This is a genomic window from Chryseobacterium lathyri (genome assembly GCF_030812195.1).
GTDB classification, from domain to species: domain Bacteria; phylum Bacteroidota; class Bacteroidia; order Flavobacteriales; family Weeksellaceae; genus Chryseobacterium; species Chryseobacterium lathyri_A.
This window is the reverse complement of the sequence record NZ_JAUSSF010000001.1, coordinates 749730-807400: the sequence shown is the minus strand read 5'-3', so window position 1 is coordinate 807400 and position 57671 is coordinate 749730. Positions and strand designations below refer to the sequence as shown.

Genomic DNA, 57671 nt, shown 5'->3' with positions numbered 1-57671 from the left:
CATCAAAAGAGCCAATCTGAAAATCATCATATTTTTCAGCAAATTGTTTGATATTTTCCTTACTTCTTAAAATGACTTTCTTTACCGTTTCATTTTTTAAAATAAGTGCATTTGCGATTTCTTCATAACCAAATCCACATAAAAAATAAAGGGAAATAATTAATTTGTTGCGTTCCGAAAAATCAATTTTTGAAAAGAAGATTAAAAGTTTCAGCAAACTGTCCTCTAATTCTTTTTCATTAAACTCATATATTATTTCTTCAGCAATGTCCAGGTGATCTACATTTGACTTCCTGATACCTGAATATTTGATCTTATTCAGTAATTTATTAACAGCAACCCTATAGAGCCATGCAAAATGATTATCAGGAATACCTGAAAACTTCCATGTGTTTAAGGCGGTTTCAAAAGATTCCTGAACAGCATCTACAATATTTTCTATTTCCTTATAGCCATACTTTTGAGATAAATAGGAAACCATCTTTCCATAGTTTTCCCTGAAAAGATGGTCTGTAAGAGTGTGAATGCTTTCATCAAAGTCCCTATTCATCGGTCTTAAGTATTTCCCGGATTTCTAAAGTTGATCCACATTTAAAATCCGGGCAACCTTTTGCAAGTTCTGTTGCCTCCTGTAATGAATGGGCAAGAAGAAAATAATAGCCACTTACACATTCCTTTGTTTCAATATAAGGCCCGTCGGTAACCATCTCATTTTTCAATGTAATACCATTGGAATCTAATGGGTTCCCTTCTTTGAAATGTCCTTTTTCAATCAAAGTCTCTACCCACTGTACATGCTTTTGAATGTCTTTCTGCATTTCTTCCATCGATAAATTTCCATAGTTTACATTTTCCCTGATTAGCAATAAAAATTCTTTCATGATTTTTTCTTTTAAAGTTAATAATTTGTTTCACTGCTTATAGGACATTCGGGATAACGGTATCGGGACAATTTTTATAATAAAAAATTATAGCCCGGGCAATTACAGATTGGACAGTAGCGATATTCAAGCAGATCATCAGAATGTCTGATCTTTTGAAATATAGTTTTTTCAGTTTAGATTGAGACGTTCCAGAATTAAAGATGAAAAACATTGCACCCCTGTTCTGATGCTTTCTTCGTCAACTTGAAAATTCGGTGCATGATTCATTGCAACGATTGCTTTCTCAAAATTTGAACCTCCAATAAGGAAATACACACCAGGTACTTTTTGTTGAAAATAGGCAAAATCATCATTAAAAAAAGGAACCTGGCCATAACCGGTAACGATTACATTTTTCCCATAAATACTTTCAAGGGTTTTTGTTGCAATAGCTGTTAATTTTGTATCATTAATAACTGTTGGATTTTCTTGGATAAATGAAACAGAAAGTAGCTGATCCTTATAACCATTGGTATTTATTACCTGAACAACTTTAGGAATGATGTTTTTAAGATTGGATGAATTGGTCTCATACAGATTAGCTTCCAAGAAAAGTTTATTACTTTTTGAATAGTTAGTAAACGTATCATCTATGATCAAATAGTCCCTAAAAATTGTTTTTGGGTTGGTAAGCCCAATTTTTGGGTCGCTAATATGCTGTAACTCCCAGGGTTTACCATCGGTGCTTACACGAGATAGGCTGCTGTGAATCTTTTTTGCTAATTCGTTTGCATCTTCCCTCGACAATTCGTTTTTTAATTCAATTCTTATTCTTTTTTGATAGGCAAACACTTCGTTTGGTTTAACCATTATTTGCCCAACTGGTAAAGCCGTTACATGCAGTCCATATATTTCATCAGGTTTTATTTTGGACAATAAGCCGTGGCTGATCATCTCTTTTGCTCCGACAAAGGTCTCCTCTTCAGGCTGAAAAATAAAATATACCGTTCCATATAAAGATTCTTTATTTTTTGAAAGGATTTCTGCTATACCAAGTCCGATAGCCATATGTATATCATGACCGCAACCGTGCCGGATCCCTTTTTTCTTGGACTTAAAATCCACCTCCTCCGGATAATCCTGAAGTAATGCATCCATATCTGATCTCCAGGCTATTTTTTTTCCTTTTTTTCCTCCCTTTAAAATCCCTATAACACCATGCCCATAGGTATCTGTTTCAACTTCGAGTCCTAAATCCAGCAGATATTGTTCTATAACTTTTTGAGTGCGTATCTCGTTGCCTGCTAATTCTGGATTTTCATGAAAGTCTCTCCTGATTTTAACCAGTTTGTTAAAAATATTGTCTGTTTGAAGTTTAATAGACTCATGGTTTAAGGTCTCCTGTGCTGCTTTTTGAGTAACTAATGCTTTTTTTTGTTTTACCTGTGCAGATAAAAAAGACATTGAAATAATAAAGAAACTTGAGATAAAGGTAATTTTTTTCATAGTTTAGAACTAACTGATTTCAGATTAGCAAATATAGACTAGAGAATAGGTTAATTGGTGCATTTTTATATTAAGTTTTAATATATCACATAAGTGTCCGATTTTGTACTTTGGCAAACGTAAATGCTTTGCACATCTTACATTCAGAAATGTTAGTTGTAGTTAATCATAAATAGAGTTCTCAATAATAGAGTTGTTATGATCTCTAATATCAAAATTTCAGTAGGACTTGGAATGAGTTTATCACACTTACTTAAAAACCATTAACACTTATTAATTGGAGCTTTGTATTGATTAAAAAGTCATTCATTTTTGTATGGCAAATAACTAAACCCTAACATATTATGAAAAATTTAAAAAAGATTTCAAGACAAGATTTAAAGTATGTAAAAGGAGCTGCAAATACTCTTCAATCTTTACGCACAGGATGTGAAGTTAGATGTGTATGTACCAGTACTGTTGACGGATCTCCATTTATTGGAATATGTGATTCAAGAACTGGATTATGCTGCTCAGCCTAAATGTGTTTCAGTTGAGCTTCTTTATTAAGCTTTTTGAGAAAGAAAACTGTCAAATAGCAAGTTTATAACTCTTAACATTTTTTTAAAAATATTATATATGTTTTATCTCCGGATTTTCCGGGGATTTTTTTTGTTCAGTGTATAAAAGAAATAAATCAACTTCACTCACGATCAATGTTGATAAAATTAACGAAGACATTTTATCATTTATAAAAGAACAATTGACAGAGGTAAAAAGTACAATTCAAAGCGAAAGCCATCCATTGTTGAGCGTGAAGAATTAAGTCAACTTTGCACTATCAAAAATAATAACAAATAAATATTTAAAGAACATGAAAAATTTAATTTTTACCATCGGATTATTCACAACATTAATGTCCGGAACCGCATATGCGCAACAATCAGGGGTGACGCGCACAGATCTTCAAAGGCATACTATTGAAGCTGCAGGCTATGAAACTATTCAGGCACGCATAGATCTGGAGCCGGGCACATCTGTCAGTATGCATTCCCATCCCGGAGAAGAGGTTATTTATGTGCTGGAAGGTATATTTGAATACCAGTTAGAAGGGGAGAAGCCTGTAGTTCTCAAAGCTGGCGAAGTACTTTTTGTTCCGGCCGGAAGGAACCATTCCGCAAAGAATATTGGTAAAGTGAAAGCCTCAGAACTCGCCACATACATTGTCAGAAAAGATAAACCTCTGCTTTTATTTAAAAAATAACCTGATTTTAACCAAAATCCTGCCAGCTAAAGTTGAACTTTAATTTCATTTTAAAAAGCAGTATTTATTACTGGCTTTTAATTTATTAATTTTACAAACAGATGTTTAACGCAAAGAAATTAACAACAATTTTTCAATCCTAAAATGATAAAGGAATTTTCATACAAAAAATTTGGTAACCTGGAGTTCAGTAAAGCCTCAATTCAAAACGATTCTCTCTCTACAATAAATGAGCATATCAAGGTCCTGTTTATTCCCCAAAATGCTATTATTCAGGTGGATTTTCAGGAAATCGAAATGAAAGCAGATACTTTGTTATTCATTAATCCCCACGTTATTTTAAAGCCTTGTGAAACTATCGGAGGTCAGCTAATGCATTTTAACCGTGATTTTTATTGTGTAGAAATTCATGATCAGGAAGTGGCGTGCGATGGTATATTGTACAATAATGTGTTTGAAATCCCTTTTATAAATTTAAACGAAGAACAATCCGCTGAAATCCAAAAGATCATTAAGGATATTCAGTCTGAACTGAAAAATGAAGATTCCGGTACAGAAGAAATGTTGAGGACATTACTAAAACTAATTATTCTGAAATCTACCCGCATCTGGAAACAGCAGCATCAATTATCAGACAAAGAGCAGCAGGCGGATGTTCAGTTTCTAAGAAAATTCAGCAAATTGGTCGAGCAACATTATAAAACGCTTCATACCGTTGCAGATTATGCGGATTTGCTGTGCGTCACCCCTAAAAATTTGAGTAAAAAAATAGGACTAGTTAGTAAGGATACCCCCAATGAAATTATAAAAAACCGTATTATTCTTGAAAGTAAACGGCTTCTAGCCCATACGGCAATGAACGTGAAAGAAATTGCATATAGTCTGAATTATGAAGACGATGCTTACTTTGTCCGCTTTTTTACAAAACATGTAGGAATATCACCTACCAGCTTCAGAAAACAGTTTTAAAAGACCATCTGTTATATATGCACCCAATAAGCACAATCTGTCAGGTTGTGCTTTTTTCATATCCCCTAAATCTCTGAGTGTAGCTTGGGATCTTCACAAAATCTGATTAGGTAAAAAGTGCAATTCAAAGCGAAAACCATCCATTGATATGCCCTTATAATTACCCCAACTTTGCAATAACAAAAAATAACAACAAATAAATATTTAAAGATCATGAAAAATTTAATTTTAGCAATCGTATTATTTACAACATTAATTTCAAGCCATGTATTTTCACAAACTAAGAGAACTCCTGCATCCTTTGGAAGGGAAGAATATATTGAAGTGGAAAAGAATGTGCGGCTTCATGTAACTGACCTTGGTGAGGGTGAGCCTATTGTTTTAATTCACGGATGGCCATTGAGCGATGCCATGTATGAATATCAATATGCCGATTTTATTCAAAAGGGTTACCGGGTGATTGGGATTACGTTAAGAGGATTCGGATTGTCCGATAAACCCGGAGGAAAGTATAACTATGATGTTTTTGCAGATGATATTAAGGTTGTTTTAGACAAGCTGGAAATCAGGAATGCAACAATCGGCGGATTTTCCATGGGAGGTGCAACGGTCATTCATTATGTAGCCAAATATAATGCAGCCCATGTTTCCAAAATGGCATTATTTGGAGCAGCTGCACCTATCTGGACAAAGCGTGCGGACTTCAATTATGGTTTATGGAACAAAGAAGATGTTGATGGACTGATTAATCTCAACAATACAAACCGTCCAGAGCTATTCGCTACATTCGGTAAAATTTTCCCTGCTAATGATACCAGTGTATCCCAAGGACATGGTGCCTGGTTAGGGAATATTCAGGCCCAAGCATCCCCTTACGCAATGGCTGAAGGACTAAAAACTTTAAGAGATAGCGACTTGCGTAATGATCTGAAGAAAATCACAATTCCAACTCTGATCTTACATGGTAAATTAGACAAAATCTGTTCCTACGACCTTGCTGAACAAATGAAAGCTCTTCTTAAAAATGCCACTTTAGTGCCTTTCGAAAAAAGCGGTCATGCACTTTTCATTGAGGAACTTGAAAAATTTAATAGCGAATTATTCAACTTCATTAAAAAGTAAGTGAAAAACAAAAAGAAGTTAGTTTGTAAAAGCTAACTTCTTTCTTATCTCGTAAAAATCAATTAACATGAGTAAATTTATATTTTTCCTGTTTTCGCTGATATTGTTGTCATGCAATATAAAAAAAGAAATTGTGACGGTAAGCCATCCTAATTTACCAAAACCAATAGGCCCTTACAGCCATTCAGCCAATTATGGAAATTTGATATTTGTTTCAGGTCAAATCGGCTTAGATCAAAAAACAAACAGCTTACAACCGGGAATTGAAGAACAGACAGTTCAGATTTTTGAAAACCTGAGAGTAATCCTTGAGGACAATCATTCCGATTTTGAACATATCACAAAGACAACCATTTTTATTACCGATATGAAGCATTTTGAAATAGTGAATAAAATATATAGCGAGTATTTTCAGGAGCGTTTCCCTGCAAGGAGCACCATTGAAGTAGCATCTTTGCCTCGAAATGCAATTATCGAAATTGAATGTACAGCGGTTAAGAAAGACTAAGATATCTTTTGGGAAGAAGCTGATCCTCAAATTTTATAAACCGAGAAAAATAGTTGTGGTTATTTTACGCCCAGATCAGCATAAGCATATTGGAACTTAATAATTACGTTTATCTCGGACGAGGATATTAATTTCACGAGGAGGAACTATAATTTGTAGTTTTGTAATATTAAAATGAAAACATGGCTCTCATTAATGATTTAGGAAAGATTATCTTTTTTTTGTTTTTACTATTTAGTGTTTTTCTGATTACAGCAAAATCCAAAAGAAAATTACCTAATTATTTATTTGCTGCTTTTCTGCTGGTGTCGGTGATTGATTTTTCCGGGTTCTTCTTATCAACTCCTGACTATACATTGATTAAAGGAGGAAAACTTGCCAGTGTTCTTTTGCAGATGCCTCTCTATTATTTATACGTTAACTCAGCATGTTATTATAATTTCAGGCTTCATAAAAAGCATCTTTTACATGCGTTTCCTTTTTTATTCTTTTTCTGCTTATTCAGTATTATAGGGATTTCGAAACAGGGCTACCGCGTGTTTGATATTATTTCTATCATTCAGTATTACTATTATATTATTGCTGTATTTTGGGTGCTAAGGACCTTCAGGAAAATATATCAGGAAAATTATTCTAATGATTACCATCTTACTTATAAATGGTTGATGCAAACATCAGTTCTTTTTTTAATTGGAAACTTCTTTGTGATTATTAGGGGATTCATAAAGGAGAATAGCCCTGTTTTTATTTATCTGTACACTTTTACATCCCTATTTGTATTATTTGTGATCTGTTGGTTTGTGTTGAATGCTTTATACCGGCCAAATTTGTTTGCAGGTATAAATAAAGACCTGCTTCCTTTAAAATCAATAAACGATTTGAAGGAGGAACCCAGGGAACTGAAAGATCTCCTAAAGTTTGTAGAAACCGAAAAACCTTATTTAGATGATAAACTGACATTGCAGAAATTGGCAGAACAAATTAATCTGCCCGAAAAACAACTATCATTATTAATCAATCAGCATACCGGTAAACATTTTTTTGATTTCATTAATCAGTTTAGAATTCATGATGCAAAAGTACTTCTCAGGGAGCGGCCGCAATTAACTGTATTGGAAGTATTGTACGAAGTGGGCTTCAACTCAAAATCTTCATTTTATACTGCCTTTAAAAAGGAAACCAATTTTACGCCTACAGACTGCAGAAAATCAGCCTTTTAAGCTTTGTCCGATTTTAAGTCGGACTATTTTATTTTTAAAAATCAGTCCGACTTTCGGTATTCAGATGTTTTAATCAGTACAAAGTTTCAGATTTGCTTCATTATTAAATTAAAACAAAATGAAGTTACAAATCAAATGGGCATTGTTCTCTTTTTATGTGTTGAGTTTCGGACTGTGTTCCGGGCAGTTTAACCAAAAAGATCCAAGTAGGAGATCAGACTCTTTATTAAAAACCTATAATCAGGCCAACGCTCCCGGCATGGGAGTAGCCATTATAAAAGATGGAAAAGTAATCTATAAGAAAACCTATGGCTTGGCTAATCTGGAGAATAAAACTCTAATAACAGATTCTACAGCTTTTAATATAGCATCGGTCTCCAAGCAGTTTACAGCGTTTATTGCTCTTCTGGCTGAAAAGGAAGGGAAGCTATCACTAGATGATGATATTAGAATTTATCTTCCGGAATTGCAGCATTTGCCCTATAAAATTACAATTCGGCAGTTGGCAAATCACACCAATGGATTGCCCAATTTTACTGAAATTAAAAAGCTGCAGGGTTTTGGTGATGAATTTAAAGTAACCAATAATGAAGCAGTACATATCCTTTTGGGGATTAAAAGTGTGAACTTTCCTCCCGGAGAACAATACCAATATAATAATACAGGCTTTACCTTACTCGCCGAAATTCTTCATAGGATTTATAAAAAAGATTTCAGCCAAATAGCAAAGGAATATATTTTTAGCCCTTTGCATATGAAAAATACCATAGCAATAGATGATCCTGATAAAATCATTCCAAACAAAGCAGAATCTTACCAACAAAAAGGCAGTACTTTCTTAAAACTTCCTATCGGGCAGATGGTGAGTGGTTCGTCTAATATTTATACTACTTTGGATGATCTTTGTAAATGGGCAGTCAATTTTCAGAATCCTATACTGGGAAGTTTGGAGATTTATAATAAAATGCAAAAGAATACCATACTAAGTACAGGCAAAAAAATTGAATATGGATTGGGATTGCAAACCGAAAAATACAAAGGTTTGGATGTTGTATTTCATGGTGGAGGAACTGTTGGCTATCGTGCCTATATCCTTCATGTTCCCTCACAACAGTTCTCTGTTGTAACGTTGGGCAATAAACAGAGCTTTGAGGGCTTGTTGATTGCTTATAAGTTGGTCGACTTTTTTCTTGGAGATCAGCAGATACCTCCTTCCTTTCCACAAAAAGTAACTTATACTTCATCTGAATTCAGAAAATTTGAAGGAATTTATGAGCTTAATCCTGGAAATTATCTTGAGATATCAACGGATGGTAAAACCCTTTTTGCGGGAACATATAATCAGAAAGGTAAAGAACCATTACAGTCAATCGGTGACGGTAAATTTAAAATTAATTCTATTCCTACTGCAAATTTAACCTTCCATAACGGATCAGTTGCATTTAGAATTGCTGATTTTACATACACCGCAAAAAAAATAATGTTGTGCCCTCCCCAAGCGGATAAAGTAATTTTAAATAAAATAGTTGGATTTTACAGGAATGAAGAATTTGATACTACCTACCAATTATTTATTGAGAATAATACCTTGAAAGCAAAACATCCCATGAATGGCGATATTCAATTGTATCCATTAAGCGGAATAAGCTTTTATTCAACAACAGAGTATTTTGGGCAGCTTGATTTTAAACTTGATAAAAATAATAAGATCACCGGATTTGTATTATCTGGATCCAATATCAACAATATCAAATTTAAAAGAATAAAATAATCTTTTGAAAAACAATGCCTACACAGTTTTTAGGGAAACGATTATCGCTTAACTTTTCGATACACTTTCTTTTATAGAAGAAGATGAAACAAATAATGTAACATAATGAGTGCCTGCAATGTCTTATTAGAAAGATCGAATAAAATTATATGAAAAAATTACTTCTGATTTTTGCAATCCTAGCATGCACATCGGTTTGGTTTGCACAAACAATTCAGCTAAAATTATCCACAGATAATAAATTAGAAAATGAATTAGATTCGCTGGTAGAACAATCAGTTTCTGATTTTATGAAAAATAGTTCCAGAGTTGGTATTTCAATAGGCATTATTAAAAATGGAAAATCGCACCTTTATAATTACGGATCAATCAAAAGGGAGAAATCAGAACTACCGACAGGCAATACTGTTTATGAGCTTGCATCCATTACAAAAACATTCGGATCAATTTTGCTGGCAAAAGCAGTTATAGATAAAAAGGTAAATCTCAACGACGACATACGCAAGTACCTTAAAGAAGACTATCCAAACCTGAACTACAATGGAACACCTGTCACTTTACTTAATTTAGCTAACCTCACATCCGGATTACCCAACTGGATGCCCGATAAAGATATCTTTGGAAAGGCAGATCCGGATGCCATTCCTTACATTTTAGACTCTGTTCACTCAAAATACAGCCGACAAGACCTTTATCGAGACCTCCATTACGTAAAACTACAGGTTTTGCCAGGAACCATTTCGCGCCACTGTAACACAGCTGCGCAATTGCTGGGCTATATCATGGAAAAAGTATACAACAATTCTTATGAAAACCTTCTGCAAATATATTTCACCGACCCGCTTAAAATGAAAAACACCTATCTGCTAAAACCCAGAAAATTGCCGTTGAATATGGCAACGGGATATGATGGAAAGGGAAGGATCATGTCGGTTATTGATTGGGAAGATTTGCAGGTAGCCGCAAGTATAGCCTCTTCAAGTTCAGACATGCTAAAGTACATGGCTTTTCATCTGAATGAAAGAAATGCTGTTGCAAAATTGAGCCATGAACCAACTTTTGGAAAAATTGAAGATGGTGCTATAGCATTGAATTGGAAAGTCAAAAAAACAGAAAAAGGCAGCCGTAGTGTCTCGCATACTGGCGGTAGTTTGGGATTTAGCAGCTATATGGTATTGTATCCCGACTTAAATTCAGGTATTGTTTTATTGTCTAATCAAGCAGATCAGGGCACACAAAGTGAACTAATTGCGCTGGCAGATAAAATTCTAAATCTATAATAAAAATATATCTAGATCTGACGTTTTTTTACCATTTTAATTAATTTCAATACTTGTGATCAATAAAAAAACTACTATTCTGTAAAACGGATAGCTTTAGTTTTTTTGATGTTTTTTCGCATGCATTACCTAATTGGGTGTGGTGCTTGGATTTGGTTGAAAGATTTTTCTTTTTGTCATCAAATTTTTTTTCTCGCTTTAGAATACTTAAGGATCATCACATCATTAAATTGATATTCATTTTTGACTGAAATGCTTTTATCTACAACTCCGACAAAAGCGGCGACTATAGATGAAATTATCATATAGTCTTTCTGCATTTTCTGAAAACCGACTCTCATTAAATTACCGTTTTGATCAGTCTTTTTATTCATAGAGATCTATTGATTGCAAGGATAAAGATGAAGAGAAACAGCACTATTTTGGAATCGTATACTAATTAATATCAATTTTAAATTGCAGTAATTACAGAACTTTTTTATGAGAAGGTTGTGCACTGTAAATCTTCTTAAAGTAAATCATCTGCATGTTTTTATGGATTTATAATGAAAACCTTTTAAACCCTTCTGGAAAAGTTAAAAAATCTTCTGATTATCTATAGGAAAATCTATGATATGGTAATTTTTCACCTCTTAGGTTAAATAATTGTAAAAAACATGGGGCTTAAATATATGGGTTTAAGCAGAAAATGTTTTTTTTCTTATAACTTTTTTAAAAAATATCAACAAAATTTAAAATTTTCTTATCATAAATTAAATAAAAATAAATATTAAATTTTTAAGTGTTTATTTCACATTTAAATGACTATAAATTAAGGTATTCTGAAATATTAATCATTGAAATTATGATAACCTTATCATAATTTTTACATCATTCTTATCATAAAAAAATGATATATAATCTATTGATATATAGCTGGTAATGTATATTTTATTTTTTTTTCTCAATTGAATTTTTATATTTGTGATGTTACGTAAATGTTAATAGATGAACCAAGATTTTATTCATACCTATGTTTCTGTTGATTGCGTGGTATTTGGATTTGACCATGACAACAGACTCAATATCTTACTTGCACAGCGTCATGTAGACGATGTACCAGTGGATAGGCAAAGAAAATTGCCGGGTAGCCTGATTTTCAGTAACGAAGATGTGGATGATGCAGCCCATAGGGTTCTTCATGAGTTAACAGGAATAAAAAAAATGGTTCTCAAACAGTTCAAATGCTTTGCTGATCCATTTCGAGCAAGCAATCAGAGTGATATCAAGTGGATGGGAACCGAGTATATGCATCATATTGACAGGATTATTACGGTGGCCTACCTTTCCTTATGTAAAATTGATCATAAAATTAACAGCACTAAATATGAAACCGTAGACTGGTATCCTGTAGATCAGGTCCCTACATTGCCCTTTGATCACAATAAGATCATCAATGAATCCTTAACAGAAATAAGAAGATGGATTGAAACCGATTTTTCTATTATTTTTGAATTGTTGCCGAAAAAATTTACCATAAGACAATTGTATCAGCTTTACAGCGCGTTAAGTGAAAAACAGATCGATATAAAGAATTTTCATAAAAAAATTTCATCATTCAATTATATTATTCCTTTAGAAGAGATAGAGCAAAACGTATCGCACCGTGCAGCAAGATACTACCGGTTCGATGCCAAGATCTATAAAAAAAACAATACTAAACTAATTAAGTAAATCCCCTTTTTCAAATTATGTATTTGCTAGGATATGACATAGGCAGTTCTTCTGTTAAAGTTTGTCTCATTGAGGCATCCAGTGGAAAAATTATTGCATCAGATTTTTCTCCAAAAAAAGAAATGAAAATCACCGCACTCAACCCGGGCTGGGCAGAGCAAAACCCTGCTGAATGGTGGCTGAACCTAAAGCTGGCCCATGAATCTGTGATGCATGAATCTGGAATACACCCTGAAGAAATTAAAGGAATTGGCATTACCTGGCAGATGCATGGACTGATCCTGGTGGATAAAGATCAGAATCTGCTGCGCCCTTCCATTATCTGGTGTGACAGCCGTGCTGTGCCCTATGGTGAGAGGGCTTTTCAGGAAATCGGAACTGAGAAATGTTTATCTCATCTCCTTAATTCACCTGGAAATTTTACAGCATCAAAACTAGCCTGGGTAAAGGAAAATGAACCTGAAGTTTTTGAAAAGATTGATAAAATAATGCTGCCGGGGGATTATATTGCTATGAGGCTTTCCGGAGAAATAGGAATAACGATTGAAGGACTCTCTGAAGGAATATTTTGGGATTTTAAAAACAACTGTATTTCTGAAGATGTCATTAATTATTACGGAATTCCTAAGAGCTTTTTCCCTGAAATTATTCCTACTTTCGGCATCCAGTCAACGGTTTCTGCACCGGCTGCTCAGGAATTAGGACTAAAAGAAGGAACACCCATTTCATACAGGGCAGGAGACCAACCCAATAATGCACTCTCTCTGAATGTTTTCAATCCCGGAGAAATTGCTTCAACAGCCGGTACTTCGGGAGTGGTATATGGAGTGCTGGATAAACTGGAATATGATACCCTGTCGCAGGTAAATACATTTGCCCATGTCAATTACAGTCCTGAGCAAACCAGATTGGGCGTTTTGCTGTGTATCAACGGAACAGGAATTTTAAATTCCTGGCTAAAGCACAATTTTGCAACCTCTCTGTCTTCCTATGGTGATATGAATGATCTGGCCTCTCTTTCCCCAATAGGATCAAAAGGATTAAGCATAATTCCTTTTGGAAACGGGGCAGAAAGAGTACTGGAAAACAAAGATACCAGCTGTTCTATACACGGGATTAATTTCAATATTCATACGAAAGGAGATATTCTGCGTTCGGCACAGGAAGGAATCGTCTTTTCTTATGAATATGGAATGGATATTATGAGGAATATGGGTATGGACATCCAGGTGATTCGGGCTGGAAATGCCAATATGTTTTTAAGTTCAATTTTCCGGCAGTCGCTTGCCAGCGTTAGCAATGCGGTGATTGAGCTTTACGACACAGATGGAGCAGTAGGGGCTGCAAGGGCCGCCGGAATTGGAATAGGTTTTTATGCTGATTCTAAAGAGGCATTTTCTTCCCTCGAAAAAATAGCCGTTATAGAACCTGAAACAGAAAAAAGAGAACAATACTTAGAAGCATACTCAAGGTGGAAACAGCATCTTAACGAAATCATTTAATCATCCTGCAACGAAGCCTATTCATTGTACCTGCGGACCTATTAAATCAGCAGGCAGAGGATCCTTATATCAAATTGTAAAGAACAAACTAAAAATAAAAATCAAATAATATGAACATTTTAACAGAAACAAAAGCATTTTTTCCAGGTATTGAAAACATCAGATTTGAAGGCAAAGAAAGTAGAAACCCTATGGCATTCCGTTATTATGATGCTGATAGGATCGTGATGGGAAAACCAATGAAAGAGTGGATGCGTTTTGCAATGGCATGGTGGCATACCCTGTGTGCAGATGGAAGCGATCCGTTCGGCGGAGCAACGATTCATCATCCTTGGGATATTGGCCATGACGCAGTTTCCAGAGCCAAGCATAAAATGGACGCAGGTTTTGAATTCATGTCCAAAATAGGATTCCAATATTACTGCTTTCATGATGTAGATCTAGTTGCTCCGGCAGATAACTGGAAAGACTATGAAAAAAATCTTCAGGCTGTTGTAGAATATGCCAAAGAAAAACAAAAAGAGTCAGGGATCAAGCTTTTATGGGGAACAGCCAATGTTTTTACCCATGAAAGATATATGAACGGAGCTTCTACCAACCCAAATTTTGATGTGGTAGCCTGTGCAGGAACTCAGGTGAAAAATTCCATTGATGCAACTATCGCTCTTGGTGGCGAAAACTATGTGTTCTGGGGCGGCAGAGAAGGCTATATGAGCCTGCTGAATACCGAAATGAAAAGAGAAAAAGACCATCTGGCCCGCTTCCTTTCGATGTCCCGTGATTATGCCCGTAGTCAAGGCTTTAAGGGAACATTCCTTATTGAGCCAAAGCCGATGGAGCCAACCAAACATCAGTATGACTATGATTCTGAAACAGTGATTGGCTTTCTGAGACATTACGGTTTAGACAAAGATTTTAAGCTTAATATCGAAGTTAATCATGCTACCCTGGCAGGACATACGTTTGAGCATGAGCTTCAGGTAGCAGTTGACGCAGGCTTATTGGGAAGTATCGATGCCAATAGAGGAGATTACCAAAACGGATGGGATACAGATCAGTTTCCTGTTGACTACCGTGACCTTGCCCAGGCCTGGCTGGTACTTCTTCCGGCAGGAGGACTTGGAAATGGCGGTGTTAATTTTGATGCGAAGATCAGAAGAAATTCTACCGATCCGGAGGATTTATTTATCTCCCATATTTCTGGAATGGATGTTTTTGCTAAAGGATTATTAGTTGCTGCAGATATACTGGAAAACTCCGATTATAAAAAACTACGTACGGAGCGCTATGCTTCTTTTGACAGTGGTAACGGAAAAGCTTTTGAAGAAGGGAATCTTACACTGGAAGATCTTCAGAGAATTGCTCATGAGCTTGGTGAACCTCAGGCCAAAAGCGGAAAACAGGAATTGTTTGAAGCAATTGTGAACATGTATATCTAATAATTATAGAAGGCTTTCATTATAACACTAAGGATTTATTAATAGCCTTTCTATTAATGTAATATTAAAAATAATAATTATGAACAGATTTCATTTTGCTAAAACTAATAGGGCCGCGATATTTTTCGCCATGGTTCTGTTACCGTCAAGCTTAGCTTATTCTCAAAGTAAAAAAGATACTGTTGCCAAAGAAAATAAGATAGAGGAAGTTATTGTAATTGGATACGGTACACAGAAAAAAGAAGCAGTTACCGGGTCCGTATCATCCCTTGGCGGAACCGCTCTCAAAGAAGTTCCTTCAGCAAATATAACTGATGCAATACAAGGCCGTCTCCCAGGAGTTGATATTGGCAGAACCTCTACAAAACCTGGCGCTGTGCAACAGATCCGTATCAGAGGAGAACGTTCATTAACCGGCTCTAATGATCCCTTGATCGTATTGGATGGAATTCCTTTCGTAGGTTCTTTAGGAGATATCAGCCCGTCAGATATTAAAAGTTTAGACATTCTTAAAGATGCTTCTGCCACAGCGATTTATGGATCACGTGGTGCAAACGGAGTCATCTTAATAACAACAAACAGAGGATCAAAAGGTCAGAAAGCAAGATTTACCTATAACGGATATACTGGATTTCAGACTATTTTCTCTAAATATCCGGTAATGGATGGGCCTAAGTTTGCCAAATTACGTGCAGATGCCAAAATGTTTACCAACGCACAGGATGAGTTTAATGATATAAATACAGACTGGCAGGATAAATATTACGGTGTAGGATTAATGATGAACCATGATGTAGGGGTTACAGGAGGAAGCGAAAAAGGAAATTACAACTTTGGAGTAGCATATTTTCAGCAGAATGGAGTAGTCCCTTTGCAAAGCTATAAAAGACTTTCTATCAGAGGTTCCTTAGATCAGGAAATAAGTAAGTTTATAAAAGTAGGCTTCTCCACAAACTCCAACTTTTCTATCAATGACTTTAACGGTGTCAGCGGTGCGCCTATGTTAGGGTATTCACCATTGGTGAGTCCCTATAATGCCGATGGAAGCCCTAAGACTGTCATGTATAGTGCCATTGATCAGACTGCTCTCCAGACCAGAGGTATTCTCGAAAATCTAGGTGATGCTTATGCCGACCGTACTAATGCTTTCAGCTCTTACAATAACCTTTATGGGGAATTAAAAATACCAGGGGTTGAAGGTCTTAAATACAGGCTTAATGTTGGTCTTACCTACAGAAATTCGAATAGTGGGAGCTACACAGGAACAGGAATACTCAATGTAAATCCTGACACAGAATCTTCGGCGGGAATAGGAAACTCGCTGACAACACAATGGGTATTGGAAAATATCCTGTCTTATGATAGAACCTTTGGTAAACATAAAATTAGCGCAACAGCATTATATTCTGCAGAACAGACCAAGTACAACAGCTCGTACATATCAGCAAGGGATGTTCCGATTGATGCCTTTCAATACTTCAATTTAGGCCATGCACAAGGAGAGGTCACAATAGATCCGAATAACCAGGGATATTATAAAAGAGGTCTTATGTCTTTCATGGGAAGAGCCTTATACCAATATGACAACCGTTATATGTTGACAGCTACCGTACGGTCAGACGGAGCGTCAGTTTTAGCCAAAGGACACCAGTGGCATACCTATCCCGCGATTTCTGTTGGTTGGAATATTGCCAATGAAAATTTCCTTAAAGATTCAAAATATATCAATCTGCTTAAACTGAGAGCCGGTTTCGGACAAACTTCTAACCAGTCTGTAGGACCGTATACCACTTTTGGGAGCTTAAGTACTGTTCCTTATAATTTCGGTGATGAATTTGTTATCGGGAATTATGTAAACACGGCTTCAAATGCAAAATTGGGCTGGGAGTTTTCAAAAACCTGGAATTATGGGTTAGATTTCACTTTATTCAACAGAAGAATTAATGGTACCGTAGAATATTATATTACGAAGACAGAGCAATTATTATTAAGCAAAGGATTGCCGGCATCCAGCGGTTTAGGGTCCGTGACCGAGAACGTGGGAGCATCAGAAAATAAAGGTCTCGAAATATCACTTAATGCTGTTATTTTCGATAATCCTGACGGGTTTAGTTGGGAAGTTGGAGGTAATTTATATGCCAATAGGAATAAAATCACATCATTAGCTTCCGGAACTGATCGAAATGAGGGTAATTTATGGTTTGTGGGCCATAATATCAATGCCCTGTATGATTACCAGTATGTAGGCTTATGGCAGCATGGAGATCCTTATCTGAACGTGTTGGAGCCTGGAGGAAATGTGGGAATGATCAAAGTTTTATACACGGGTGGATATAATGCAGACGGAACTCCCGTTAGAGCTATCGGGCCGGCTGACAGGCAGATTATTGATACTAATCCGGATTTTATGGGAGGTTTCAATACAAGATTAGCATATAAAAACATTGACCTTAGTGTGGTTGGAGCATTTCAGAAAGGGGGAGTATTAATCAGCACATTATATGGCTCATCAGGATATCTCAACAGACTATCGGGAAGAGGAAACAATGTGGATGTTGATTACTGGACTGAGGAAAATCCAAACGTACGCTATCCGAAGCCGGGTGGAATGATGAGCGGAGATAATCCAAAATATGGCTCAACTTTAGGCCTATTTGACGGTTCTTATGTAAAGATCAGAACGATTACATTGGGTTACAATTTCAATAAAAATATTTTGGAAAATTTAGGAGTAAGCAGCCTGAGGCTATATGTTACAGTGCAGAATCCGTTTGTTTTCGGTTCTCCCTACTACAGAGAATCAGGTATGGATCCCGAGCCGAATTCAAGAGGAAACGAGAATCAGGCCGTAAATTCATACAAAAGCAATCAGTTAGTAATTGGTACAAATAATCCTTCTACAAGAAACTATATGATGGGGCTAAACCTAACCTTTTAAAAGAAAAATCATGATCAATTTAAATAAAAAATTTATCGCTGCTCTATTTTTAGCATCACTAACATTCAGTACAGGATGTAATGAGATATTGGATGAACAGCCAAGAGGCATATATACGCCGGAAGATTTTACAACAGAAAGAGGAATTACACAGGGAGTAACAGCATTGTATAGACAGATGCGAATGCTTTATGGGAACGGATACTTCTTAAACTCTACCATGACGGGTACTGATGAGGCGACCTGGGGAAAAGATGCAGACGGAAATTTTAAAGTATTGGATATGTCTAATAATGGCAATATCGACAGTTCAACTTTTCCAACAAGCATGGTGTGGGGATCTGTTTTTCCTGCCATCAATTCTGCAAATGGGGTTATACAAAACGGACCTTTAATCAATGTACCCGAAGCGCTGATTTCAGAAGCAAGATTTTTTAGATCATTTTATTATTTCTTACTGGTCCAGACCTATGGCGGTGCACCGCTGGATTTGGGATCAGGAGAGCTTAAATTCAATATTTCTCCAACCACCACTTCAGTAAGAAATACCGTTTCAGAAGTGTATACAAAAGCTATTTTTCCAGATTTAATCAAAGCCATTGATAACCTTCCCGCAAGCCCAAGGGTTACCGGTGGTGTTACCAAGAACGTTGCGAGATTATATCTTTCAAAAGCATATTTAACCTATGCCTGGTGGCTTCAAAACCCAAACAGTATTCCAACTTATCCTGAAACCGCAAGAACAGATCCTGACGGGCATAATGCCCAATGGTACTTCCAAAAAGCTTATGATATTGCATTAGACGGGATCAATAACCCTGGGCCTTATGCTTTGCAGCCTACCTATTACAATTTGAATGTAGGGTCAAATGACCGTAATAAAGAATGTATGCTTTATGCAGACCATACAGAAACAAGTGCTTATTATAATGAAGGTGTCATTCAGGCAAGTTATGGCGATGGATGGTCTCCAAATAATTTTGCCGCCTGGATGATGACTTGGAATTATCCTAATATCAGAAGCAGTACTTCCAGTACATCCTGGTCTGCTGTCAGCTCAGTACAAAGAGCAGCGGCTCAGGATCTAGGACGCCCGTGGACACGTATGGCCCCTACCATCGAAGTGATTAAAAACACATTTGCAGACAAAACAAATGACTCCAGATATGACGGAACATTCGTTACCACTTACCGTGGAAACTGGGACAAGGCAGGAATGACGCAGACTACCTTGTATAACGCCAATAATCTTCCCGTGCATCCAGGTGAAGCCATTTTAACCTTCCTTAATGATGATTCTGTATCACCAACATATTCCTCCAACGCTGGAAATAGTAATATTGGAGCAGGCACACTTCCGGGAAGAGCAGACTGGGTAATTGCACCAAATGGTATCAGCAGAGTAGTATATCCGGGTATATGGAAAATCGGAACATACCGTACAGATAATGGCAATGGTTTAGGATATCCAAACCCGAGTTTAACCCGTCCGTTTGTAGCTGCTAAATTTTCAGAATTTTATTTCTTAGCAGCTGAGGCAGCAGTTAAAGGTGCTTCCGGATCTGTTAGTGCCAGAGATCTGATTAACGTAATCAGAGCAAGAGCCGGAAAGTGGGTCTGGAGTGTTAGTGGAAACATGGCAAAAGTACAGGATAACAGTGCTGCAATGATTGCTGCTACACCTAATACCATTACTATAGATTACATTCTGGCAGAAAGGTCCCGGGAATATTATGGCGAAGGATACAGATGGTATGACCTTGTACGCACGCAGAAATGGGAAGAATATGCAGCTACTTACAAAATTGCAGGGACTGCTTATGGGGATCATAATCCTCAGACTGTAACCCGTAATATTCAGAAATTCCATTATCTGAGACCTATTCCGCAGGGACAGCTTGATGCGATGGAAGTTTCTGCAGATATCAAGGCTAAATACCAAAATCCCGGTTACAATTAATAGACATACACATTCATGTTAACAGACAAAGTAGATGTATCTATTGCATCTGCTTTGTTTTAATGAAAAATAAAATTTATGGAAAAAACATGGCGCTGGTTTGGTAAAAAAGACAAAATACAGTTAAATATGCTCCGTCAGATCGGTGTGGAAGGTATTGTTTCCGCATTGCATGATATTCCGAACGGGGAGGTTTGGTCATTAGATGCAATCAATGACTATAAAAATTATATAGAAAGTTTCGGACTTCGCTGGTCTGTCGTAGAAAGTCTGGCCGTAAGTGAAGCCATAAAATATGGAGGGGAAAACAGAGATCAGTTAATAGAAAACTACATCAAAAGTCTTGAAAATCTGGGAAAGGCAGGCATTACAACGGTTTGTTACAACTTTATGCCGGTCCTGGACTGGGCTCGTACAGATTTGTTTTATCAGTGGGAAGACGGCTCGTCATCACTGTACTTTGATAAAGCCAAATTTGCTTATTTTGAAATTCATCTTCTGCAGAGAAAAGGTGCAGAAAACGACTATAATTCAGAGACCCTTCAAAAAGTAGAACAATTAAAGAATATTTTAACGGAAGAAGATAATAATGATTTAATAGATTCAATTATTGTAAAAACACAGGGGTTTGTTAATGGAAATATCAAGGAAGGAGATCAGAATCCAGTGGCTATTTTCAAAAGTTTATTATCATTATATGATGGAATTGATAAACATCAGCTTCGCCAAAATATGAGATATTTCCTTGAAAAAATAATGCCTGTCTGCGAAAAATGGAACATCCAGATGTGTGTGCATCCCGATGATCCGCCATTTTCATTGTTGGGTTTACCTAGAATCGTGACCAATGAAGAAGATATCGACTGGATCTTAAACGCTGTCGATAATCCTCACAACGGACTCACATTCTGCACAGGTTCTTTAAGTGCAGGCCTTCAAAATGATGTTCCAAAGCTTGCTCAAAAATATGCCCACCGGACAAAATTTGTCCATTTAAGAAGTACCAGTGTTTTTGAAAACGGTGATTTTATAGAAGCGCACCATTTGGGTGGAAGAGGAAAACTGATTGAAGTAATCAAAATCTTTGAAAAAGAAAACTCTGATTTACCAATGCGCGTGGACCACGGAAGATTATTAACGGACGATATTGACAAAGGCTATAATCCCGGATATTCATTTTTAGGAAGAATGCTTGCTTTAGGACAAATTGAAGGAGTAATAGCAGCCGTACAAAACGAACTTTCAAATTAATAATGAAGAAGAGTCTGAAGGGTAAAATACTATCATTATAATTCAACATAGATCGATTATAAAATTATGAACGAAATATTCAGCATAAAAGATAAAGTAGCAGTCATTACAGGTGCTTCTGGGGTATTGGGAGGAAGTTTGGCCAAAAGTTTCACTGAAGCCGGAGCAAAAGTTGTTGCATTGGGAAGGAATCAACAGACATTAGACGCAAGAGTAAAAGAACTGACAGATTTAGGCGGCGATGCATTCGCTGTGGAAGCCAATGTAATGAACATTGAAAGTCTGGAATCTGCATCAAAAAAAATCCTCAAAAAATATGGTAAAATCGATATTCTTCTCAATATCGCCGGTGGAAATATTCCTGCGGCAACATTAGCTCCCGGCCAATCCTTTTTCGACCTGAAAATGGAAGCCTGGAACGAAGTAACCGATTTAAACATCAACGGAACGGTTTACCCAAGCTATGCCTTTGGGAAAGTAATGACAGAACAGGGAAGCGGAAGTATTGTGAATATCTCCTCAATGGCAGCGTATTCCGCAATCACAAGAGTGGCAGGATATTCCGCAGCCAAATCCGCAATCACCAATTTTACACAATGGCTCGCTTCCGATTTGGCTTTGAAATATGGAGATAAAATCCGTGTTAATGCTATTGCTCCGGGATTTTTTATCGGAGATCAAAACCGGGCAATTTTATTAAATCCGGATGGCTCTTTAACTGACAGAAGCAAAAAGGTAATTGCTAAAACACCAATGGGACGTTTTGGAAATGCTGATGAACTCAACGGTGCCGTCCAGTTTCTATGTTCAGATGCTGCAAGTTTTATTACTGGTGCACTACTTCCTGTGGATGGTGGTTTCAGTGCATTTAGTGGTGTTTAGATGAATATTATTAACCCATCGAAAGAATGAAAAATTCCGTCATCAGAACTAAAACAATTTAATCAAAACTAAATGCAGGCTCCTAAAAACCGCAATATAAGATGGTTTATGCTGTCTTTGGTATTTCTCGCTACCACCATCAACTATCTCGACCGTCAGGTAATGGGATTACTGAAACCTGTTCTTGAAAAAGAGTTCAGCTGGGACGAAAAAGATTACAGCTATATCGTCATGGCGTTTACCACCACGTATGCTATCGGATATCTTGCGATGGGAAGATTTATCGACCGGGTAGGAACCAAAATTGGTTATGCCGTTTCGTTGATTGTCTGGAGTTTAGCTTCGATAGGACATGGTTTTGTGAAAAGCACGGTTGGATTTTTAATTGCAAGAAGCACACTTGGAATCAGCGAAGCAGGAAATTTTCCGGCAGCAATAAAATCGGTGGCAGAATGGTTTCCGAAAAAAGAAAGAGCGTTGGCAACAGGGATCTTCAACTCCGGAGCTACGGTGGGAGCTATTTTAGCACCACTTCTTGTACCATTCATTCTTGGACATTACGGATGGCGGGAAACCTTCGTATGGATTGGGGCTTTAGGTTTATTATGGATTGTCCTTTGGTGGAAATTCTATAAAATTCCCGAAAAAACGAAAAACCTGAGCCAGGAAGAATTACAGTATATCAAAAGTGATCAGGATGGGAAAACACAGGAACAGTCCAAAGTTCCGTTATCAGAATTATTAAAATACAAAGTAACCTGGTCTTTTGCCATAGGAAAAATCCTTACAGACCCGATCTGGTATTTCTTTATGTTCTGGCTGCCTGCTTATTTTGCAGATGTGTTCAAAATGGATTTAACGAAACCTTCCATCCCGTTGATTATTATCTACAGCGGAACAACGATTGGAAGTATTGGTGGCGGTTATCTTTCTTCATTTTTAATTAAAAAAGGTTGGGCAATCGGAAGAGCGAGAAGCTTCACGATGCTGCTTTTTGCATTGATGGTCGTTCCTGTAATGTTCTCAAAATATGTAGACAATATGTGGCTCATTACCATTATCATTGCTCTGGCAACGGCAGCACATCAGGGTTGGGGAGCCAATCTGATGACAACTGTGGGAGATAGATTGCCTAATAATTATGTAAGTTCTGTGATAGGCTTTGGCGGTATGCTAGGTTCAGCAGCCGGAATTATTTTCCCGCTTTTCATCGGAATTGTCTTAGACACATTCAAGAAAGCTGGAAATATCAACGGTGGATACAATATTATATTTTTTATAGCCGGTATCTCTTATGTTGCTGCCTGGAGTATTATTTGGTTTATCAACAGAAGAAAAGCAGTTTAAAAGATCAAAATTCATGTGGAAAACTTAATTAAAAATTAAATAATAATCTAAAAATATACTATGAGACAGAGAATAATGAATCCGATTTTTTTAAGAAATAAACTCAATTTTGTGACGGTGATTTCTTTACTTTCCTTAAGTAATTTTTCAGCACAGACTTTTTCAGACTTTTCCTACCGTGGAAATGATAAAATATATACAAACAATCCGTTAAAAGAAGACGAATTTTATTCTCCTATTCTTCAGGGATGTTATCCGGACCCGAGTATTACCAGAAAAGGAGAAGATTATTATCTGGTGAATTCTTCATTTTCAATGTTTCCGGGTGTTCCTATTTTCACTTCAAAAGATTTGGTGAACTGGAAGCAGGTAGGGCACGTTCTCGATCGTCCGTCACAGCTTAAAGTAGAAAAATCCGGTGTTTCACAGGGAATTTATGCACCTGATATTAAATATAACAAATACAACGATACTTTTTACATGATTACCACTCAGATTGCCAGTGGAATTGGTAATATGGTTGTGAAAACCAAAGATCCGGCAAAAGGCTGGAGTGAAGTACAGAAACTGAATTTCGATGGTATTGACCCTTCGATTTTCTTTGATGATAATGGAAAAGCATACATCGTTCACAATGATGCTCCTCCAAAGGGAACCGAGCAATACAACGGTCACCGTGTGATTAAAATCTGGGATTATGACCTGGAAAAAGATCAGGTTGTCGCAGGATCAGATAAAATTATTGTAAACGGCGGTGTAGACCTTTCCCAAAAACCAATCTGGATAGAAGGTCCGCATTTGTATAAAAAGAACGGGAAGTATTACCTGATGTGCGCAGAAGGCGGAACCGGCGGTAATCATAGCGAAGTTATCTTTATGGCTGATTCTCCGAAAGGTCCTTTCATTCCGGCATCCAACAATCCGATTTTGACCCAAAGATATTTCCCGAAAGATCGAAAAGATAAGGTGGATTGGGCAGGTCATGCAGACCTTGTGGAAACTCCTGAAGGAAAATATTACGGTGTCTTTTTGGCCATTCGCCCTAATGTAAACAACAGGGTAAACAGTGGTCGTGAGACTTTCATTCTTCCCGCTGACTGGAGTGGAAAATACCCTGTTTTTGAAAACGGTCTGGTTCCGATGAAACCAAAATTAAAACTGCCGGAAGGTGTAAAAAACCAGACTGGGCAAAACGGCTTTTTCCCTAATGGTAATTTTACCTTTACAGACAAGCTTAACGGTAAAAACCTGGATTACCGATGGATTGCGATGCGAGGCCCAAGGGAGAACTTTATTAGCACCGTAAAAAACGGAGTGAAAATAACCCCCTTTGACACCAATATTAAAGCATTGGCTCCCATTTCAGCTTTATTTCATAGGTTGCAGCACGAAGATTTTGAAACTTCTGTAACGCTGGATTTTAAGCCTAAATCTGAAAAAGAATTAGCCGGAATTACCTGCTATCAGAGCGAAAGATTCAATTATGTTTTTGGAATCACAAAAAAGGATAAAGAGTTCTACATTGTTTTGGAAAGAACAGAAAAAGGAGAATCAAAACTGATTGCCAGTGAAAAAATTTCACTTTCAAAAACTGTCAAATTACAGGTAGTTGGTGAAAAAGATGATCATCTTTTTAATTACTCTCTGGATGGTAAAAACTTCAGAAATCTTGGAGGCCCTGTTTCCGGAGACATACTTTCTACAGATGTGGCAGGAGGTTTTACCGGAAGCTTGATTGGGCTGTACAGCACTTCGTCTAACGATATTGTACCTGATTAATGTAGTTCGAGCAGTTAGTTTATAATGATAATCACAGGGAAATCATCAATAGGAACGGGCTTTAGCCCGTTCAATAAAGAAAAAATCAAAACAGGCTTTAGCCAAAACACTGAGCTTGTAGAAGTGTCTCTTAAATTGTAAAAATTAAATAACCATCAAACATTGAGATTTTGAAAATTAATAACACATTTTATATAGTTTCTTTTTGCGGATTTATCGGGCTGAATCTCCTTTCGGCCCAGGTAAATCCTGCTCAGAAACAGCAGACGACAGCGTTTACTAATCCAATCATTTGGGCAGATGCGCCGGATTTGTCGGTGACCAGAAACGGCAATGATTTTTATCTTATCACCACCACCATGCATCTTATGCCGGGAGCACCGGTAATGCATTCCAAAGACCTTGTGCATTGGGAAATGGCAAGCTATGTTTTTAATACACTGAATGATAATTCCAAATATGATCTGTTGAATGGTACGGTTTACGGTCGCGGACAGTGGGCTTCGTCCATCCGTTATCACAAGGGAAAATATTATGTTTTGTTCTCCCCGAATGACGAACCTTTTAAATCTTATTTCTACGTAACAGATAATCCTGAAAAAGGAGGCTGGAAGCTTATTACCAGAACCAGACATTTTCATGATGCCTCTCTGTTTTTTGATGATGATGACAGGGTGTATGTCTTTACTTCCAATAAAGTTTTTGAATTAAGTCCTGATTTTAAGCAAGTCATCGGAAATTCTGAAGGAACGGAAGTTTTTCAAAAAGATTCCTCCGAAACCGGCTTACTGGAAGGCAATCAGATCATCAAAAGAAACGGGAAATACTATATGATGATGATTTCCTGGCCAAGAAATGAAAAACGCAGGCAGGTAGTCTACAGAGCGGATAAAGTGACGGGTCCTTACGAGAAAAAAGTAGTTCTGGAAGATAATTTTTTAGGATTTTCTTATGCCGGGCAAGGCGCTTTGATTGATGATAAAAAAGGTAACTGGTATTCGCTTATTTTCCAGGACAGAGGCGGAGTGGGGCGTGTCCCGATTCTCCTTCCTGTACGGTGGGAAAATGACTGGCCGGTTTTGGGTGACAACGGAAAAATACCTTTACATGGCGAAGTTCCGCTTCCTCCGTTTAAATCGAAAAATAATATTGTGGAAAGTGATGAATTTTCAGATAAAAAATTAAAAATCCAGTGGCAATGGAACCATAATCCTGTGAATGAAGCCTGGTCTTTATCTGAAAGAAAAGGATTTTTGAGGCTGAAAACCAGTAGAATTACAGATAATATTTACGCAGCTCCGAATACTTTAACCCAAAGAATGACCGGTCCGAAATCCGCAGCAGTGGTTGCGTTAGATGTAAAAGGGATGAAAGACGGTGATATTGCTGGATTCAGTGCATTTAATGGTGACTCGGGAATACTAGCTGTTGTAAAGGAAGGAAATCAAAAATTTATTACGTTTTCTACCAATGAAGTCAGTCTTGATAATAAAACAAAAGCTATCACAAATGTAAAAAAAGAAGAAAAAAAACGCATTCCATTGAATTCGGATAAAGTTTTTCTTCGTATTGAGGCAGATTTTAACCTTGGAAAAGATTTGGCGGATCTTTCTTACAGTACAGATCAGAAGAACTGGACGGTTATGGAAAAAGGCTATAAAATGATTTTCGATTATAGAAGGTTATTTATGGGGTCAAAATTTGCGATTTTCAATTATGCAGCCAAAAATACAGGAGGTTTTGTAGATGTAGATTTTTTCAGAATTACAGATTCTTCAGCCATAAAATAAATATTTTAGAATACTATTAAAAATAATTTCAAAGGATTTTATTTTTTTATCTAAATTAATAAGTGTAAAAAATACAAATAAAAGATTTATGAAAAATTCAGTTGTATTAGCATTAGGTTTTGTTTTGTCAGGAATGTTTATTTCTGCCCAAACAATTGAAAAACAGGCGCCACAGGGCTTTGATATTGAAAAAAAAGAGATTCCCCATGGGAAAATTGATACTGTAACATATGAATCAAAAACGGTGGGAACTCAGAGAAGAGTTCTGGTCTACACGTCACCCGGTTTTAAAAAAGGAAATAAATATCCCGTTTTATACCTTCTTCACGGCATCGGCGGTGATGAAAAGGAATGGTTTCGAAACGGTATGCCCCAGATTATTCTTGATAATCTCTATGCACAGGGAAAAATAACGCCAATGATTGTCGTTTTGCCTAATGGGAGGGCGATGAAAGACGACAGGGCAACAGGAGATATTATGGCAAAAGATAAGGTGGAAGCATTCGCAACTTTTGAAAAAGATTTGTTGAACGACCTTATTCCGTTTATTGAAAAGAAATATCCGGTTAAAAAGGATAGGGCGGACAGGGCAATTGCCGGATTGTCAATGGGAGGTGGCCAAAGCCTGAATTTCGGATTGGGAAATATTGACAAATTTGCTTGGGTAGGAGGATTTTCATCTGCTCCGAATACAAAAGAACCTCAGCAATTGCTTCCAAATCCTGAAAAAGCCAAAGAATTAAAGCTTCTCTGGATTTCCTGCGGCGATCAGGACCGTTTGATGCCTTTCAGCAAAAGAACCCACGCTTATCTTACAGCAAATAAAATACCTCACATTTTCTACGTAGAACCCGGCGGCCATGATTTTAAAGTCTGGAAAAATGACTTATATCTGTTTTCTCAGTTGCTTTTTAAGCCTGTGGATCAGGAGAAAATGAATAGTTTTTTGAAATTAGATTAAAAGAAATCTCAGAAACTGATCTTTAAGTTTCAATTCAATCCATCAATCACAAAAATGAATTTCAGAAAAATAAACATAAAAGCTTTTATTGTTACGATTGTAATAATATCCGGAGCACAAAATAATATCAATGCGCAGTCTTACAAAAAGACGGATACAGGCGTGAGTTTTTCTGCGGATAAAATGAATGTGGAAGTGAAGCTTTACGGATCGCACACCATAAGAATTATTAAATATCCTGCGGGAAAATCATTTGTAAAAAACAGTCTGTCTGTTATCAAACAAGAACAGAAAATAAAATTCTCCGTTACAGAAAGTAAAGATTTTTTATTGTTAAAAACCAATGGTTTACAACTTTCTATCAATACAAAAAACGGAGAGATTGCTTATAAAACATTATCAGGAAAAGAACTTGTCAAAGAAAACGGAAGTGATTTCAAACCCTTTAATGATGCAGGAAATCCGGCTTATTCTGTAACTCAGTCTTTTCAGTTGGAAAAGGATGAACCGATTTATGGGCTGGGAATTCTCCAGAACGGAAAATTATCCCAACGGAATCAGAACATACGAATGGTACAGAATAATACCTGGGATTTTGTGCCTTTCTTCCAGTCTGTAAAAGGATATGGCATTTTTTGGGACAATTATTCTCCTACTCAGTTTACGGATAATGATCAGAAAACATCTTTTGCTTCCGAAGTGGGAGACGGGGTGGATTATTATTTCATGTATGGCGGAAATGCCGATGGTGTGATAGCAGCAATGCGCGATCTTACGGGAAATGTCCCAATGTTTCCGTTATGGACGTACGGCTACTGGCAAAGTAAGGAACGCTACAAAAGTCAGGGTGAAATTGTGGATGTCGTTAAAAAATACCGTGATCTGAAAGTCCCTTTGGATGGAATCATTCAGGATTGGCAATATTGGGGGAACAATTACCAGTGGAATGCAATGGATTTCATAAGTCCTGATTTTCCTGATGCCAAAAAGATGCTCAATGATATTCACGGGTTAAATGCACACCTTTCTGTATCTATCTGGTCTTCATTCGGGCCAATGACGAACCAGTATCGTGAAATGGGTCCTAAAGGAATGCTTTTCAATTTCAAAACCTGGCCGGAATCCGGAAGGGAAAGCTGGCCTCCGGACATGAATTATCCTTCCGGAGTGCGTGTTTATGATGCTTACAATCCCGAAGCCAGAGATATTTACTGGAAATATCTGAATAAAGGAGTTTTCAGTCTGGGTGTAGATTCCTGGTGGATGGATTCTACCGAACCAGACCATCTGAGCCAGAAGCCGGAAGATTTAGATACAAAAACATATCTGGGTTCGTTCAGAAAGGTTAGAAATGCGTATCCGTTAATGGCTGTTGGTGGTGTTTATGATCATCAGCGTGCGACAACAATCGATAAAAGGGTTTTTATTTTAACAAGATCTGCATTCGCGGGACAGCAGCGTTATGGAGCCAATACATGGTCGGGGGATGTCAATTCTTCCTGGGAATCATTGCGTAATCAGGTTCCGGCCGGTTTAAATTTTTCTATGACCGGAAATCCTAATTTTAACTCTGATATAGGAGGATTCTTTGCCGGAACGTATAAAAAAGGCTGGAGCGAGAGTTCGGGATCAAAAAATCCGATGTTTCAGGAGCTGTATGTTCGCTGGCTGCAATATGGAACCTTCACACCGATGATGCGTTCGCATGGAACCGACGTGCCTAGAGAAATCTATCAGTTTGGAAAAAAAGGGGATGTAGTGTATGATGCTGTGGAGAAGTTCATCAGGTTAAGATATAGTTTGCTGCCTTATATTTATTCCGTTTCGTGGGATGTTTCCAAAAACCAGTCGAGTTTTATGAGAGCGCTTGCAATGGATTTTAAGGAAGATAAAAAAGCTTGGGATATCAACAACGAATATATGTTTGGAAAATCTTTTCTGGTGGCTCCTGTACTGAATGCCCAATACACCCCGGAAAAAATAGTGAAGACCGATGAACATAACGGATGGGCCAAAAAAGAGGAAAAAGGACCTTCTGTTGAGAACGTTGATTTCACACAGAATAAAACCATGAAAGTATATCTTCCGTCCGGTTCTGAATGGTACGACTACTGGACCAATACAAAGCACAAAGGCGGACAGGAAATCGAAAAAACAGTCAATATCCAAAACATTCCATTGTATGTAAAAGCCGGAAGTATAATTCCTTTCGGGCCTGATGTACAATATGCTACAGAGAAAAAATGGGATCATTTAATTCTGAAAATATATCCGGGTTCGGATGCGGATTTTGTCTTATACGAAGATGAATTCGACAATTACAACTACGAAAAAGGCGACTATACTGAAATTCCAATGCATTGGGATAATAAATCCAGTACACTAACCATTGGCAACCGCAAAGGAAAATACACGGGAATGCTTGAAAAAAGAACTTTTACAGTAAATCTTCCAGACGGCCAGCAGAAAACAATAACCTATTCCGGGGAAAAGATTAAAATATTTATGAATTAAGTATTTGGTTAATAAATTATTACATGTTAAACTCAAAAAATAATAATGATTAAGAAAACATTTATAAAATATATTTTAAATATCGGATTGCTGACCGCCGGATTATCATTATCTGCCCAGAATCCCATCATTCAGACGGCTTACACTGCAGATCCTGCTCCAATGGTCTACAACGATAGATTATATGTCTACACCACCCATGATGAAGATGATTCCACCTGGTTTACGATGAACGACTGGAAGGTATTTTCCACCAATGATATGGTGAACTGGACAGATCACGGCGTGATTCTTTCCTACAACGATTTTGACTGGGCAAAGCGTGATGCCTGGGCAGCGCAGTGCATCGAACGAAACGGCAAATTCTTTATGTACGTCCCGATGATTTCGAAAACCAATAACAAAGGCGCGATTGGAGTTGCAGTTGCTGACAGTCCGTTTGGTCCATTCCATGATCCGCTTGGAAAGCCGTTGGTTCAAAGTGAATGGGGAGATATTGATCCTACGGTTTTCATTGATGATAAAGGTCAGGCGCATCTCTACTGGGGAAACCCGAAGCTTAAATATGTAAAGCTGAATGAGGATATGATCTCTTATTCCGGCGACATCGTTGAGGTTCCGATGACAGAAGAATCTTTTGGAAAACGGGAAGGAAATCCCGAAAGACCCACAAAATACGAAGAAGGGCCGTGGCTTTACAAAAGGAAAGATTTATATTATCTCTTCTGGCCGGGCGGTCCGCTTCCAGAATTTATTGGCTATTCTACCAGCAAAAGCCCACAAGGTCCATGGAAATACGGCGGAATTATAATGCCATCCGAAGGAAAATCCTTTACCAACCATCCCGGAGTTATTGATTTCAGGGGTAAAACCTATTTCTTCTATCATAACGGAGCTTTGCCCGGTGGAAGCGGATTTACAAGATCGGTAAGCGTACAGGAGCTTAACTTTAATAAAGACGGTTCCATTTCACCTTTCAAAATGACCAGCGGAATTACGAAGGCCATTGCAGCTGTCAATCCGTATGCATTCAACCAGGCGGAGATGATTTCATGGTCAGAAAATGTAAAATCTTACCAGAATAAAGTTGCCGGAGTGTTCATTAAAGCAAAGAAAAATGACGCCCACATCAATGTAAAGAATATTGATTTTGGGAAAGAAGGCGCAAAGACTTTTACGGCAAGAGTCGGAACCACGCACAATGGAAATGTAACGATGGAAGTAAGATCAGACAGTGTTAACGGGCCCGTGATTGCGATTGTGAAAGTTCCGCTCACCGGAGGAGATGACCGTTTTGAAACGGTTAAAGTCAATTTGCTTAATACAATAACAGGTATTCACAATCTTTATTTTGTGTTTAAAGGTAAAGCGGAAAAAGACATTATGTTTTTCGATTATTGGATGTTTTCAAAATAAATCAGAATGAAAAAAGTAACATTTATATTTCTTTTATTAATAAGCTTCGGTCTTTTATCGGAAATTAAAGCACAGGTTGCCGAAATTTCAAGCCCGGACGGAAAATTGAAGCTGAATATATTTTCAGAAGAAGGAAAAGCGTTGTACTCTGTAAGTTTTCAGGGAAAAATAATGCTCGAAAAATCCCCGTTGGGCTTAATCACGAATGAGTCTGATTTTTCTAAAAATTTAAAGTTCATCAACAGTAAAAAAGACAATATTTCTAAAAAATATTCCAACCAAAAAATTAAAAAATCCGAAGTTGAATATAAAGCTAATACGCTAACTGTCAATTTCATTAATGCAAACCAGTTCAATATCGGCATTGAGTTTCAGGTAAGCAATAACAATGTGGCATTCCGATACGATATTCCGCCAATGAAAGACCGTTTCAGCGTAGTGGTACAGTCTGAACTTACCGGATATCGTTTTCCGTCACAGAGCACCACATTTCTCTCTCCGATGATGAAGCCCATGACCGGTTTTGCCCGCACCGCACCCAGCTACGAAAGCGGATACAAAGCCGATGCAGAATTAGGAGCCAAATCAGATTATGGTTACGTTTTTCCTGGGCTTTTCCATATCGGAAATGAAGGCTGGGTTTTACTCTCGGAAACAGGAGTGAACAGTTTGTACTGCGCTTCTCATCTTACCGCCACTTCAGAAAAAAATCTATATCAGGTTGCGTTCCCGGATATGGCAGAAAACAACGGATTCGGGAGCTCCGGTGCGGCACTTTCTCTTCCCGCAAAAACACCGTGGAGAACCATTACTATTGGTGATTCCTTGAAACCGATTGTGGAAACTACCATTCCTTTTGATGTAGTAGAACCGCTTTATGAGGCTTCGCAGAAATATCAGTTCGGAAAATCTACCTGGAGCTGGATTTTATGGCAGGACAACAGTATGAATTACGATGATCAGGTAAGATTTATAGATCTTGCTGCTGCTTTGAACTATGAATTTATTTTGATTGATGCGCTTTGGGATAAGAATATAGGGAAAGACAGAATGAAAGAACTTATTCAGTATGCGAAATCCAAAAATGTGGGTGTGATGCTTTGGTACAATTCCAACGGAGCTGCCAATGACGCGCCAATGGGACCGAGAAACAAAATGAGCACTTCTGTAGAGCGTAAAAAAGAAATGAAGTGGCTGAAAGAAGCAGGTGTAAAAGGACTGAAAGTCGATTTTTTTGGCGGCGATAAACAGGAGACCATGCATTTGTATGAAGATATTTTGTCTGATGCCAATGATTTTGGTTTAACCATTATTTTTCACGGTGCTACTTTGCCGAGAGGCTGGGAAGTGATGTACCCGAACTATGCGGGAAGTGAAGCCGTTTTAGCTTCTGAAATGCTTTATTTTTCGGAAGATATCCGCAAGCAGGAAGCGTTTTTTGCCACATTACATCCGTTTATCAGAAATATAGTCGGAAGCATGGAATTCGGAGGAACTTTTCTGAATAAATTTTTAACCAAATCCAATAAAGAAAAAAATAAAAGATTGACCACAGACGGGTTTCAGCTCGCCACGGCCGTTTTGTTTCAGAACCCGATCCAGATGTTTGCCGTAATGCCGAACAATCTGAATGATTCACCAAAATTTCAGCTGGATTTTATGAAAGAAATTCCGACCCTTTGGGATGAAACGGTTTTTATTGACGGTTATCCCGGAAAATATTCTGTCATCGCAAGAAGACATCAGGACAAATGGTATGTTGCAGGCATAAATGCAGAAAAAACTACAAAAAAGATTACACTGAATCTTCCGATGCTGACAGCCAAAAATGTAGAGCTCATCAATGATGATAAGACAGGAAACACCTTTATAAAAACGGTTTCCATTAATAAAAACGGAGAATACGAAGTAGAAATTCAGCCGAATGGAGGATTCGTATTGAAAAATTAAGGTTCAATCAGATTAAAATAAGAGATTATGAACAGATTACCCATACTATTCTTTGTCATACTATTGTTTGGTGCTTGTTTACATGTACAAGCAACCGATAGGTTTATCACAACGCAAAATGCCGATGATGCCATTCTCCTGAAGAACAATTCAGTGAAGATTTCTTTGTATGGTGACCCCCAAATGGATGCAGGAATATTAAGAGCTGTGAAAAACCTCCAATCCGACTTTCAGAAAGTAACCGGGGATCAGCCAAACTTGCTGAATCAACTTTCCGGAATGAATTCCTCTTTAATTATTATCGGAACTGTTGGAACAAAATCGGTTATTGATGATTTGATCAGACGAAAAAAGATCGATGAAAAAGCATTAGCCGGAAAACGTGAAAAATATATCATTCAAAATATCAGCAATCCGTTTCCCGGAGTTTCGGAAGCCATTGTAATTGCCGGAAGCGACAAACGGGGAACCATTTACGGGATTTATGAAATGTCGCAGCAGATTGGCGTTTCGCCCTGGTATTACTGGGCAGATGTTCCTGTAGAAACGAAAGAAAATTTATATTTCAAAAAAGGAATTTATACTGATGGAGAACCGGCTGTAGAATACCGAGGGATTTTCCTGAATGATGAAGAACCGTCTCTTGGAGGCTGGGCAAGAGCTACTTTTGGAGGAATTAATTCTAAATTTTATGAAAAAGTTTTTGAGCTGATTCTTCGTCTGAAAGGCAATTATCTTTGGCCGGCCATGTGGGGTAAAGCATTTTATGATGATGACATTTTAAGCGGACCTTTAGCCAATGAAATGGGAATTGTGATGGGAACTTCGCACCACGAACCTATGGCGCAGGCCCAAACCGACTGGCATAGATACATTAAAAGAAATAACCTTCCAAATGTCTGGGATTACTCAAAAAACGCAAAAGTGTTGCAGGAATTCTGGAAAGCAGGAGTCGTAAGAAGTAAAAGCTGGGAAAAGCTCATTACTGTGGGAATGCGTGGCGACGGCGACGAAGCCATGGGAGAGGGCACTAATATTTCTTTACTTGAAAAAATTGTAAAAGATCAGCGCAGAATTATTGCTGATGTTACAGGTAAAAAAGCCGATAAAACTCCACAGGTTTGGGCTTTGTACAAAGAAGTTCAGGATTATTATGACAAAGGGATGAAAGTTCCTGATGATGTGATTCTGCTGTTCTGTGATGATAACTGGGGCAACGTGAGAAAGCTTCCGGATCTTTCAAAGCCTTTGCACAAGGGTGGTTACGGAATATATTATCATTTTGATTACGTAGGCGGGCCGAGAAATTCCAAATGGATTAATATCAGTCCGATTCAGCGGGTTTGGGAGCAGATGAACCTGTCGTACGAGCATAAAGTGGATAAAGTCTGGGTGGTTAACGTCGGAGATTTAAAGCCGATGGAATTCCCGATCAGTTTTTTCCTGGAAATGGCCTGGAATCCGAAACAATTCAACTCAAAAAATCTACTGGAATATACCGAAAAATGGGCCTCACAGCAGTTTGGTGAAAAATATTCTAAGGAAATTGCCAGGATGATTAACCTTTATGCAAAATACAACCGAAGAGTAACTCCGGAAACGCTGGACAGCAAAACATTCAGTCTTGAAAATTATAATGAATTTGAGACAGTTTTGAATGACTACAGAGCGTTGGCGCTGGAAGCTTTACGTTTGAAAGAGCAGATTCCGGCAGAATATCAGGACACTTATTATCAGCTGGTTCTTTACCCGATCGATGCGTGCAGTAATTTGTATGAAATGTATTATGCCGTAGCTAAAAACAAAGTATTAGCAGCCAAAAATGATATTCAGGCGAATTTCTATGCAGATAAAGTGAAAGAATGTTTTGAAAGAAATGCTTATCTCGATAGTAAATACAACAATGAGATTGCCGGTGGAAAATGGACACACATGATGGATCAGATGAAGATAGGATACAAAGCCTGGTTTGACGGAAAAGTGAATGTAATGCCAGAAGTAATCTATATTCCTGAAACAGCCAATCCAAAAGATAAAATATTTGCAGAAAAAAACGGCTATGTTTCCATCGAAGCCGAAAACTTTGCAAGAATGGGCAATTCGGACAGGATTCATTGGGAAATAATCCCTGATTTCGGAAAAACAAAATCAGGCGTGACTACATTCCCGCAAAATGGCTACCCAAAATCAGGGGAAAACATCTATCTGGAATATGATATTAATTTTGAATCTAAAGGTGATTTTGAAGTAGAATTGCTGCTGGCCCCAACACTGAACTTCAATCACAATAAAGGATTGCGCTATGAAATTTCATTTGATGGCGGAACACCGCAAACCGTCAATTTTAACGGCCACTATAAAGGTGAACTGGGAAAATGGCAGTCGGAGCACATCATTAAATCAGCTACAAAACATCAGATTTTACAACCTGGCAAACATACATTGAGATTCAGGGTTCTGGAACCGGGAATTGTTTTAGAGAAAATACTAATTGATACGGGAGATCTTAAACCAAGTTATCTGGGGGCTCCTCAAAGTGATTATTCAGAAAAATAAATGAAGAGGATAATTGTTGGAAATTGATGTTGGTGAATCTAATGAAGGGATAATTTTCAGAAGATGAAACTGAAATATTAATTAAGAATAATCTTAAACTTATTCATTAGACCTATTTAACATCATAATTTAACAACTTATTACTATGGAAAAAATCTTCAAATTTATACTTGTAATGATTACAGGTATTGCAGTTTCAGTACAGCTGAATGCACAAAATGTGCAGGCAAAAGTAAAGATCGATAAGAGTATTGTTTACCAGAAAATAACGGGTTTTGGCGGTTTTGTCTGTAGTCCGCAGTTTGGTTACAACCACATGACGACCGCAGAAATCCAGAAACTCTGGGGTGCAGGCAGTGTAGCAGGATATAATATTATGCGTCTTTATATTCCCGAACAGAGCAGCAATTGGAGTGCGGCTCTGGCAACGGCTCAGTTGGCTGAATCTATGGGACTTACCATATTCGCCAGTCCGTGGACGATGCCCGCAGATTGGAAAACCAATAACCACGTGAACGCAGTATATACTGATGCCAACGGTGTACAGCAAATCGGTTATCTTAAGCCTGAAAAATATCAGGATTATGCCCTGTATCTCAACAGTTTTGTGACCTATCTGCAAGATAATGGGGTGACATTGGATTACATCTCCATACAAAATGAGCCCGACGAAATGGCACAATATCAGGGATGTATCTGGACGCCGGCACAAATTGCCAATTTTGTTAAAAATTACGGTCAGCTTATCAACTGTAAGGTAATAGCGCCGGAAAGTGTCGGTTTTACAGATAATTTTGCCAATGCATTCTTAGACCCTGCGGTAATGGCGAATTTTGAGGTGTACGGAGGACATCAGTACGGTGCGATGCAGTCTGTTTATAAGCAGTTTCAGAATTATAATAAAGAAATATGGCAGACAGAATATCTGATTAACTGGAATTCTTCAAGCAGTCAGACTCCGAGAGATTTTATATGGAATACCGATGGATTTAGTTTCGCAAAAAGTGTCAATAATGCAGTGCTTGGAAATGTAAATGCGTGGATTCATTATGCTTCAAAAAGATTTTACGGACTGATGGGAGATGGTTCATACGGAACAGTTGCCGGGGACATGACGAAAAGAGGGTACATTCTATCCCAATATGCCAAAAATACCACAGGAAAAACCAGAATAGATGCAAAATGGGAAACCTCAAACGGAACTTTGGAAGGTTCTTCTTATATTTCGCTGGACGGAAACCAGATCACCCTTGTTGTTATCAATTCTTCTTCAAATACATATGATCTTAAAGTTGATCTGCCATTTTTTACTGCTTCAGGAGTACAGACAACTACATCACAATCCTTGAATATGGCTTCATCACCTTTTTCTTTCAGTACGGCGAGTTTTCGGCCGACAGTTCAGGTGAGCCCTTCGAGTGTAATGACTTTTGTGTTTAATAAAAGTGGCGACAGACCGGTATCATTAATGACAGGCGGTGATGTTCATTATAATAAAATTGAAACTCAAGTCCCGACCAATTCGGCGTTTGGTACTAATTATCAGCTTAGCGGAAAAACCGTTACATTCTACAATTCCACCCCGTTGATAAGCACAAATATTGATGCTAACAATGGATATTTATCTCTTGATGATCGTTACAATAAATTGATTTTTAATGTATTAAATTATACAACAAGCAATTTGCCGACTTCTTCCAATACGACATTATATTACGTTGATGCCAACGGAACGGTAAGATCTCATAATTATGGCAGTGTAGGATTTCCTGCACCGGGTTCGGGAAGTTTCAATTTGGTATTTGATATTTCCAGAACGGTTCTCCCGTATGGCTGCAAAGGGATTATCGGGCTAAGAAGCGGAAATTACAGTTCTATATTGACCCTGACTTTAGGCGATGTTTACTTTAATGTAGGCAACGAAAGAGCTTCAAAATTTGCAGCAGCATATTCGCTTACGGACAGCAATCTTATGGATGCTCTTGAAAATGAATATTATACATCCGTAGATTTCAGAGATGTTACAGGAAATACATCGGCAGATACATGGAACAATGCGTCTGCTAATCGTAACAGTATTTTTTATGTGAACGGAAGTGTGAGTAACAATAACGTAAATGTAGTTTCCGGCAATTCCTGTCAGAATCTTAGTCTTTCGGATCTGGGTAAAGATTTTCAGGTGCCGTTTAATTTCACTGCAAATTCGGCTACATACACAAGAACTTTTAGTGGGTACGGGATTGTTCTTCTACCTTTTCAGTCAGCTATTCCTTCGGGAGCTACGGCGTATATGATGCAGCCGGGTTCCGGAAGTGTGGCTTGTACTCAGATTTCCAATGGGGTAATTCCTGCGAATACTCCTGTGTTAATCAATGCTACCGGAAGTAAAACTTTCACAGGATCAGGTGCTGTATCGACACCAAAAGCCATTACGGTGAATCAAATCAATGGGGTTTATCAGTCCATAAAAGTGGCTGCGGGTGGATATGTGCTGAAAACAGAAAACGGGGTTACAGGATTTTATAAAGTAACAACGGGTAATGAACCGGTAATCAGTTCGTTCCAGGGATATCTTGCTGAAAATAACGCATATACGAATAATTTTCTTCCGTTGAGCTTTACTACACTTAAAGTTGGTAATGTAATGGCAGCGAAAAATGATATCATCTTATATCCAAATCCTGCTAAAACCGAAATTTTTATTGATTGGAAATATTCTGGCGCAGTTTATTCAATAATTGATGCAAAAGGAAGTACAGTTTCTTATAACACAGAACTTATCTGTGGCAAAAACAGGATTGATATCTCAAAACTTCCTGCAGGGCTGTATTTTATTGAAATTTCTGGTTCAGGAGAAAATATCAACACTAAATTTATAAAACAATAATGTTAATCCTATTTAATTAAGATTTGCTTTTTAATAAAGTTACCGGTTCATTCCGGTGACTTTTGTCTTTACCCCATTATAAAGAAATATTCAATGGTAATATTTAATATGTTTAAATAAAAAAACTGCTTTAAAATCAATTGTATGAACAAAGTTTTAGTAACCATATCACTTGTATTCTGCGCTTTTAGTTTTGCTCAGAAATACAAATATCCCTTCCGGAATCCCAATCTTCCGGTAGAACAAAGAATCGAAAATCTTCTAGGTTTATTAACGGTTGATGAAAAAATAGGAATGATGATGGACAATTCCAAAGCGGTTCCCCGTCTGGAAATCCCCGCTTACGGCTGGTGGAATGAAGCGCTTCACGGTGTTGCCAGAGCTGGGACGGCTACCGTTTTCCCACAGGCCATCGGAATGGCAGCGACCTGGGACGTTCCGGAGCATCTTAAAACTTTTGAAATGATTTCTGATGAGGCAAGGGCAAAATACAATAAATCTTTTGCCGAAGCCAGCAAAACCGGACGTTACGAAGGCCTTACATTCTGGACACCCAATATCAATATTTTCCGGGATCCACGGTGGGGAAGAGGTCAGGAAACGTATGGAGAAGATCCTTTTCTTACTTCTGTTTTAGGCGTTGCTGCCGTAAAAGGATTACAGGGTAATGATCCTAAATATTTCAAAACACACGCCTGCGCCAAGCATTTTGCGGTTCACAGCGGCCCGGAATGGAACCGCCATTCTTACAATGCAGAAGTTTCTAAAAGAGATTTGTATGAAACCTACCTGCCTGCCTTTAAAGCATTGGTTTTGGAAGGAAATGTAAGAGAAGTGATGTGTGCATACAATGCTTTTGACGGTCAGCCCTGTTGCGCCAACAATACCTTGCTTACCGAAATTCTTCGTGGTAAGTGGCAGTATGACGGAATGGTGGTTTCCGACTGCTGGGCTCTGGCAGATTTCTATCAGAAGAAATACCACGGGACACATCCGGATGAGAAAAGTACCGCAGCAGATGCTTTGAAACACTCCACTGATCTGGAATGCGGAGATACCTATAACAATCTGCAAAAATCTCTTGCAAGCGGACTGATCACAGAAAAAGATATCAATATTTCTATGAGGAGAATTCTTAAAGGCTGGTTTGAGCTCGGAATGCTTGACCCTAAATCTTCCGTACACTGGAATCAGATTCCTTATTCTGTTGTAGATTCGGATGAGCACAAAAAGCAAGCCCTGAAAATGGCACAAAAATCAATTGTGCTCATGAAAAATGAAAAAAATATACTGCCTTTCAATAAAAATATTAAAGAAATTGCGGTTGTAGGCCCGAATGCGGATGACGAAATAATGCAATTAGGAAATTACAATGGAACACCTTCATCCATAGTAACTATTCTGGAAGGAATTAAAACCAAATTTCCGAATGCTGAAATTATTTATGAAAAGGGAACTGAGGTTGCCGATCCGTCTTCCAGGACCTCGCTTTATCAGAATTTTTTGAACCAGAAAAATGGAGAGAAAGGTATGAAGGTTGAATTTTTTAATAATAATGAGTTCAAAGGAAATCCGGCCAATATTTCAGTAAATAAAACAGGAATTACCTACAACAGTTTCGGCGGAACTCAGCTTGCACCGGGAGTTGCAAGGGAAAATACTTCAGCAAAAATTTCTGGAATTTTCAAAAGCAGCTTTACAGGTGAGGTAATATTTTCTGCTTCCACATCAGATGTGTACACACTGTTTGTTGATGGAAAAGAAATCGCTACCAGAAAAGGCCCGGACGCAAGACATCCATCTGAATTTCCTGTGAAAATGGAAAAAGGAAAAGAATATCAGATAGAATTACGACACACCCAAAAAGGAAAATATGTAAGCATCAGCTTTGAAGCTTATAGAAAAGACCCCGTTAATTTTGCATCAGTAAAGGAAAAAGTGAAAAGCGCAGATGTAATTGTCTTTGCAGGAGGGCTTTCCCCAAGTCTGGAAGGGGAAGAAATGCTGGTGAATGCAGAAGGCTTCAAAGGCGGTGATAAAACATCAATTGAGCTCCCAAAAGTTCAGAGGGAATTATTGGCTGAGCTGAGAAAAACAGGTAAACCTGTTGTTTTTGTTCTTTGCACAGGAAGCTCACTTGGTCTGGAGCAGGATGAAAAAAACTACGATGCATTGCTGAATGCCTGGTACGGCGGCCAGTCTGGCGGAACTGCTGTTGCGGACGTGCTGGCTGGAGATTACAATCCTTCCGGAAGATTGCCGGTTACTTTTTACAAAAATCTGGAGCAATTAGACAATGCGCTTTCAAAAACCAGCAAGCATCAGGGCTTTGAAAATTACGATATGCAGGGAAGAACCTACCGTTATATGAAGGAAAAACCTTTGTATGCATTCGGGCACGGCCTGAGTTATTCAAAATTTACTTACGGCGACGCAAAACTGAACAAAAACAGCATCAATGCTGATGAAAATGTCACCATAACGGTTCCTGTAACCAATACTTCGGAAAGAGACGGGGAAGAAGTAGTTCAAGTTTATGTTAAAAGAAATAATGATGCTTTAGCTCCTGTAAAGACTTTAAGGGCTTTTGAAAGAGTTTTAATTAAATCAAAAGAAACAAAAAATATTCAATTGACGGTTTCCAAAGATTCATTTAAATTTTATGATGAAAAAGCCGATGACTTGGTTTCAAAACCAGGGAATTACACCATTTTCTACGGTGGAACTTCAGCAGATTCAGGATTAAAAAGTATTGAATTAAACATCAGGTAATGTGTTTTTAATGAACCTTAAAGGTCTACCAACAAAATTTAATTTTTTCAACTTAAAATGAAAATAAAAGATCAATTTTTCACAGCAATACTCTCTTTGACGGCCGCATTTTTATCGGCTCAAAACAGCGATAAACATATTCTTGAGTTAGACGGAACATCTACCGGCATCAAAATCCAGCCTACGATGTACGGGATCTTCTTTGAAGACATCAATTTTGCCGCAGACGGAGGTATTTACGCTGAATTAATCAAAAACCGGAGCTTTGAATTTGATGAGCCATTGACGGGCTGGAAACAGCAAAACACAAAGACCCTCTCCCATAATCTGGATTCAGGATTTCTTACCATTTATTCGGATGATGCCAAAACCAATAAAAATTATGCGAGAATTACCATAAATAACGATCAAAATTATGTTCTGGAAAATGAAGGTTTCCGAGGGATTGGGCTTCATCAGAACTCCAGATATGATTTCAGCTTTGATCTGGAAAATGTTTCCGGGAATATTTCCGCGCTCAATGCAAGTCTCATAGACGAAAAAGGGGCGGTAATTTCTACAGTTCCCGTGCTTATTAAAGGAAAAGGATGGCAAAAATATACTGCCGTTTTTTCGCCTTCAAAAACAGTGGAAGAAGCAAAGCTGAAAATCACTTTTACAGGAAAAGGAGTGGTAAATATGGATATGATCTCCCTGTTTCCGCAAGACACATGGAAAGGAAGAAAAGGTGGACTGCGAAAAGATTTAGTTCAGAAATTACATGATCTGAAACCCGGATTTCTCCGTTTTCCTGGAGGATGTATTGTAGAAGGAAGAACGCTTGCCGAAAGATATCAGTGGAAAAAAACCTTAGGAAATGTGGCGGACAGAGAATATCTTATCAATAAATGGAGCTCAGGATTTGCCCACAGGCTCACTCCGGATTATTACCAGTCGTTCGGATTGGGTTTTTATGAATATTTTCAGCTTTCCGAAGATTTGGGGGCAGAACCCGTTCCGATCCTAAGCTGCGGAATGGCTTGTCAGTTCAATACAGGCGAATTGGTTCATTTGGAAGAATTAAATCCTTACGTTCAGGATGCATTGGACTTAATTGAGTTTGCAAACGGTGGTTCAGCCACAAAATGGGGGAAGATTCGCACCGAAATGGGACACCCAAAACCTTTTAATTTAAAATTTATCGGCGTGGGAAATGAGCAGTGGGGCGAAGATTATATTGAAAGGTATAAAATATTTGAAAAAGCCATTCATGCTAAATATCCTGACATTAAAATTATTTCCGGAAGCGGACCGTCACCGGACGGAGAATTTTTCGATTACGGCTGGAAAGAGCTTAAAAAACTCAATGCACAGATTGTTGATGAACATTATTACAATTCACCGGAATGGTTTACAAAAAATGCCGGAAGATATGATGATTATGACCGTTCCGGACCGAAGGTTTTTGCGGGGGAATATGCTGCACAATCAGTAGGAGTGGTAAAACCTGACAATAAGAATAACTGGCAGACCGCACTCTCAGAAGCCGCTTTTATGACGGGATTGGAAAGAAACGCAGATGTGGTAACAATGACTTCCTATGCGCCGCTTTTTGCCTATGCAGACGGATGGCAATGGACTCCGGATCTGATTTGGTTTAATAACCTTCAGTCGTATGCAACCCCAAATTATTATGTTCAGAAACTTTTCTCAAACAATAAAGGAACCGATTTAATCAGGATTTATGAAAACGGAAAGCCTGTAAAAGGACAAAATCAGCTTTTTGCATCCGCAGTTCAGGACACCGGAAATGAAGAAACCATTATCAAGATAGTTAATACTAATTCTCGGGAAAAATTAATTGAAATAAGCCCAAAGAATATAAAACCAGGAAAAAATCTCACTAAAATAACCTTAACAGCATCACAGCTTTCTGCCGAAAATAATTTTCAAACAGAGAATATCAAACCAGCAGAGGAAAGGTCAGCATTAAAAAAAGGTAAGATTTCGGTTGTTATTCCCGGTAATTCCTTTATTGTTTTAAAGCTTAAATAATCATAATCAAATCTTTACAAATAAAAAATAAAATTAAGTGTGTTTTTTACATTTATTTAAAATAGAATCTTATATTTGTTTTTATCTCTTCAATAAAAAATTTGTGAATTGGTTAAAGCCTGATTAAAAATGAATCACTTTTTCTGATAATTGAGCATAAGCCGTAATATTTAGTTATGGAGATATCATTTTAAGCTGGTGGAAAGGTGGTTTAAAATAATTTATAAAAATTAATTATTTACATTAATGAAAAAATATGTTATCGGATTAGATTACGGAACAGATTCTGTCCGTGCAGTCCTGATTGATACGGAAAATGGGGCAGAGCTCGCAACATCTGTAAGCTATTACCAAAGATGGAAGGAAGGGAAATTCTGCCAGCCGGAACAAAATCAGTTCCGTCAACATCCTTTGGACCATATTGAAGGTTTGCAAAAAACCATTTCCGATGTTGTAAAAGAAAGCGGGGTAACGCCGGAAAGTATTGTCAGTATTTGTATTGACACCACAGGTTCATCACCGCTTCCGGTGAATAAAGATGGAGTTGCCTTGGCTTTGACCCCGGGTTTTGAAGAAAATCCCAATGCGATGATGGTGTTGTGGAAAGACCATACTTCCATTAATGAGGCGGAAGAAATCAATAATGTAGCAAGAAACTGGGGCGGCGAAGATTACACCAGGTTTGTGGGCGGAATCTACTCATCAGAATGGTTCTGGGCCAAGATTCTTCACATTAATAGAGTTGATGAAAATGTAAAAAATGCGGCTTACAGCTGGATGGAACATTGCGATTATATCACGTTTCTTCTTTCCGATAATCAGGATTTAAAAACATTCAAAAGAAGCCGTTGCGCAGCGGGTCACAAAGCAATGTGGCACGAATCGTGGGACGGGCTTCCTTCAAAAGAATTTCTCGGCCGGCTAGACCCTTCTTTGGCCGAACTTCGGGAAAGATTATATGATAAAACCTATACTTCCGATGAGGTTGCAGGAAATCTAAACCAGGAATGGGCAGAAAAGCTTGGACTCACGACCCATACTGTAATTGCCGTAGGAACTTTCGATGCGCATTCCGGAGCTGTTGGAGCAAAAGTAGAAGAAAATACGCTTATCAGAATTATGGGTACATCAACCTGCGATATTATGGTGGCACCCAACGAAATTATTCAGGACAAAACCGTTAAAGGTATTTGCGGACAGGTAAGCGGTTCGGTTATTCCGGGACTGATGGGTCTGGAAGCCGGACAGTCGGCGTTTGGCGATCTGTTGGCCTGGTACAAAGACATCCTGATGTGGCCAACTCAAAACATTTTGATGAACTCTGAAGTAATTGATGAAAATCAAAAACAGCTTTTAAAAGAAGAAATAGAACAGAATCTTATCCGGAATCTCACTCTGGAAGCAGAAAAAATCCCTCTTTCCGAATCGGTTCCCATTGCCCTGGATTGGATCAACGGAAGAAGAACCCCTGATGCCGATCAGGAGCTGAAAGCCGCTATCAGCAATCTTTCACTCGGTACAAAAGCACCGCATATTTTCAAAGCACTGGTGAATGCTATTTGCTTCGGTGCGAAAAAAATAGTCGACCGTTTCGAAGATGAAGGTGTAAAAATCAAAAAAGTAATCGGAATTGGTGGTGTTGCCAGAAAATCCCCATTCATCATGCAGACTTTAGCCAACATTCTTAATATGCCGATTGTAGTGGCAGCATCTGACCAAGCTCCGGCCTTGGGTGCCGCGATTTATGCAGCAGTGGCGGCAGGAATCTACCCTAATGTTCAGGAAGCAAGCCAGAAAATGGGTTCCGATTTCGAAGCCGAGTATTTTCCGCAGGCAGAACAGGTGGAAAAATATGCAGACCTGATGAGTCAATATCAGATTCTTGCCGATTTTACAGAACATGCTATCAAATCAAAGAAGAAATTGATCATCAATAGTTTATAAAAATGTTAAAGCTAACAGCTAAATTTTTATGGCAGCTATATCCGTCTTCCGCTCCCAATCTTTTTTGCCAATGCTTTTGCCAATGCAAAAAAAAGGATTTCCGCTCAAGCCGGGCTGCGTGTAATTCAACGTAAAGAAAAGGAATAGAAAATCAATAGGGACATGACTATTTGTTTCGGTTGAAATCAAAAAGAAGATTACACATCAAGCTAAAGCCTGACACAATGAAGAGTTTAATTTTTAAATTATTTAACCTTTCAATCATTTAATAAAAACAAAATGAGCACATATAAAGAACTCCAGAGAGAATGTTACGAAGCCAATATGCAGCTTGATGCATTGAAGCTTGTAGTTTATACATTCGGGAACGTAAGTGCCGTAGACCGAGAAAAAGGAACTTTTGCTATAAAGCCCAGTGGTGTTCCGTACGACATTTTAAAGCCGGAAGACATTGTAATTTTAGATTATGATGCCAATGTAGTGGAAGGGAAATTAAGACCTTCCTCAGACACCAAAACCCATGCTTATCTTTATAAGAACTGGGAAAATATTGGTGGGATTTCTCATACACACGCCATTTATTCGGTGGCGTGGGCGCAGGCTCAACTGGATATTCCGATTTTCGGGACGACACATGCAGATCATCTGACGACAGATATTCCCTGCGCACCGCCAATGCGTGATGATTTAATAGAAGGAAACTACGAATACAACACCGGAATCCAGATCCTTGACTGCTTTAAAGAGAAAAAGCTCTCCTACGAAGAAGTGGAAATGGTTCTTATAGGAAATCACGGACCTTTTACCTGGGGAAAGAATGCTGATAAAGCAGTATACAACAGTAAAGTTTTGGAAACTATCGCAGAAATGGCCTATCTCACCAGACAAATCAACCAAAATGCACCACGTTTGAAAGATTCTCTCATCAAAAAACACTACGAGCGTAAACACGGCAAAAACGCCTATTACGGACAGTAAAAAAGATATCAGTTTGAAAAAATAAAACGATCAATCATCATTTATCAATTATAAATATGCTAACACCTCTCAATACAAAAGAAATCTGGTTCATCACCGGAAGCCAGCATTTATACGGTCCTGAAACATTAGCTCAGGTTGCCGAACATTCAGCGAAAATTGTAGAAGCTTTTAATCAGTCTTCATTAATTCCTGTAAAAGTTATTATTAAACCAACTGTAAAATCAACAGAAGAAATTTTTGAAACATTAACGGCAGCTAATCATTCAGAAGACTGCATCGGAATTGTTACCTGGATGCACACCTTTTCCCCCGCAAAAATGTGGATTCGCGGGCTGACCGCTTTGCAAAAACCAATGTTGCATCTTCATACACAGTTCAATCAGGATATCCCTTGGTCTACGATGGATATGGATTTTATGAATCTGAATCAGGCGGCGCACGGTGACCGTGAATTTGGTTTTATGGTAAGCCGCCTCCGTAAAAACAGGAAAGTAGTTGTAGGACATTGGGCTGAAGAAAGGGTTCAGAAACAAATCGGAGACTGGAGCCGTGTAGCAGCAGGCTGGGATGATTGGCAGGGGGCAAAATTCGCTCGTTTCGGAGATAATATGAGATATGTTGCCGTAACTGATGGCGATAAAGTAGAAGCAGAAACCAAGTTTGGATTTTCTGTAAACACATGGGGAATCGGGGATCTGGTAAGTGTTGTCAATTCCATAGGCGATGGCGAAGTAAAAACTTTGATGGAGGAATATGAAGCCTCATACAGAATGGCAGAATCTCTTCTCTCGGGCGGAAATAACCGAAAATCTCTCGAAGCTGCTGCCAGAATAGAATTAGGATTGGAAAAATTCCTGAAAGACGGAAACTTTAAAGGCTTTTCAGATACGTTTGAAGATCTACACGGTCTGGAACAGCTTCCGGGAATCGCTGTTCAGAGGCTGATGGAAAAAGGATACGGTTTCGCCGGAGAAGGCGACTGGAAGACAGCTGCACTTGTTCGTGCCATGAAAACGATGGGGCAGGGTCTGGAAGGCGGAAATGCTTTTATGGAAGATTATACCTATCATCTCAATCCCTCAAATCCTTCAGTTTTAGGGTCCCACATGCTGGAAGTTGATCCCGTTTTAGCGGTTGATAAACCCTCGTGCGAAATTCATCCGTTGGGAATCGGTGGTAAGGCAGATCCGGTGCGTCTGGTCTTCAATTCAAGAGGAAATATTGACTCTCTGAATGCAGCGCTGATGGATTTCGGAAATCATTTCAGACTGCTAATCAACAAAACTAAAGCACTGGAAATCACGGAAGAATTACCAAAACTTCCTGTGGCAAGAGTTCTCTGGAAGCCTCTTCCGGATTTGTACACGGCTGCAGAAGCATGGATCCTCGCAGGCGGAGCACATCACACATGCTACAGTGAAAATATTAGTGCAGAACAGCTAGAAGATTTTGCAGAAATAGCAGGTATTGAGTCATTGGTTATTGATGAAGATACAAAAATCCGTGATTTTAAGAATACACTTAGGTGGAATGAGATCTATTATCGTTAAACTTGCAAAATCATTTAAACTATGAAAAAAATAAGTTATAACCTGATTATTTTTGCGCTTTTATGTATTTTCGGATGCAATAAAAAAGAAAATAATAATCAGAGCCAAAAAGAAAATATGGAAAACATACAGGTTTCAGACTACGGAGTGACAGCAAAAGGCGATTCTATTAAAAAATATACCCTGATCAACAAAAATGGAATGAAGGTGGAAATCATCAACTTCGGTGGAATTATCACTTCATTGACAGCCCCTGACAAAAATGGAACATATGAAGATGTTGTTCTTGGATTTACAAAACCTGAAGATTATTTCAACGGGAATCCCTATTATTTCGGAGCACTGATCGGACGTTACGGGAATAGAATTGCCAATGCAAAATTTACTTTGGAGGGCAAAACTTACGACATCAACAAAAATGATGGACCCAATAGTCTTCATGGTGGGAAAGAAGGTTTCCATACCAAATTCTGGAATATAGAATCTGTAAAAGATGCTCAATTTCCAACGTTGAAGCTTACTTACACAAGCGAAGACGGCGAACAGGGCTATCCGGGAAAGCTAACCACAACAGTTTTATATACTTTGACAGATGACAATGCTTTGGAGATCTCCTATGAAGCAACAACTGATAAAGCAACGGTTGTGAATTTAACTCAGCATTCGTATTTCAACCTTTCTGGAAATTTTACAAAAACCATTACTGACCACGAATTACAAATTAATGCAGATCAATTTTTACCTGTGAATGAGACATTGATTCCTACCGGCGAGCAAAAAGCAGTAAAAGGAAGTCCGTTTGATTTCACGGTTTCAAAACAAATCGGAAAAGACATCAATGCTGCAGACGATCAGTTAAAAAAAGGAAAAGGCTACGATCACAACTGGATTCTGAACGGAACCGGATTGAGAAGCATTGCAAAAGTATATCACCCTGAATCAGGAAGAATAATGGAAGTTTTGACAGATCAACCGGGTGTTCAATTCTATTCCGGCAATTTTCTTGATGGAAAATTTGATACCAAAACCGGAGGAAAAAATGAATTCCGAACAGGTTTTTGTCTCGAAACCCAGCATTTTCCGGACTCTCCGAATCAGTCTTCTTTTCCTTCAACAGAGCTGAAGCCGGGACAGAAATACCAAACTAAAACAATTTATAAATTCTCAGTTAAAAAATAAATTATGGGAAACTTAGCGACTATTGATATCATCATATTTCTTATCTATTTTGTGGTGGTAGCCGGTTACGGAATTTGGATTTACAATAAGAAAAAATCCGCAGCTACAGGCAGTAAAGATTATTTTCTGGCAGAAGGTTCACTCACATGGTGGGCGATTGGTGCTAGTTTGATCGCGTCCAACATTTCGGCGGAACAGTTTATCGGGATGAGCGGGGAAGGCTTTTTCGTGGGAATTGCCGTAGCAGCTTACGAATGGCTTGCAGCGATTGCACTGATTATCATTGCGGTTTGGTTCATTCCGATTTACCTCAAAAATAAGATTTATACAATGCCCCAGTTTCTTGAAACCCGTTATAATAAATCGGTTTCTCTGATTATGGCAATTTTCTGGCTTTTTCTTTATGTGATTGTAAATTTAACTTCAATCCTATATCTGGGTGCCTTGGCTATCGATACCCTGTTGGGTGGAGATAATCTTCACATCATCATGATCGGATTGCTTCTGATGGCTTTACTGATTGGTTTAGGCGGGATGAAGGTAATCGGTTACACTGACGTGATTCAGGTGGCAGTTTTGATTATCGGTGGCTTTGCCACAGTTTATATGGCTCTTCAGATTGTTGACCAGAGAATAAACGGAGCAGCGGTAGGAAATGCTTTTGCAGGCTTCCAGACTTTAATAAACGAAGCGCCGCAACATTTTAAGCTAATTCTTGACAAGCCAGCTACCACTACCACAACTCTGGCAATGCCGGAAAATCTGAGTGTTCAGAAATATGTGGTTTTACCGGGTCTGGCGATGTATTTTGCAGGCCAGTGGATTGTAAACCTGAATTATTGGGGATGTAACCAGTATATTACCCAACGTGCTTTGGGTGCTGATTTAAAAACAGCAAGAACCGGAATTTTATTTGCTGGATTTTTGAAATTATTTATGCCGATTATCGTAATGCTTCCGGGAATTGCTGCTTATGTTTTATATTCAAAAGGCCATCTTCCTGGCTTCAACGGAGTAAAAGACGGTGCTTACTCAGCCATTCTAGGCTTCTTACCGACAGGGCTTAAAGGTCTTGCAGTAGCAGCTTTGACGGCGGCAATTGTTGCTTCTTTGGCGGGTAAGGTAAACAGTATTTCCACCATTTTTACTTTGGATATTTATAAAAAATATTTGAAGCCGGATGCTACTGAAATCCAGATGGTAAGAACGGGCCGTTGGGCAATTATTATTGCAATGTTTGTGGCTTTGGCATTTACGTGGACCGATGTTTTAGGTATCGGAGGAGAAGGCGGTTTCACATTTATTCAGAAATATACCGGATTTATCAGCCCGGGTGTCTTTGCGATGTTCCTTTTGGGAATGTTCTGGAAAAGAACTACGGGAACGGCAGCTTTGGTAGGCGTTCTTCTTGGCTTTTTACTGGCCATTTTCTTCAACAGTTTTGCCGTTGATATTTTCGGGAAAGAAACTTGGCTGTACACGGCTTTCACGTATGAAAAATTAGAAAACGGCGTAGTTCATACCATCACAGAAATTCCGTTTTTAATTAATATGGGTTGGTCATTCTTTTTCACTGTTGTTGTTATGGTTTTGATAAGTTTAGCAGGTCCGAAAGTAAATCCAAAGGCTTTCGCGATCGATTCTACAATGTTTAAAGTAGATTCCAGAACATTAGCAATGATTGTAGTTACAGTTCTTTTACTTACCGCACTTTATGTGAGATTCTGGTAATTTTAAAAGTAAGTAAAATAGGATGTCGGGAGGCATCCTATTTTTTTGTTTAATCCCCAACATTTTGTAATTTTAATAAGTTTGAAAAAATACCTCCTTTTCATTGACACAGAAACAACAGCAATTCCAAAACGCTGGGATTTGCCCTATTCTGAAACGGATAACTGGCCTTCAGCAGTTCAGGTGTCTTGGATTTTGTACGATGAAACCGGGAATGAGATTAAGCGGGAGAATTTTTATATTGATGTTGAGGGTTTGAAAATAAGTGCCGGATCATTTAAAGTTCATGGAATCAGTAAAGAATTTTTAAGTAAAAACGGACAGTCTCGAGCTTTTGTTTTAAAAAAACTTTCAAATGATATTCAGGAGTATAATCCACTGATTACAGGGCATTTCACAGAATTTGATATCCATACGCTGAGCTGTGATTATTACAGAGCAGGTTTGGAAAATCCTTTCCTGGAAAGCCATTTTTACTGCACAATGCTGAAAAGTAGAGATTATGTTGTGAATCCTCAGGCAGATTATCTGCGTCTGCCCCAACTTTATAATTTTCTATTTAATGAAAAAATGGAACCCTCTCACGATGCCATGATTGATGCAGAAATGACCGCAAAATGTTTTTTTGAAATTCGTAAGCGGGGAAAAATTTCAGACGGTGAGTTTCAATATATCAATCATGAAATTGAATCAAAATTGAAGTTTTTTAACAGTAAAATGAAATAAGCAGCATGGAAGAAAAAATTATTTCATTATTAAAAATTACGGAACCATTTCATCTTTTGCCGGAAACGGTTCTTGAAGAGATTTCTGAAACCCTTACAAAAACCGAGTTTTCAAAAGATACGTTAGTTTACCGCCAGGAAGTCACTGAGATGAAAGGGGTAGACATAATATCGTCCGGAGAATATGAAACTTTCTTTTTCGATGCGGCAGAAAATAAAAGATGTGTGACCAGACATCATTCGCCTTATTGTTTTGGCGGAATGTCTGTGGTACTCAACAGAGTTCGCGCCCTGAAATCTGCCATAGCCAAAAAAGGAACCGTGGTGTACACCTTGCCTAAAAAGGAATTTTATGAATTGTGCAATGCTTACGAAGATTTTTTTCACTATTTTACTTCAGATTTTGGTAAGAAAATGCTGGATGAAGAGTTTTCTCATTTTGTAAAAACACCCGCCACTTTTGAGGAGAGTTATTTTGCAGCCGATCAGCTGTATTCGAGGAAAATTGAAGGAATTGCTTACAAAAGCATTGTTTCATGTGAAGAAAATACTCCTGTGTTTGAAGCTGCTAAAATGATGGCAGAAAATAAGGTAAGCTGTATTTTTATCAAAAAATCAGGAAGCACGGAGATTATTGGTTATGCCACAGATATCACATTGCGGGATAACGTCATTTCCCGTCGTATGGATGCAGGAATAGCCATTTCAGAGGTAATGGATAATCCTATTGTAAGTATTTCGAGCGATGCTTATTTGTATGAAGCCATTCTTATGATGTTCAAAACCAAGTCAAGATATCTTTTAGTAAAAAATAAAGAAGAATATGTAGGTTTTCTGAGCAGAAACCGTTTACTGAGCGAGCAGGCGCAGAGTCCTTTGGTTTTTATCCAGTCTGTAAAGCAGGCAGAAAATACAGAAGAGCTCCGAAAAAAATGGAAGCAGGTTCCGGATATTATCAATCAGCTTTTGGGACGGGGAGTACACGGAGAGATCGCCAGCCAGGTCATCACTACGATTGCCGACACCATTACCATAAAAGTCATCGAGAAAGTTATAAAAGAAATAGGAAAGCCGCCTGCAAAATTTGCTTTCATTGTCACCGGAAGCGAAGGCAGAAAAGAACAGACGCTGAGTACGGATCAGGATAATGGGATTATTTATGAAGACAAAGCCAATGAGCATCGGGAAATGGTAAGAGAATATTTTCTGGATTTCGCCAAAAAAGTTTCGGATGATCTTAATACCATCGGTTTTGAATACTGCAAAGGTGGTTTTATGGCAAGCAACCCAAAATGGACCCATTCTCTTTCTCACTGGAAAAGAAACTATAGCCAATGGATAGAAGAATCTGTACCGGAAAGTGCAATGAAGTTTTCTACTTTTTTTGATTTTCGGTTTATTTACGGTGACGAAAATATCGTCCGTGAGCTGAAGACTTTTATCAAGGACAAATTGGTTTCGCCTCATCAGCTTTTCTTTGCACATATTGCAAAAAACGCCTTGCAGTACGAGCCTCCGTTGACTTTCTTTAAAAGGATTAAAACGCAGACGATCGGGAAATCAGAAGTCTTTGATATTAAAACGGCAATGTCCCCGATTGTAGATCTTGTTCGTGTATATGCCCTGAGAAATCAGCTGGAATTAGAAAATACAGGGGAACGAATGAAAAAACTGAATGAAATTGGAGTTTTCACGCAGCAGCAGTATAACGAAATGCACCAGTCTTACTATTATTTGATGGCGCTCCGGCTTAAAAATCAGGCAAATCAAATCAATATTGATAAAAAAAATCCGGATAATTATATCGAAATCAGCAAGCTGACCAAGATTGAAAGGGTGACTTTAATTGAAATCTTTAAGACTATTGTTAATTTTCAGCTGGGAATCAAAGTGAAATTTACCGGAAGCTTCTAGTTTAAATCCTGAACATAAATCCTTCTGAGATTTTCCTGTTGTATTTTTTTTCATCAAAAGTGTAAAGAAAAGATCCTTTTTTAGAAGAGCTCATATCTTTTTCGTTGGTTTTTACGAGAACATCCAGCGCATTGATTTTGCTGGTGAAATTTCGCTTATCATATTTTTCATCAAAAATAGCTTCGTAGAGATTCTGAAGATCTTTCATTGTGAATTTTTCCGGTAAAAGTTCGAAGCCGATCGGTCTTGTCGTTGCTCTTCTTCTCAATCTCAGAACAGCATCTTTTACCATCGTGTTGTGGTCAAAGATAAGTTCGGGACGGTCTTTCAGGTCAAACCATTTAGCACTGTACTTTTCATTAATCTGAATATTATCCTGAATATTGATCAAAGCATAATAGGAGATCGACATAATCCTGGCTGTCGGTTCACGGTCAATTTCTGTGTAAGTATTCAGCTGTTCGAGGTAGATATTTTCCAGCCCGGTCAATGCGTTGAGAACGCGGTTTGCAGCCTGATCAGAGTTTTCTTTATCATCAACGAATCCGCCCATCAGAGACCATTCTCCTTTTTGGGGCTCGAAGTTTCTTTGTACGAGAAGAATTTTCAGATTTTCGCCGTCAAAACCGAAGATAATGCAGTCAACAGCGACCAGATGTTTGGGATAATTAAGATAATTTTCTTCCATCAAAACTATTTTATACAAAGTTAAATGTTTTTAGTGTAGATTGTAATATGAAAACAAATAAATGTATGTTAAACACTTTATTTTCCTCATTAATTTTCCTTTTTGATGGTTTGATGGTTTCGGGTTGTGTTTTGGGGAATTATTTTCATCATTTTATCGATTCATTTGTTAAAATTGCTGTGAATAGTATATGAACTGAATGTTAAAATTATGTTAAAGTTTTATTCGGAGTTTTAGCCCGGAACTGATTCAGCATATTATTAAAAATAAGATAAGTCCGGACATCTGTTTTCATCACCTCTCAGAAACATTCGATATTTATTTTGATAATGACTAAATTACATTTATTTGACTGTTATTCTATCATTTGTCTATTCTTGTTTTTTATGATAAGCTCAATATTTTTGAAACGTTTTCTCGCTGTCCCAAAGTGCTTTTTCAGTACAGTCTACCGCTAAATTCTGAAAATTGTTTGTTATTTGAATACTTTCTTTTATTTTAGAAATGTAGAAATAACATTTATTAATGAACCGAAAATCGCTGATACTATTTTTAGGCTTTACTTCGCTTGCTTTCGGGCAGGTTAAGAAAAATGTTAGCTACTTTCCGCTTAACAAAGTTCATTTGTCCGAAAGTGTTTTCAGCAGGGCAATGCAGACAGATGAAAAATACATCCTGTCGATGGATGCTGACCGGCTTCTTGCACCTTATCTGAAAGAAGCTGGGCTTAAGCCTAAAAAAGAAAACTATCCCAACTGGGAAAACACAGGTTTAGACGGACATATCGGCGGACATTATGTTTCTGCTTTGGCACTGATGTATGCTTCTACAGGCGATCAAAAAATCAAGCAACGACTTGATTATATGATCGATGAATTGGAACGTTGCCAGAATCTTTCAGGAAACGGTTATCTTTCCGGCGTTCCAAACGGAAAAAAAATCTGGAAAGAGATTGCCGACGGGAACATCCGTGCTGCAACTTTCGGGTTGAACGACCGTTGGGTTCCTTTGTATAATATTCACAAAATATATTCAGGTTTGCGTGATGCCTATTGGTATGCAGACAATGAAAAGGCGAAGAAAATGCTGATAAAACTCACAGATTGGATGGCTGATGAAGTTTCCGGACTATCTGATGAGCAAATTCAGGAGATGCTTCGCAGTGAACACGGCGGTCTGAATGAAGTTTTTGCAGACGTTTACGACATTACAAAAAATCCGAAATATTTAAAACTTGCTCACCGTTTTTCTCATCTTGCCATTTTAAACCCTTTACTGAATGGTGAAGATAAGCTTACAGGAATCCATGCCAATACGCAGATTCCTAAAGTGACTGGTTTTAAGAGAATTGCAGATTTGGAAAATAATAAAGAATGGAGCAATGCGGCAGATTTTTTCTGGACCAATGTCACACAAAAACGTTCATCGGTTATCGGGGGAAACAGTGTAAGTGAACATTTCAATCCTATCAATGATTTCAGCGGAATGATTAAAAGCATCGAAGGTCCGGAAACCTGCAATACCTACAATATGCTGAAACTTTCCAAAGAATTATATGCAACAAATCCGAAATCATCTTATGTAGATTATTACGAAAGAGCTTTATATAATCATATTCTTTCCACACAAAACCCTGAGAAAGGTGGTTTTGTGTATTTCACACCGATGCGTCCCGGTCATTACAGGGTGTATTCCCAGCCGGAAACAAGCTTTTGGTGCTGCGTGGGCTCCGGAATGGAAAATCATGCCAAATATGGTGAAATGATTTATGCTTATTCAAATGAAGATCTGTATGTGAATCTGTTCATCCCTTCTATTTTAAAATGGTCCGAAAAGAAATTGATCCTAAGGCAGGAAAACAATTTCCCGGAATCGGCATCAACAAAATTGATTTTTGATGTGGCTTCAAAATCAAATATAAATTTAAAACTAAGAGCACCGGAATGGTCAGATCGCTCTCAAATTATCATTTCAATTAATGGTAAAAATATAAATGTAAAAGCTGATCCAGAAGGTTATTTTTTGATCAAAAGAAAATGGAAAAAAGGCGATGTCATCGAAATGAAAATGCCGATGCACCTTTCCGCAGAACAGCTTCCGGATCATTCAGATTATTTTGCCTTTAAATACGGCCCGATTGTTTTGGGCGCGAGATATGGAAAAGAAAATCAGAACGGACTTTTCGCGGATGACAGCAGAGGCGGACATATTGCTCACGGACCCCAGATTCCTTTGAATGAAATTCCGACTATTTTAGGAAGCTCATCTTCGGTTTTAAATCATTTGGAAACGGTTAAGGGAAAAGATTTCACATTCAGATTAACAGGTTTATATCCTCAGAATAAATTTAGCAACGGGTTAGAATTGGTTCCGTTTTATAAAATTCAGGAAGAACGGTACATCATTTATTTCCCGCAGGCCAGCCAGGATAAAATTGAAACCATTCAAAAGCAAAAAGCTAAGGAAGAAGAAGAAATCAGAAAGCTGGACAAACTCACTGCAGACAAAATCCAGTTGGGTGAGCAGCAGCCGGAGTCAGATCATTTCATCGACAGCAAAGACTCGAATACAGGTTATATGGAAGACCGCCATTTTCGTGAGGCAAAGGGTTGGTTTAGCTACCAGATGAGAAACAAAGATAAAAATGCAAAATATCTTTATCTTCTTTATTTTGATGCTAACAACAACCGCACTTTGAATGCAGAAATCAATGGAATAAAAGTTATTGCTAAAAATTTCGAAGGAAAATCGGGCAGCTCCCCGCAATCTTTATTAATCCCAGTTCC

General features: G+C 38.1%; 38 protein-coding genes (2 of these 38 cut by a window edge). 34 read left to right on the top strand and 4 right to left on the bottom strand.

Translation table 11 applies throughout. The features are described 5' to 3' along the window. The 3 genes from J2T03_RS03735 to J2T03_RS03725 form a co-directional block, all read right to left on the bottom strand. A protein-coding gene (locus J2T03_RS03735; RefSeq protein WP_307209525.1) for an RNA polymerase sigma factor crosses the window boundary here: on the bottom strand, positions 1 to 550 show its 5' portion. Its footprint begins 719 nt before the window's first position; the window shows 550 of its 1269 coding nt (coding positions 1-550); the start codon lies at positions 548 to 550; its stop codon lies off the left edge, out of view. Further along, on the bottom strand, positions 543 to 881 hold the full coding sequence (locus tag J2T03_RS03730) for a YciI family protein (RefSeq protein WP_307209523.1): 339 nt from the start codon (positions 879 to 881) through the stop codon (positions 543 to 545). Before J2T03_RS03730 ends, J2T03_RS03735 begins: the two co-directional genes overlap by 8 nt. 171 nt (positions 882 to 1052) lie before the next feature. Next, complete coding sequence (locus J2T03_RS03725; RefSeq protein WP_307209522.1) at positions 1053 to 2369, bottom strand: amidohydrolase; 1317 nt, start codon at positions 2367 to 2369, stop codon at positions 1053 to 1055. Positions 2370 to 2713: 344 nt separating this feature from the next. On the opposite strand from J2T03_RS03725, the gene J2T03_RS20530 reads away from it, so the two are divergent. From J2T03_RS20530 to J2T03_RS03565, 33 genes are all read left to right on the top strand, one after another. Continuing rightward, entirely contained in the window at positions 2714 to 2890 is a 177-nt protein-coding gene (locus tag J2T03_RS20530; protein WP_444861137.1) for a bacteriocin-like protein, read from the top strand. A gap of 332 nt (positions 2891 to 3222) precedes the next feature. Beyond that, a complete protein-coding gene (locus tag J2T03_RS03720; protein WP_307209520.1) occupies positions 3223 to 3612 on the top strand; it encodes a cupin domain-containing protein in 390 nt (129 codons plus the stop codon). 144 nt (positions 3613 to 3756) lie between these two features. Continuing rightward, complete coding sequence (locus J2T03_RS03715; protein ID WP_307209518.1) at positions 3757 to 4581, top strand: helix-turn-helix domain-containing protein; 825 nt, start codon at positions 3757 to 3759, stop codon at positions 4579 to 4581. A gap of 213 nt (positions 4582 to 4794) precedes the next feature. Then, positions 4795 to 5703, top strand: coding sequence for an alpha/beta fold hydrolase (locus J2T03_RS03710; RefSeq protein WP_307209516.1), 909 nt, complete (start codon positions 4795 to 4797; stop codon positions 5701 to 5703). A 67-nt stretch (positions 5704 to 5770) separates the two neighbouring features. Further along, complete coding sequence (locus J2T03_RS03705) at positions 5771 to 6211, top strand: Rid family detoxifying hydrolase (protein ID WP_307209515.1); 441 nt, start codon at positions 5771 to 5773, stop codon at positions 6209 to 6211. Positions 6212 to 6393: 182 nt separating this feature from the next. After that, a complete protein-coding gene (locus tag J2T03_RS03700) occupies positions 6394 to 7431 on the top strand; it encodes a helix-turn-helix domain-containing protein (protein WP_307209513.1) in 1038 nt (345 codons plus the stop codon). A gap of 118 nt (positions 7432 to 7549) precedes the next feature. Next, on the top strand, positions 7550 to 9202 hold the full coding sequence (locus J2T03_RS03695; RefSeq protein ID WP_307209511.1) for a serine hydrolase domain-containing protein: 1653 nt from the start codon (positions 7550 to 7552) through the stop codon (positions 9200 to 9202). Between the two features lie 149 nt (positions 9203 to 9351). Continuing rightward, positions 9352 to 10482, top strand: coding sequence for a serine hydrolase domain-containing protein (locus J2T03_RS03690; RefSeq protein WP_307209509.1), 1131 nt, complete (start codon positions 9352 to 9354; stop codon positions 10480 to 10482). Positions 10483 to 11469: 987 nt separating this feature from the next. Then, positions 11470 to 12195: an NUDIX hydrolase gene (locus tag J2T03_RS03685; protein ID WP_306842406.1), complete on the top strand. Its 726-nt coding sequence runs from the start codon at positions 11470 to 11472 to the stop codon at positions 12193 to 12195. Between the two features lie 17 nt (positions 12196 to 12212). Further along, complete coding sequence (locus J2T03_RS03680) at positions 12213 to 13697, top strand: xylulokinase (protein ID WP_307209508.1); 1485 nt, start codon at positions 12213 to 12215, stop codon at positions 13695 to 13697. 110 nt (positions 13698 to 13807) lie between these two features. After that, the gene (gene xylA, locus J2T03_RS03675; protein ID WP_306842411.1) at positions 13808 to 15136 is read left to right on the top strand and encodes a xylose isomerase; all 1329 of its coding nucleotides are present in this window, start codon (positions 13808 to 13810) and stop codon (positions 15134 to 15136) included. Between the two features lie 79 nt (positions 15137 to 15215). Continuing rightward, positions 15216 to 18074 (top strand): SusC/RagA family TonB-linked outer membrane protein, encoded by a 2859-nt coding sequence (locus J2T03_RS03670; RefSeq protein WP_307209507.1) that lies wholly within the window; start codon positions 15216 to 15218, stop codon positions 18072 to 18074. Between the two features lie 10 nt (positions 18075 to 18084). Then, positions 18085 to 20034 (top strand): RagB/SusD family nutrient uptake outer membrane protein, encoded by a 1950-nt coding sequence (locus J2T03_RS03665; RefSeq protein WP_307209505.1) that lies wholly within the window; start codon positions 18085 to 18087, stop codon positions 20032 to 20034. Between the two features lie 78 nt (positions 20035 to 20112). Then, a complete protein-coding gene (gene uxuA, locus J2T03_RS03660; protein WP_307209504.1) occupies positions 20113 to 21285 on the top strand; it encodes a mannonate dehydratase in 1173 nt (390 codons plus the stop codon). 66 nt (positions 21286 to 21351) lie between these two features. Further along, positions 21352 to 22167: an SDR family oxidoreductase gene (locus J2T03_RS03655; protein ID WP_306842419.1), complete on the top strand. Its 816-nt coding sequence runs from the start codon at positions 21352 to 21354 to the stop codon at positions 22165 to 22167. Positions 22168 to 22239: 72 nt separating this feature from the next. Next, positions 22240 to 23514, top strand: a complete 1275-nt coding sequence (locus tag J2T03_RS03650; protein WP_307209502.1) for an MFS transporter — start codon at positions 22240 to 22242, stop codon at positions 23512 to 23514. A gap of 60 nt (positions 23515 to 23574) precedes the next feature. After that, the gene (locus tag J2T03_RS03645; RefSeq protein ID WP_307209500.1) at positions 23575 to 25293 is read left to right on the top strand and encodes a glycoside hydrolase family 43 protein; all 1719 of its coding nucleotides are present in this window, start codon (positions 23575 to 23577) and stop codon (positions 25291 to 25293) included. A gap of 170 nt (positions 25294 to 25463) precedes the next feature. After that, entirely contained in the window at positions 25464 to 27083 is a 1620-nt protein-coding gene (locus tag J2T03_RS03640) for a glycoside hydrolase family 43 protein (RefSeq protein WP_307209499.1), read from the top strand. A gap of 88 nt (positions 27084 to 27171) precedes the next feature. Further along, the gene (locus J2T03_RS03635) at positions 27172 to 28044 is read left to right on the top strand and encodes an alpha/beta hydrolase (protein ID WP_307209498.1); all 873 of its coding nucleotides are present in this window, start codon (positions 27172 to 27174) and stop codon (positions 28042 to 28044) included. A gap of 54 nt (positions 28045 to 28098) precedes the next feature. Beyond that, a complete protein-coding gene (locus tag J2T03_RS03630; protein WP_307209496.1) occupies positions 28099 to 30558 on the top strand; it encodes a glycoside hydrolase family 31 protein in 2460 nt (819 codons plus the stop codon). A gap of 45 nt (positions 30559 to 30603) precedes the next feature. Beyond that, positions 30604 to 31974, top strand: a complete 1371-nt coding sequence (locus J2T03_RS03625) for a glycoside hydrolase family 43 protein (RefSeq protein ID WP_307209493.1) — start codon at positions 30604 to 30606, stop codon at positions 31972 to 31974. A gap of 6 nt (positions 31975 to 31980) precedes the next feature. Then, positions 31981 to 33924: a glycoside hydrolase family 97 protein gene (locus tag J2T03_RS03620; protein ID WP_307209492.1), complete on the top strand. Its 1944-nt coding sequence runs from the start codon at positions 31981 to 31983 to the stop codon at positions 33922 to 33924. Positions 33925 to 33951: 27 nt separating this feature from the next. Continuing rightward, positions 33952 to 36480 (top strand): glycosyl hydrolase 115 family protein, encoded by a 2529-nt coding sequence (locus tag J2T03_RS03615; protein WP_307209490.1) that lies wholly within the window; start codon positions 33952 to 33954, stop codon positions 36478 to 36480. 145 nt (positions 36481 to 36625) lie between these two features. Beyond that, the gene (locus J2T03_RS03610) at positions 36626 to 39367 is read left to right on the top strand and encodes a T9SS type A sorting domain-containing protein (protein WP_307209488.1); all 2742 of its coding nucleotides are present in this window, start codon (positions 36626 to 36628) and stop codon (positions 39365 to 39367) included. 144 nt (positions 39368 to 39511) lie between these two features. Continuing rightward, a complete protein-coding gene (locus J2T03_RS03605) occupies positions 39512 to 42139 on the top strand; it encodes a glycoside hydrolase family 3 C-terminal domain-containing protein (protein WP_307209486.1) in 2628 nt (875 codons plus the stop codon). A gap of 57 nt (positions 42140 to 42196) precedes the next feature. Continuing rightward, complete coding sequence (locus J2T03_RS03600) at positions 42197 to 44173, top strand: alpha-L-arabinofuranosidase C-terminal domain-containing protein (RefSeq protein WP_307209485.1); 1977 nt, start codon at positions 42197 to 42199, stop codon at positions 44171 to 44173. A gap of 246 nt (positions 44174 to 44419) precedes the next feature. Then, the gene (locus J2T03_RS03595; protein WP_307209483.1) at positions 44420 to 46117 is read left to right on the top strand and encodes a ribulokinase; all 1698 of its coding nucleotides are present in this window, start codon (positions 44420 to 44422) and stop codon (positions 46115 to 46117) included. A 279-nt stretch (positions 46118 to 46396) separates the two neighbouring features. After that, entirely contained in the window at positions 46397 to 47095 is a 699-nt protein-coding gene (locus tag J2T03_RS03590) for an L-ribulose-5-phosphate 4-epimerase (RefSeq protein ID WP_307209481.1), read from the top strand. A 56-nt stretch (positions 47096 to 47151) separates the two neighbouring features. After that, entirely contained in the window at positions 47152 to 48648 is a 1497-nt protein-coding gene (gene araA / locus J2T03_RS03585; protein ID WP_307209479.1) for an L-arabinose isomerase, read from the top strand. A gap of 21 nt (positions 48649 to 48669) precedes the next feature. Then, complete coding sequence (locus J2T03_RS03580; RefSeq protein ID WP_307209477.1) at positions 48670 to 49827, top strand: aldose epimerase family protein; 1158 nt, start codon at positions 48670 to 48672, stop codon at positions 49825 to 49827. Positions 49828 to 49830: 3 nt separating this feature from the next. Continuing rightward, positions 49831 to 51558 (top strand): sodium:solute symporter family transporter, encoded by a 1728-nt coding sequence (locus tag J2T03_RS03575; RefSeq protein ID WP_307209475.1) that lies wholly within the window; start codon positions 49831 to 49833, stop codon positions 51556 to 51558. An 81-nt stretch (positions 51559 to 51639) separates the two neighbouring features. Further along, the gene (locus tag J2T03_RS03570; protein WP_307209473.1) at positions 51640 to 52284 is read left to right on the top strand and encodes a 3'-5' exonuclease; all 645 of its coding nucleotides are present in this window, start codon (positions 51640 to 51642) and stop codon (positions 52282 to 52284) included. A gap of 5 nt (positions 52285 to 52289) precedes the next feature. Further along, the gene (locus J2T03_RS03565) at positions 52290 to 54197 is read left to right on the top strand and encodes a DUF294 nucleotidyltransferase-like domain-containing protein (RefSeq protein WP_307209471.1); all 1908 of its coding nucleotides are present in this window, start codon (positions 52290 to 52292) and stop codon (positions 54195 to 54197) included. A 1-nt stretch (position 54198) separates the two neighbouring features. Here J2T03_RS03565 and J2T03_RS03560 read toward each other — a convergent pair whose 3' ends face one another. Continuing rightward, entirely contained in the window at positions 54199 to 54885 is a 687-nt protein-coding gene (locus J2T03_RS03560) for an NUDIX hydrolase (protein ID WP_307209470.1), read from the bottom strand. A 525-nt stretch (positions 54886 to 55410) separates the two neighbouring features. Here J2T03_RS03560 and J2T03_RS03555 point away from each other — a divergent pair. Beyond that, positions 55411 to 57671, top strand: the 5' portion of a protein-coding gene (locus J2T03_RS03555; RefSeq protein WP_307209468.1) for a glycoside hydrolase family 127 protein. It continues 118 nt past the right edge of the window; the window shows 2261 of its 2379 coding nt (coding positions 1-2261); its start codon is at positions 55411 to 55413; its stop codon lies off the right edge, out of view.

Bases quoted from the DNA above. Each gene is read 5' to 3' on its own strand.
- J2T03_RS03695 (WP_307209511.1), top strand. From the start codon at position 7,550: ATGAAGTTACAAATCAAATGGGCATTGTTCTCTTTTTATGTGTTGAGT.
- J2T03_RS03665 (WP_307209505.1), top strand. From the start codon at position 18,085: ATGATCAATTTAAATAAAAAATTTATCGCTGCTCTATTTTTAGCATCA.
- J2T03_RS03595 (WP_307209483.1), top strand. From the start codon at position 44,420: ATGAAAAAATATGTTATCGGATTAGATTACGGAACAGATTCTGTCCGT.
- araA (WP_307209479.1), top strand. From the start codon at position 47,152: ATGCTAACACCTCTCAATACAAAAGAAATCTGGTTCATCACCGGAAGC.
- J2T03_RS03715 (WP_307209518.1), top strand. From the start codon at position 3,757: ATGATAAAGGAATTTTCATACAAAAAATTTGGTAACCTGGAGTTCAGT.
- J2T03_RS03600 (WP_307209485.1), top strand. From the start codon at position 42,197: ATGAAAATAAAAGATCAATTTTTCACAGCAATACTCTCTTTGACGGCC.
- J2T03_RS03560 (WP_307209470.1), bottom strand. From the start codon at position 54,885: ATGGAAGAAAATTATCTTAATTATCCCAAACATCTGGTCGCTGTTGAC.
- xylA (WP_306842411.1), top strand. From the start codon at position 13,808: ATGAACATTTTAACAGAAACAAAAGCATTTTTTCCAGGTATTGAAAAC.
- J2T03_RS03630 (WP_307209496.1), top strand. From the start codon at position 28,099: ATGAATTTCAGAAAAATAAACATAAAAGCTTTTATTGTTACGATTGTA.
- J2T03_RS03565 (WP_307209471.1), top strand. From the start codon at position 52,290: ATGGAAGAAAAAATTATTTCATTATTAAAAATTACGGAACCATTTCAT.
- J2T03_RS03725 (WP_307209522.1), bottom strand. From the start codon at position 2,369: ATGAAAAAAATTACCTTTATCTCAAGTTTCTTTATTATTTCAATGTCT.
- J2T03_RS03635 (WP_307209498.1), top strand. From the start codon at position 27,172: ATGAAAAATTCAGTTGTATTAGCATTAGGTTTTGTTTTGTCAGGAATG.
- J2T03_RS03710 (WP_307209516.1), top strand. From the start codon at position 4,795: ATGAAAAATTTAATTTTAGCAATCGTATTATTTACAACATTAATTTCA.
- J2T03_RS03645 (WP_307209500.1), top strand. From the start codon at position 23,575: ATGAGACAGAGAATAATGAATCCGATTTTTTTAAGAAATAAACTCAAT.
- J2T03_RS03705 (WP_307209515.1), top strand. From the start codon at position 5,771: ATGAGTAAATTTATATTTTTCCTGTTTTCGCTGATATTGTTGTCATGC.
- J2T03_RS03730 (WP_307209523.1), bottom strand. From the start codon at position 881: ATGAAAGAATTTTTATTGCTAATCAGGGAAAATGTAAACTATGGAAAT.
- J2T03_RS03575 (WP_307209475.1), top strand. From the start codon at position 49,831: ATGGGAAACTTAGCGACTATTGATATCATCATATTTCTTATCTATTTT.
- J2T03_RS03605 (WP_307209486.1), top strand. From the start codon at position 39,512: ATGAACAAAGTTTTAGTAACCATATCACTTGTATTCTGCGCTTTTAGT.
- J2T03_RS03655 (WP_306842419.1), top strand. From the start codon at position 21,352: ATGAACGAAATATTCAGCATAAAAGATAAAGTAGCAGTCATTACAGGT.
- J2T03_RS03615 (WP_307209490.1), top strand. From the start codon at position 33,952: ATGAACAGATTACCCATACTATTCTTTGTCATACTATTGTTTGGTGCT.
- J2T03_RS03650 (WP_307209502.1), top strand. From the start codon at position 22,240: ATGCAGGCTCCTAAAAACCGCAATATAAGATGGTTTATGCTGTCTTTG.
- J2T03_RS03690 (WP_307209509.1), top strand. From the start codon at position 9,352: ATGAAAAAATTACTTCTGATTTTTGCAATCCTAGCATGCACATCGGTT.
- J2T03_RS03700 (WP_307209513.1), top strand. From the start codon at position 6,394: ATGGCTCTCATTAATGATTTAGGAAAGATTATCTTTTTTTTGTTTTTA.
- J2T03_RS20530 (WP_444861137.1), top strand. From the start codon at position 2,714: ATGAAAAATTTAAAAAAGATTTCAAGACAAGATTTAAAGTATGTAAAA.
- J2T03_RS03670 (WP_307209507.1), top strand. From the start codon at position 15,216: ATGAACAGATTTCATTTTGCTAAAACTAATAGGGCCGCGATATTTTTC.
- uxuA (WP_307209504.1), top strand. From the start codon at position 20,113: ATGGAAAAAACATGGCGCTGGTTTGGTAAAAAAGACAAAATACAGTTA.
- J2T03_RS03625 (WP_307209493.1), top strand. From the start codon at position 30,604: ATGATTAAGAAAACATTTATAAAATATATTTTAAATATCGGATTGCTG.
- J2T03_RS03620 (WP_307209492.1), top strand. From the start codon at position 31,981: ATGAAAAAAGTAACATTTATATTTCTTTTATTAATAAGCTTCGGTCTT.
- J2T03_RS03720 (WP_307209520.1), top strand. From the start codon at position 3,223: ATGAAAAATTTAATTTTTACCATCGGATTATTCACAACATTAATGTCC.
- J2T03_RS03580 (WP_307209477.1), top strand. From the start codon at position 48,670: ATGAAAAAAATAAGTTATAACCTGATTATTTTTGCGCTTTTATGTATT.
- J2T03_RS03680 (WP_307209508.1), top strand. From the start codon at position 12,213: ATGTATTTGCTAGGATATGACATAGGCAGTTCTTCTGTTAAAGTTTGT.
- J2T03_RS03590 (WP_307209481.1), top strand. From the start codon at position 46,397: ATGAGCACATATAAAGAACTCCAGAGAGAATGTTACGAAGCCAATATG.
- J2T03_RS03610 (WP_307209488.1), top strand. From the start codon at position 36,626: ATGGAAAAAATCTTCAAATTTATACTTGTAATGATTACAGGTATTGCA.
- J2T03_RS03685 (WP_306842406.1), top strand. From the start codon at position 11,470: ATGAACCAAGATTTTATTCATACCTATGTTTCTGTTGATTGCGTGGTA.